Annotated in this window: 52 protein-coding genes and 2 tRNA genes (1 of these 54 cut by a window edge); 35 read left to right on the top strand and 19 right to left on the bottom strand. The window is 64.9% G+C overall.

What is annotated here, in order from left to right:
- Together carB and greA are read left to right on the top strand one after the other, a co-directional pair.
- Window positions 1-1,961, top strand: the 3' portion of a protein-coding gene (carB, locus tag ACGK9R_RS16490; RefSeq protein ID WP_394583295.1) for a carbamoyl-phosphate synthase large subunit. The gene continues 1,270 nt to the left of window position 1, outside the view; the window shows 1,961 of its 3,231 coding nt (coding positions 1,271-3,231); its start codon lies off the left edge, out of view; the stop codon is at window positions 1,959-1,961.
- Window positions 1,958-2,434 (top strand): transcription elongation factor GreA, encoded by a 477-nt coding sequence (gene greA / locus ACGK9R_RS16485; RefSeq protein WP_394583293.1) that lies wholly within the window; start codon window positions 1,958-1,960, stop codon window positions 2,432-2,434. Before carB ends, greA begins: the two co-directional genes overlap by 4 nt.
- Window positions 2,435-2,527: 93 nt before the next feature.
- Here the strand turns inward: greA and yhbY are convergent, their stop codons facing one another.
- Complete coding sequence (yhbY, locus tag ACGK9R_RS16480; protein ID WP_394583291.1) at window positions 2,528-2,854, bottom strand: ribosome assembly RNA-binding protein YhbY; 327 nt, start codon at window positions 2,852-2,854, stop codon at window positions 2,528-2,530.
- A gap of 122 nt (window positions 2,855-2,976) precedes the next feature.
- Here yhbY and rlmE point away from each other — a divergent pair, with 122 nt between their 5' ends.
- From rlmE to rpsO, 14 genes are all read left to right on the top strand, one after another.
- The gene (rlmE, locus tag ACGK9R_RS16475) at window positions 2,977-3,630 is read left to right on the top strand and encodes a 23S rRNA (uridine(2552)-2'-O)-methyltransferase RlmE (protein ID WP_394583289.1); all 654 of its coding nucleotides are present in this window, start codon (window positions 2,977-2,979) and stop codon (window positions 3,628-3,630) included.
- Between the two features lie 188 nt (window positions 3,631-3,818).
- Window positions 3,819-5,816, top strand: coding sequence for an ATP-dependent zinc metalloprotease FtsH (gene ftsH, locus ACGK9R_RS16470; protein WP_394583287.1), 1,998 nt, complete (start codon window positions 3,819-3,821; stop codon window positions 5,814-5,816).
- Between the two features lie 101 nt (window positions 5,817-5,917).
- On the top strand, window positions 5,918-6,826 hold the full coding sequence (folP, locus tag ACGK9R_RS16465) for a dihydropteroate synthase (RefSeq protein WP_394583285.1): 909 nt from the start codon (window positions 5,918-5,920) through the stop codon (window positions 6,824-6,826).
- Window positions 6,823-8,172 (top strand): phosphoglucosamine mutase, encoded by a 1,350-nt coding sequence (gene glmM / locus ACGK9R_RS16460; protein WP_394583283.1) that lies wholly within the window; start codon window positions 6,823-6,825, stop codon window positions 8,170-8,172. Before folP ends, glmM begins: the two co-directional genes overlap by 4 nt.
- A gap of 112 nt (window positions 8,173-8,284) precedes the next feature.
- Window positions 8,285-9,034, top strand: coding sequence for a triose-phosphate isomerase (gene tpiA / locus ACGK9R_RS16455; RefSeq protein WP_394583281.1), 750 nt, complete (start codon window positions 8,285-8,287; stop codon window positions 9,032-9,034).
- A gap of 4 nt (window positions 9,035-9,038) precedes the next feature.
- Window positions 9,039-9,398 (top strand): preprotein translocase subunit SecG, encoded by a 360-nt coding sequence (gene secG, locus ACGK9R_RS16450; protein WP_394583280.1) that lies wholly within the window; start codon window positions 9,039-9,041, stop codon window positions 9,396-9,398.
- A gap of 35 nt (window positions 9,399-9,433) precedes the next feature.
- Window positions 9,434-9,520: transfer RNA gene (locus tag ACGK9R_RS16445), tRNA-Leu, on the top strand.
- Window positions 9,521-9,632: 112 nt separating this feature from the next.
- Window positions 9,633-9,709 (top strand) — tRNA-Met (locus ACGK9R_RS16440).
- Window positions 9,710-10,007: 298 nt separating this feature from the next.
- Window positions 10,008-10,469 carry a ribosome maturation factor RimP gene (gene rimP, locus ACGK9R_RS16435; RefSeq protein ID WP_394583278.1) on the top strand — a complete coding sequence of 154 codons (462 nt, stop codon included), beginning with the start codon at window positions 10,008-10,010 and terminating at the stop codon, window positions 10,467-10,469.
- Between the two features lie 64 nt (window positions 10,470-10,533).
- Window positions 10,534-12,048, top strand: coding sequence for a transcription termination factor NusA (gene nusA, locus ACGK9R_RS16430; RefSeq protein WP_394583276.1), 1,515 nt, complete (start codon window positions 10,534-10,536; stop codon window positions 12,046-12,048).
- 27 nt (window positions 12,049-12,075) lie between these two features.
- Complete coding sequence (gene infB, locus ACGK9R_RS16425; RefSeq protein WP_394583274.1) at window positions 12,076-14,592, top strand: translation initiation factor IF-2; 2,517 nt, start codon at window positions 12,076-12,078, stop codon at window positions 14,590-14,592.
- 18 nt (window positions 14,593-14,610) lie between these two features.
- On the top strand, window positions 14,611-15,021 hold the full coding sequence (gene rbfA / locus ACGK9R_RS16420) for a 30S ribosome-binding factor RbfA (protein WP_394583272.1): 411 nt from the start codon (window positions 14,611-14,613) through the stop codon (window positions 15,019-15,021).
- On the top strand, window positions 15,021-15,941 hold the full coding sequence (gene truB, locus ACGK9R_RS16415) for a tRNA pseudouridine(55) synthase TruB (RefSeq protein ID WP_394583270.1): 921 nt from the start codon (window positions 15,021-15,023) through the stop codon (window positions 15,939-15,941). Before rbfA ends, truB begins: the two co-directional genes overlap by 1 nt.
- A 118-nt stretch (window positions 15,942-16,059) precedes the next feature.
- Window positions 16,060-16,329, top strand: coding sequence for a 30S ribosomal protein S15 (gene rpsO, locus ACGK9R_RS16410; protein ID WP_009723734.1), 270 nt, complete (start codon window positions 16,060-16,062; stop codon window positions 16,327-16,329).
- Window positions 16,330-16,424: 95 nt separating this feature from the next.
- On the opposite strand, the gene ACGK9R_RS16405 is transcribed toward rpsO, so the two are convergent.
- Window positions 16,425-17,444 carry a GlxA family transcriptional regulator gene (locus ACGK9R_RS16405; RefSeq protein WP_394583267.1) on the bottom strand — a complete coding sequence of 340 codons (1,020 nt, stop codon included), beginning with the start codon at window positions 17,442-17,444 and terminating at the stop codon, window positions 16,425-16,427.
- Window positions 17,445-17,544: 100 nt separating this feature from the next.
- Here ACGK9R_RS16405 and ACGK9R_RS16400 point away from each other — a divergent pair, with 100 nt between their 5' ends.
- The 11 genes from ACGK9R_RS16400 to ACGK9R_RS16350 all read left to right on the top strand — a co-directional run bounded on the left by ACGK9R_RS16400 (window position 17,545) and on the right by ACGK9R_RS16350 (window position 28,543).
- On the top strand, window positions 17,545-18,660 hold the full coding sequence (locus ACGK9R_RS16400) for a TauD/TfdA family dioxygenase (protein WP_394583265.1): 1,116 nt from the start codon (window positions 17,545-17,547) through the stop codon (window positions 18,658-18,660).
- Entirely contained in the window at window positions 18,657-19,244 is a 588-nt protein-coding gene (locus ACGK9R_RS16395) for an HD domain-containing protein (RefSeq protein ID WP_394583263.1), read from the top strand. The genes ACGK9R_RS16400 and ACGK9R_RS16395 overlap by 4 nt, the downstream gene beginning before the upstream one ends.
- The gene (locus ACGK9R_RS16390; RefSeq protein ID WP_394583261.1) at window positions 19,241-20,854 is read left to right on the top strand and encodes a 5-guanidino-2-oxopentanoate decarboxylase; all 1,614 of its coding nucleotides are present in this window, start codon (window positions 19,241-19,243) and stop codon (window positions 20,852-20,854) included. The genes ACGK9R_RS16395 and ACGK9R_RS16390 overlap by 4 nt, the downstream gene beginning before the upstream one ends.
- Window positions 20,855-20,882: 28 nt before the next feature.
- Window positions 20,883-21,821, top strand: a complete 939-nt coding sequence (locus ACGK9R_RS16385) for an ABC transporter substrate-binding protein (RefSeq protein WP_394583259.1) — start codon at window positions 20,883-20,885, stop codon at window positions 21,819-21,821.
- Window positions 21,818-22,573 (top strand): class II aldolase/adducin family protein, encoded by a 756-nt coding sequence (locus tag ACGK9R_RS16380; protein ID WP_394583257.1) that lies wholly within the window; start codon window positions 21,818-21,820, stop codon window positions 22,571-22,573. Before ACGK9R_RS16385 ends, ACGK9R_RS16380 begins: the two co-directional genes overlap by 4 nt.
- A 76-nt stretch (window positions 22,574-22,649) precedes the next feature.
- Window positions 22,650-23,861 (top strand): pyridoxal phosphate-dependent aminotransferase, encoded by a 1,212-nt coding sequence (locus ACGK9R_RS16375; RefSeq protein ID WP_394583255.1) that lies wholly within the window; start codon window positions 22,650-22,652, stop codon window positions 23,859-23,861.
- Window positions 23,858-24,664 (top strand): ABC transporter ATP-binding protein, encoded by an 807-nt coding sequence (locus ACGK9R_RS16370; RefSeq protein WP_394583253.1) that lies wholly within the window; start codon window positions 23,858-23,860, stop codon window positions 24,662-24,664. The genes ACGK9R_RS16375 and ACGK9R_RS16370 overlap by 4 nt, the downstream gene beginning before the upstream one ends.
- Before the next feature lie 86 nt (window positions 24,665-24,750).
- Window positions 24,751-25,524: a transporter substrate-binding domain-containing protein gene (locus ACGK9R_RS16365; protein WP_394583251.1), complete on the top strand. Its 774-nt coding sequence runs from the start codon at window positions 24,751-24,753 to the stop codon at window positions 25,522-25,524.
- Window positions 25,525-25,609: 85 nt separating this feature from the next.
- Entirely contained in the window at window positions 25,610-26,314 is a 705-nt protein-coding gene (locus tag ACGK9R_RS16360; RefSeq protein WP_394583249.1) for an ABC transporter permease, read from the top strand.
- Window positions 26,315-27,040, top strand: a complete 726-nt coding sequence (locus ACGK9R_RS16355; RefSeq protein WP_394583248.1) for an ABC transporter permease — start codon at window positions 26,315-26,317, stop codon at window positions 27,038-27,040.
- A gap of 21 nt (window positions 27,041-27,061) precedes the next feature.
- On the top strand, window positions 27,062-28,543 hold the full coding sequence (locus ACGK9R_RS16350) for an aldehyde dehydrogenase family protein (RefSeq protein WP_394583247.1): 1,482 nt from the start codon (window positions 27,062-27,064) through the stop codon (window positions 28,541-28,543).
- On the opposite strand, the gene ACGK9R_RS16345 is transcribed toward ACGK9R_RS16350, so the two are convergent.
- Together ACGK9R_RS16345 and ACGK9R_RS16340 are read right to left on the bottom strand one after the other, a co-directional pair.
- A complete protein-coding gene (locus ACGK9R_RS16345; protein ID WP_394583245.1) occupies window positions 28,492-29,727 on the bottom strand; it encodes a TauD/TfdA family dioxygenase in 1,236 nt (411 codons plus the stop codon). The two genes, ACGK9R_RS16350 and ACGK9R_RS16345, sit on opposite strands and share 52 nt — an antisense overlap.
- Before the next feature lie 77 nt (window positions 29,728-29,804).
- Window positions 29,805-30,773: a GlxA family transcriptional regulator gene (locus ACGK9R_RS16340; protein WP_394583243.1), complete on the bottom strand. Its 969-nt coding sequence runs from the start codon at window positions 30,771-30,773 to the stop codon at window positions 29,805-29,807.
- Between the two features lie 138 nt (window positions 30,774-30,911).
- Here ACGK9R_RS16340 and pnp point away from each other — a divergent pair, with 138 nt between their 5' ends.
- The 4 genes from pnp (at window position 30,912) to ACGK9R_RS16320 (ending at window position 35,366) form a co-directional block, all read left to right on the top strand.
- On the top strand, window positions 30,912-33,074 hold the full coding sequence (pnp, locus tag ACGK9R_RS16335; protein ID WP_394583242.1) for a polyribonucleotide nucleotidyltransferase: 2,163 nt from the start codon (window positions 30,912-30,914) through the stop codon (window positions 33,072-33,074).
- A gap of 74 nt (window positions 33,075-33,148) precedes the next feature.
- Entirely contained in the window at window positions 33,149-34,315 is a 1,167-nt protein-coding gene (locus tag ACGK9R_RS16330) for an MFS transporter (RefSeq protein WP_394583240.1), read from the top strand.
- A gap of 443 nt (window positions 34,316-34,758) precedes the next feature.
- Complete coding sequence (locus ACGK9R_RS16325; protein ID WP_394583238.1) at window positions 34,759-34,926, top strand: hypothetical protein; 168 nt, start codon at window positions 34,759-34,761, stop codon at window positions 34,924-34,926.
- Window positions 34,927-34,931: 5 nt separating this feature from the next.
- Window positions 34,932-35,366 carry a type II toxin-antitoxin system death-on-curing family toxin gene (locus tag ACGK9R_RS16320; RefSeq protein ID WP_394583237.1) on the top strand — a complete coding sequence of 145 codons (435 nt, stop codon included), beginning with the start codon at window positions 34,932-34,934 and terminating at the stop codon, window positions 35,364-35,366.
- Window positions 35,367-35,440: 74 nt separating this feature from the next.
- Here the strand turns inward: ACGK9R_RS16320 and ACGK9R_RS16315 are convergent, their stop codons facing one another.
- The 9 genes from ACGK9R_RS16315 to dksA all read right to left on the bottom strand — a co-directional run bounded on the left by ACGK9R_RS16315 (window position 35,441) and on the right by dksA (window position 46,412).
- A complete protein-coding gene (locus ACGK9R_RS16315) occupies window positions 35,441-36,619 on the bottom strand; it encodes an acetyl-CoA C-acetyltransferase (protein ID WP_394583235.1) in 1,179 nt (392 codons plus the stop codon).
- Between the two features lie 127 nt (window positions 36,620-36,746).
- The gene (gene panC, locus ACGK9R_RS16310; protein ID WP_394583233.1) at window positions 36,747-37,595 is read right to left on the bottom strand and encodes a pantoate--beta-alanine ligase; all 849 of its coding nucleotides are present in this window, start codon (window positions 37,593-37,595) and stop codon (window positions 36,747-36,749) included.
- Window positions 37,596-37,659: 64 nt separating this feature from the next.
- Entirely contained in the window at window positions 37,660-38,157 is a 498-nt protein-coding gene (gene folK / locus ACGK9R_RS16305) for a 2-amino-4-hydroxy-6-hydroxymethyldihydropteridine diphosphokinase (protein WP_394583337.1), read from the bottom strand.
- Between the two features lie 5 nt (window positions 38,158-38,162).
- Window positions 38,163-39,551 carry a polynucleotide adenylyltransferase PcnB gene (gene pcnB, locus ACGK9R_RS16300; RefSeq protein WP_394583231.1) on the bottom strand — a complete coding sequence of 463 codons (1,389 nt, stop codon included), beginning with the start codon at window positions 39,549-39,551 and terminating at the stop codon, window positions 38,163-38,165.
- Between the two features lie 918 nt (window positions 39,552-40,469).
- Window positions 40,470-41,846: a sigma-54-dependent transcriptional regulator gene (locus ACGK9R_RS16295; protein ID WP_394583229.1), complete on the bottom strand. Its 1,377-nt coding sequence runs from the start codon at window positions 41,844-41,846 to the stop codon at window positions 40,470-40,472.
- Complete coding sequence (locus tag ACGK9R_RS16290) at window positions 41,824-44,766, bottom strand: ATP-binding protein (RefSeq protein ID WP_394583227.1); 2,943 nt, start codon at window positions 44,764-44,766, stop codon at window positions 41,824-41,826. The genes ACGK9R_RS16295 and ACGK9R_RS16290 overlap by 23 nt, the downstream gene beginning before the upstream one ends.
- Window positions 44,756-44,932 (bottom strand): hypothetical protein, encoded by a 177-nt coding sequence (locus ACGK9R_RS16285; protein ID WP_394583225.1) that lies wholly within the window; start codon window positions 44,930-44,932, stop codon window positions 44,756-44,758. Before ACGK9R_RS16285 ends, ACGK9R_RS16290 begins: the two co-directional genes overlap by 11 nt.
- 39 nt (window positions 44,933-44,971) lie before the next feature.
- Entirely contained in the window at window positions 44,972-45,883 is a 912-nt protein-coding gene (gene gluQRS / locus ACGK9R_RS16280; RefSeq protein ID WP_394583223.1) for a tRNA glutamyl-Q(34) synthetase GluQRS, read from the bottom strand.
- 91 nt (window positions 45,884-45,974) lie between these two features.
- A complete protein-coding gene (gene dksA, locus ACGK9R_RS16275) occupies window positions 45,975-46,412 on the bottom strand; it encodes an RNA polymerase-binding protein DksA (RefSeq protein ID WP_394583221.1) in 438 nt (145 codons plus the stop codon).
- Between the two features lie 181 nt (window positions 46,413-46,593).
- On the opposite strand from dksA, the gene ACGK9R_RS16270 reads away from it, so the two are divergent.
- A complete protein-coding gene (locus tag ACGK9R_RS16270; RefSeq protein WP_394583219.1) occupies window positions 46,594-47,754 on the top strand; it encodes an aminotransferase class I/II-fold pyridoxal phosphate-dependent enzyme in 1,161 nt (386 codons plus the stop codon).
- Window positions 47,751-48,482 carry a DNA/RNA nuclease SfsA gene (sfsA, locus tag ACGK9R_RS16265; RefSeq protein ID WP_394583217.1) on the top strand — a complete coding sequence of 244 codons (732 nt, stop codon included), beginning with the start codon at window positions 47,751-47,753 and terminating at the stop codon, window positions 48,480-48,482. The genes ACGK9R_RS16270 and sfsA overlap by 4 nt, the downstream gene beginning before the upstream one ends.
- Here the strand turns inward: sfsA and metW are convergent.
- The 5 genes from metW to ACGK9R_RS16240 form a co-directional block, all read right to left on the bottom strand.
- The gene (gene metW, locus ACGK9R_RS16260; protein WP_394583335.1) at window positions 48,479-49,072 is read right to left on the bottom strand and encodes a methionine biosynthesis protein MetW; all 594 of its coding nucleotides are present in this window, start codon (window positions 49,070-49,072) and stop codon (window positions 48,479-48,481) included. The two genes, sfsA and metW, sit on opposite strands and share 4 nt — an antisense overlap.
- Complete coding sequence (locus ACGK9R_RS16255; protein ID WP_394583215.1) at window positions 49,072-50,268, bottom strand: homoserine O-acetyltransferase; 1,197 nt, start codon at window positions 50,266-50,268, stop codon at window positions 49,072-49,074. The genes metW and ACGK9R_RS16255 overlap by 1 nt, the downstream gene beginning before the upstream one ends.
- A 36-nt stretch (window positions 50,269-50,304) precedes the next feature.
- Window positions 50,305-50,898, bottom strand: coding sequence for a YggT family protein (locus ACGK9R_RS16250; protein ID WP_394583213.1), 594 nt, complete (start codon window positions 50,896-50,898; stop codon window positions 50,305-50,307).
- Between the two features lie 55 nt (window positions 50,899-50,953).
- Window positions 50,954-51,778, bottom strand: a complete 825-nt coding sequence (proC, locus tag ACGK9R_RS16245) for a pyrroline-5-carboxylate reductase (protein ID WP_394583211.1) — start codon at window positions 51,776-51,778, stop codon at window positions 50,954-50,956.
- A 71-nt stretch (window positions 51,779-51,849) separates the two neighbouring features.
- Window positions 51,850-52,551, bottom strand: coding sequence for a YggS family pyridoxal phosphate-dependent enzyme (locus ACGK9R_RS16240; RefSeq protein ID WP_394583209.1), 702 nt, complete (start codon window positions 52,549-52,551; stop codon window positions 51,850-51,852).
- A gap of 32 nt (window positions 52,552-52,583) precedes the next feature.
- On the opposite strand from ACGK9R_RS16240, the gene ACGK9R_RS16235 reads away from it, so the two are divergent.
- Window positions 52,584-53,627, top strand: coding sequence for a type IV pilus twitching motility protein PilT (locus ACGK9R_RS16235; RefSeq protein ID WP_394583208.1), 1,044 nt, complete (start codon window positions 52,584-52,586; stop codon window positions 53,625-53,627).
- A 17-nt stretch (window positions 53,628-53,644) separates the two neighbouring features.
- On the opposite strand, the gene ACGK9R_RS16230 is transcribed toward ACGK9R_RS16235, so the two are convergent.
- Window positions 53,645-54,799, bottom strand: coding sequence for an anhydro-N-acetylmuramic acid kinase (locus ACGK9R_RS16230; RefSeq protein ID WP_394583206.1), 1,155 nt, complete (start codon window positions 54,797-54,799; stop codon window positions 53,645-53,647).
- Between the two features lie 121 nt (window positions 54,800-54,920).
- Between ACGK9R_RS16230 and tyrS the strand changes: the two genes are divergently transcribed.
- Window positions 54,921-56,117: a tyrosine--tRNA ligase gene (tyrS, locus tag ACGK9R_RS16225; RefSeq protein ID WP_394583204.1), complete on the top strand. Its 1,197-nt coding sequence runs from the start codon at window positions 54,921-54,923 to the stop codon at window positions 56,115-56,117.
- The last annotated feature ends 35 nt before the right edge of the window (window positions 56,118-56,152 follow it).

Here is a 56,152-nt window from a genome sequence, read left to right as displayed (position 1 = left end):
TCAAGGGCGAGCTGCAGGCCGCCGGCGCCGAGCGTATCTTTTACGTGGCCGACGCCATGCGCAGCGGCATGAGCGTCGATGACGTCTTCTCGCTGACCAACATCGACCCCTGGTTTTTGGTCCAGCTCGAGGATCTGGTGCTGACCGAGAAGGCGGTTGCCGAGCGCACGCTCTCTGACTTCACCGCCCAGGAGCTCTACCGCTTGAAGCGCAAGGGCTTCGGCGATGCGCGGCTTTCAAAGCTTCTCGGCGTCTCGGAAAAGGCGTTCCGCCAGACCCGCCAGAAAGCCGGCATTCGCCCGGTTTACAAGCGGGTCGACACCTGCGCCGCCGAGTTCGCCTCCAGCACCGCCTACATGTACTCCACCTACGAGGAGGAGTGCGAGGCGGACGTGTCCGATCGTCAGAAGATCATGGTGCTCGGCGGCGGGCCGAACCGCATCGGCCAGGGCATCGAGTTCGACTACTGCTGCGTTCACGCCGCCTTCGCCATGCGCGACGACGGTTACGAGACCATCATGGTCAACTGCAACCCGGAAACCGTCTCCACCGACTACGACACCTCGGATCGGCTCTACTTCGAGCCGGTGACCCTCGAGGACGTGCTCGAAATCGCGGATAAAGAGAAGCCGGTCGGCGTGATCGTCCAGTTCGGCGGCCAGACCCCGCTCAAGCTCGCCCGCGAGCTCGAAGCGGCGGGCGTGCCGATCATCGGCACCACGCCGGACGCCATCGACCGCGCCGAGGACCGCGAGCGCTTCCAGCAGATGATCGACAAGCTGGGCCTCAAGCAGCCGCCCAACGCCACCGCGCGCAGCTTCGACGAGGCCTTTGCCAAGGCCGAGACCATCGGCTACCCGCTGGTGGTGCGCCCGAGCTACGTGCTCGGCGGCCGGGCCATGGAGATCGTCTATGACGCCTCCGAGCTCGAAAACTACATGACCAACGCGGTGAAGGTCTCCAACGACTCACCGGTGCTGCTGGATCATTTCCTGAGCGCGGCGGTCGAGGTCGATATCGACGCGGTGTCCGACGGCGAGCAGGTGGTGATCGGCGGCATCATGCAGCACGTCGAGCAGGCCGGCGTTCACTCCGGTGACTCCGCCTGCGCGCTGCCGCCGTACTCATTGCCGGCGGATGTGCAGGACGAGATGCGCGACCAGGTCAAACGCATGGCGGTGGAGCTCGGCGTGAAGGGGCTGATGAACGTCCAGCTCGCCTGGCAGGACGGCGAGATCTACGTCATCGAGGTCAACCCGCGCGCCTCGCGCACCGTGCCCTTCGTTTCCAAGTGCATCGGCACCTCGCTCGCCCAGGTGGCGGCGCGCTGCATGGCGGGCGTCACGCTTGCCGCCCAGGGCTTCGAGCGCGAAATCGTGCCGCACTTCTATAGCGTGAAAGAGGCGGTGTTCCCGTTCAACAAGTTCCAGGGGGTCGACCCGATCCTTTCGCCGGAGATGAAATCCACCGGTGAGGTGATGGGCTCTGGCGACACCTTCGCCGAGGCGTTCTTCAAGGCGCAGCTCGGCGCCGGCGAGGCGATTCCGGCCCTCGATGGCCCGCGCAAGGCGTTTCTTTCCGTGCGCGAGCCGGACAAGGAAGGGATTATCGAAGTCGGGCGTTCTCTGCTAACATTGGGCTTTACGCTATGTGCCACTCGTGGAACGGCTGCGGCGCTGGAAGCTGCGGGCCTCGAGGTCGAGCACGTCAACAAGGTATATGAAGGCCGCCCCCATATCGTCGATTCGCTCAAGAACGACGAGATCGCCTATATCGTGAATACCACCGAAGGTCGTCAAGCCATCAACGACTCTTCGATCATTCGCCGTACTGCCCTCGCGCGCAAGGTGCCCTATGCGACCACCCTGGCGGGCGCCAATGCCGTTTGCATGGCGCTGGAGTACGGCCGGGAGATCACGGTGCGGCGCCTTCAGGATCTGCACGCAGGAGCAAGTCAATGAACAAGGTCCCGATGACCGTCGCGGGCGAGAGAAGCCTTCGCGAAGAGCTCAATCACTTGAAGGGCGAAGCGCGCCCCACGGTGATTGCGGCGATCGCCGAGGCGCGGGAGCACGGTGATCTCAAGGAGAACGCCGAGTATCACGCCGCCCGCGAGCAGCAGGGTTTCATCGAAGGGCGAATCCAGGAGATCGAAAGCAAGCTCTCCGGCGCCCAGGTGATCGATGTCACCAAGCTGCCGAAGACCGGCAAGGTGATCTTCGGGGTCACGGTGTCGCTTCTCAATCTGGATAGCGACGCCGAAGTGACCTACCGCATCGTCGGCGAAGACGAAGCCGACATCAAGGCCGGGCGCATCTCGGTCACCTCCCCCATTGCCCGCGCGCTGATCGGCAAGGAAGAGGGCGACGTGGTGGTGGTCAAGACCCCCGGCGGCGACGTCGAGTACGAGATCGAAAGCGTCGAGCACGTCTAAAGCGCGATCGATCGCGCATGAAAAAGCCCGGGTAGCGCTGCTACCCGGGCTTTTTCGATGCCGACGGCTTGGCAGATTGACTCTGCGTCGAACTCAGTGGCGGCCGTGGTGGTTCTCGAAGCGGGTCACGTTGGAGAGCTTCGGGTTGGCCTTCGGGTTACGGCGGTAGAGCAGCGCCATTTTGCCGATGGTCTGGATGAGTTCGGCGCCGCTTTCGTTGGTCAGTTCCTGAACCGCCGCCGCGCGGTCGTCGCGCTCGGTCAGGGCGAGCTTGATCTTGATCAGCTCGTGGTCTCTGAGCGCGCGGTCGAGCTCGGCGAGCAGGGTCTCTGAGAGACCGTTCTCGGACACCGTGACAACGGGGTTCAGGTGGTGGCCGATGCTGCGAAATGCTTTCTTTTGTGCCTGTGACAAGCTCATGGTATCTTGCGGTATCCCGGTTTGCGCTTAACGCTCCATCTTACGGCGAAACGCCGTCGAGTGAAAGCGCCGCGCCCGGCCCTTTCGCACAATTACCTCCACACCCCAGATGTAGACGCCCCATGCAGCAAAAGCCCCCAGGTTCCAAGCGCTCGGTGAGTAAAACCAGCGCCAGCTGGATGAAAGAGCACTTCGACGACCAGTACGTCAAGCAGAGCTGGCAGGATGGCTACCGCTCGCGGGCAAGCTACAAGCTGCTGGAGCTCGATGAAAAGGACAGGCTCTTTCGCCCCAACATGACGGTGATCGACCTGGGCGCCGCCCCCGGCGGCTGGAGCCAAGTGGCCGCCGAAAAGGTCGGCATCGAGGGCGTGGTGATCGCCTCGGATATTCTCGAAATGGACGCGCTGGCCGGGGTCGACTTCGTCCAGGGCGACTTCACCGAGGAGAGCGTATTGAACGCGATTCTCGAAAAGCTGGGTAATCGCCCGGTCGACCTTGTGATGTCGGACATGGCCCCCAATATGAGCGGTATGGCCGCCATCGACCAGCCCCAGGCGATGTATCTGGTCGAGCTCGCCCTCGAGCTTGCGCGGGAAACGCTGCCCAAGGGCGGCACCTTTCTGGCCAAGGTGTTTCAGGGCGAGGGGTTCGACGCCTACCTCAAGGAGCTCAAGGGCTCGTTCGATCGCGTGGTGACGCGCAAACCCGGCGCCTCGCGCGCTCGCTCGCGGGAGGTCTACTTTCTGGCCCAGGGGTTTCGCGGCCAGCGCTAGCGAGTAAAAGTTATGCTCAAGGCGATTGCCGTTTCGGCAGGCGCAGGGCGTGTCATGCGGGCTCCTGGCCGCTACGACACGGATGGCCCAAAGTCAAACGTGCTTTGGCAATGGTTGAACGGAGTGCTCTAGTGTAAGGTCTGAGTAACGACGGTTAACTGACGGATTCTTGTAATGAGGGTAGCCCCTTGAACGATATGGCGAAGAACCTGATTCTGTGGCTGGTCATTGCGGCCGTGCTGCTGACAGTGTTCAACAATTTCAGTACGGAAAGCGCACCGCAGTCCACCAACTACTCCCAGTTCGTGCAGCAGGTGCAAAATCAACAGGTCCGCAGCGTGACCATCGACGGCTACACCATTCAGGGTGAGCGTACCGACGGCTCTCAGTTCCAGACCATTCGGCCGGCGGCGGAAGACCCTAAGCTGATGGATGACCTGTTGAGCAACAACGTCACCGTGGTGGGCAAGGAGCCGGAGCAGCAGAGCATCTGGATGCGCCTGCTGATCGCCAGTTTCCCGATTCTCTTGATACTGGCCATCTTCATGTTCTTCATGCGTCAGATGCAGGGCGGTGCCGGCGGCGGTAAAGGTGGGCCGATGAGCTTTGGCAAGTCCAAGGCCAAACTGCTCTCCCAGGATCAGATCAAGACCACCTTCGCCGATGTCGCCGGCTGTGACGAGGCGAAAGAGGAGGTCGAGGAGCTGGTCGACTTTTTGCGCGACCCGACCAAATTCCAGCGCCTGGGCGGTACCATTCCGCGCGGCGTGCTGATGGTGGGGCCTCCGGGTACCGGTAAGACGCTGCTGGCCAAATCCATCGCCGGTGAGGCGAAGGTGCCGTTCTTCTCCATCTCAGGCTCTGATTTCGTCGAGATGTTCGTCGGCGTGGGCGCCTCGCGGGTGCGCGACATGTTCGAGCAGGCCAAGAAGCAGGCACCCTGCATCATCTTCATCGACGAGATCGATGCCGTTGGCCGTTCGCGCGGCGCCGGCATGGGCGGCGGCAACGACGAACGCGAGCAGACGCTGAACCAATTGCTGGTCGAGATGGACGGCTTCGAAGCCAACGAAGGCATCATCGTCATCGCTGCAACCAACCGCCCGGACGTGCTCGACCCCGCGCTCCTGCGCCCGGGCCGCTTCGATCGTCAGGTGACCGTTGGCCTGCCGGACATTCGTGGCCGCGAGCACATCCTCGGCGTGCACCTGCGCAAGGTGCCGCTGGCCGATGACGTCAAGCCGGTGCTGATCGCCCGCGGCACACCCGGCTTCTCCGGCGCGGACCTGGCCAACCTGGTCAACGAAGCAGCGCTCTTTGCCGCGCGGCGCAACAAGCGTCTGGTCGGCATGGAGGAGCTCGAGCTCGCCAAGGACAAGATCATGATGGGCGCCGAGCGCAAATCCATGGTCATGACCGACAAGGAGAAGCTCAACACGGCCTACCACGAATCCGGCCACGCGATCATCGGTCTGGTCATGCCCGAGCATGACCCGGTCTACAAGGTGACGATCATTCCGCGCGGCCGCGCGCTCGGCGTGACCATGTTCCTGCCTGAAGAGGATCGCTACAGCCTCTCGCGCCAGCAGATTCTGAGCCAGATCTGCTCGCTGTTCGGTGGCCGTATCGCCGAGGAGATGACGCTCGGCGCCAACGGCGTCACCACCGGGGCTTCCAACGACATCAAGCGGGCTACGGAGCTTGCCCACAACATGGTCGCCAAGTGGGGGCTCTCTGACGAGATGGGCCCGATCATGTACGACGAGGACGAGTCGCACCAGTTCCTCGGCGGCCCGGGTCAAGGCGGCGGTAAGCTCAAATCCGGCGAAACCACCACGCGCCTGGACAAGGAAGTGCGCAAGATCATCGACGACTGCTACGAGCAGGCGCGCCAGATCCTGCACGACAACCGCGACAAGCTCGACGCCATGACCGAAGCGCTGATGAAGTACGAAACCATCGACGCCAATCAGCTCAAGGACATCATGGAAGGCAAGGAGCCGCGCCCGCCGGAAGGCTGGGATGACGGCGACTCCTCCGGCGGCGGCACCCCGGTTGGCGGCGACAAGCCTCGGCCGAAAGCCGACGAGCCGGATACCCACGAATCAAACGACGATGGCGAAGAGGACGACGACGAGCCGCGCCGTCGCCCGTCCGATCCGCTGGGCGGCCCGGCCGGTCCCTGAACGGATAGTAAAGACCATCATCGAGGCGCCCCGCGGGGCGCCTTTTTTTTGGTATGCTGGGCGCCATCGAGCCGCAATGCTTTTACCTTCTGGGCTTTTTCATGACATCGATCGCTACCCCCGACCCGACCCCGGAGCGGGCCGCCTCTCTTCAGTGTGGCCGCCACCGGCTGGATCTCTCCTTTCCCCGCGTGATGGGCATTCTGAACGTTACCCCGGACTCCTTTTCCGACGGCGGCCGCCACGTGGCGCTGGACGATGCGCTGCGCCGCGCCGAGCAGATGCTCGCTGAAGGCGCCGCGGTGATCGACGTTGGCGGCGAATCGACCCGCCCCGGTGCCGACGCGGTGCCCGAACAGCAGGAGCTCGACCGGGTCGCGCCGGTGGTCGAGGCGCTGGTGCGCGAACTCGACGCGCTGGTCTCGGTGGATACCAGTAGCGCTCGGGTGATGCGCGAGTGTGCCGTGCGCGGGGCGAGCATGATCAACGACGTGCGCGGTCTCGAGCGTGAAGGGGCGCTTTCGGCGGCGGCATCGAGCGGTCTGCCGGTGTGCCTGATGCACCGCCAGGGCGAGCCTCAGGACATGCAGCACGCCCCGCGCTACGACGTGCCCATCGAGTCCGCGGTCGCCGAGTATCTTGGCGAGCGCGTGAGCGCCTGTGAGGCCGCCGGCATCAGCCGTCAGCAGCTGCTGCTCGACCCTGGCTTCGGCTTTGGCAAGAGCGTGGAGCACAACCTGCGCCTTCTGAATCGAATGCGTTCGCTCGAGGCGCTGGGCTTGCCGCTGCTGGTCGGCATGTCGCGCAAGAGCATGATCGGCAAGGTGCTGGGGCGCCCGGTCGAGGAGCGCCTGGCCGGCGGCCTGGCGCTATCGGCGATAGCGGTCGAGCGCGGCGCGAAAATACTCCGGGTACATGATGTCGGCGCTACGGTCGATGCCGTGACCATGGCCTGGGCGGTACTGCAGGAAGGCTGCGAACCATCGAATTACAAGGAATCTCTCTCATGACACGACGTTATTTCGGCACCGATGGTATTCGCGGCACGGTCGGGCAGGCGCCCATCACCGCGGACTTCATGCTCAAGCTGGGCTGGGCGGCGGGCAAGGTGCTGCGCCGGGAGAAGGGCCGCACCCGCGTGCTGATCGGCAAGGACACGCGCATCTCGGGCTACATGTTCGAGTCTGCGCTGGAAGCGGGGCTCTCCGCTGCCGGGGTCGACGTCTCGCTACTTGGCCCCATGCCGACCCCGGGCATCGCCTATCTCACCCGCACCTTCCGCGCCGATGCGGGTATCGTCATCTCCGCCTCGCACAACCCGTTCGCCGATAACGGCATCAAGTTCTTCTCCGCCGAAGGCAAGAAGCTCGCCGATGAAGTGGAGGATGAGATCGAGGCGATGCTCGAGGCACCACTCGATACCGTCGAGGCCGACCGCTTGGGCAAGGCGTCGCGTATCGACGACGCCGCCGGCCGCTATATCGAATTCTGCAAATCGACGCTGCCGGACCGGCTCAGCCTGCACGGGCTCTCGGTAGTGCTCGACTGCGCCCACGGCGCGACCTACCACATCGCCCCGAGCGTGTTCCGCGAGCTGGGCGCCGAGGTGAGCGTGATCGGCGCCTCGCCCAACGGGCTCAACATCAACCAGCAGGTGGGCTCGACCCACCCGGCGGCGCTGCGCGCGGCGGTCATTCAGCAGGGCGCGGATCTCGGGGTCGCCTTCGACGGCGACGGCGACCGGGTGCTGCTGGTCGATGCCGACGGCCGTGAAGTCGACGGCGACGACATTCTCTACCTGATCGCCCGCGACCGCTTCGACCGCGGCCTGTTGCAGGGCGGCGTGGTTGGCACGCTGATGAGCAACTTCGGCCTGGCCATGGCGCTGGACAATCTCGGCATTCCCTTCGAGCGCGCCAAGGTGGGAGATCGCTTCGTGATGGAGAAGATGGCCGCCAACGACTGGGATCTGGGCGGCGAATCCTCCGGCCACATCGTCTGCGCCCACGTGCAGACCACCGGCGACGGCGTGGTCTCGGCGCTTCAGGTGCTGGCGCTGATGATGCGCGAGCAGAAAACCCTGGCCGCACTGCTCAAGGGGTTCGAGAAGGTGCCCCAGGCGCTGGTCAACGTGCGCCTGCCAAGCGGCACCGATGCGAAAGCGGTCATGGACGCGCCGGCGCTGAACGAGGCGGTCAGCGAGCTCGAGGCCGAGCTTGGCGATCAGGGCCGGGTGCTGCTGCGCCCCTCGGGTACCGAGCCACTGATTCGAGTGATGGTCGAAGGCCGTGCGCACCTGGACGTCCAGGCGCTGGCGCATCGGCTGGCCGAGCGCGTCGAAGCGCTGCTCGGCTAGCGCTGGAGCGGTCCTTCGCGCGTCGACGGCCATTGTTCTGGCGATTGTTCTGGCGGTTGTCTTGACAGGGCCGCTCCTATACCATTTCGCTCCACCTTGAACGAGGATACCCATGCGCACACCACTGATTGCCGGTAACTGGAAGATGAACGGCTCCCGGGCACTTCTGGAGGCGTTTGCGGAGACCTTCACCGCCGAGGCGCTGCCCGAGGGCGTGAAGGCGGCGCTGATCGTGCCGTTCCCTTATCTGGACGCCGCGCAGCGCACGCTCGAGACCACGCCACTTGCGCTCGGCGCGCAGACGCTCAACGTCGAGGTCTCCGGGGCGCATACCGGCGAGGTCAGCGCGCCGATGCTCAACGAGTTCGGCGTTCGCTACGTGCTGGTGGGTCACTCCGAGCGCCGCGCGCTCTACGGCGATAGCGACGAAATGATCCTTGGGCGCGTCAACACCGCGCTCGGCCACGATCTCACGCCGATTCTGTGCGTCGGTGAAACGCTCGAAGAGCGTGAGGCCGATCGCACCATGACGGTGGTGCTCGCTCAGGTCGACGCGGTGTTCGATGCTCTCGACGCCGCGGCGCGAGAGCGTGTCGTCATCGCCTACGAGCCGGTATGGGCGATCGGCACCGGGCGCACCGCCAGCCCCGAACAGGCTCAGGAGGTGATGGCCGGGATTCGCGCGCACCTCTCGCGTCACGGCGCTCGGCTTGGCGAGTCGCTGGTACTTCTCTACGGCGGTAGCATGAACGCGGCCAACGCGGCCGAGCTTCTTGCCAAGCCGGATATCGACGGCGGTCTGGTGGGCGGCGCTTCGCTCAAGACCGACGATTTTCTCACTATTTGTCAGTCAGCAGGATAACGTCATGCAGGTTGCAATTTTAATGGTTCACGTGATCATCGCGATCGCGCTGGTCGTGCTCATCCTGCTTCAGCAGGGCAAGGGCGCCGATGCCGGGGCCTCCTTCGGCGGCGGCGCCTCGCAAACGGTGTTCGGCTCCCGCGGCAGCGGTAACTTCCTTTCGCGCACTACCGGCGTACTGGCGGCGGGTTTTTTCGTCACCTCCATGGCGCTGGCGTACTTCGCCACGCAAGCGGGGCAGTCGCCGGAGGCCGGTATTCCGGACTCGCAGCTGATCGAACAACAACAGAGCGTACCAACGCTTGACGAAGGGTCGGATAGTGTGGATAATACTGCGCCAGTGCTAGAGGGAAACGGCGAGTAAGTGATTGACGCCGCTTTCATTTAGCCTCCCCTGATGCCGAAGTGGTGGAATTGGTAGACACGCTATCTTGAGGGGGTAGTGACCTTACGGTCGTGCGGGTTCAAGTCCCGCCTTCGGCACCACTGATCAATCCAGGCAGTTGCTGGGTCAATCAGTAAAGCGTTCAGGAGTTCGAGCCGGTAACGGCGCTTGACGAAAGTCGAATAAAGCGCTAATATCGCTCATCTAGATTGATGCGGGGTGGAGCAGTCTGGTAGCTCGTCGGGCTCATAACCCGAAGGTCATCGGTTCAAATCCGGTCCCCGCTACCATCTTCTACAATCGGTGATTGCACGGCATGAAGAGTTTCAGGCTCGCTGGCAATAACGTTCACCGCTTTGTCGAAATGGTGTTACAGGTTTCTTTGAAAAGCCCCTTCCTGTGAAGGGGCTTTTTGTTAGTAGCGTCTACTGACAGATTCAAGAGTAGCTTTTTGCGAGCCAAGCGTGTCCTGCGCGCCGGCATCCGCCGACGGCCCGGGCACATTTTCAGGTAACGCCAATCAGCCACCTAGCTTTTCTCACGACTCCTGGCCAGGTGCCTGATGCAACGGCTAAAGGAGCTTCGTCTGTGGCCACGAAACATGCAGCGCTGCACGCGCTGATCGAGCCTGTTGTTGCCGCCATGGGCTTCGAGCTTTGGGGCATCGACCATCTTTCCCAGGGCAAGCATTCACGGCTTGTGATCTATATCGAGCGCGAAAGCGGCGTTAGCGTCGAAGACTGCGCCGATATCAGCCGCCAGGTCAGCGCCGTGCTGGATGTCGAAGACCCGATCCCCGGCGAGTATCGCCTCGAAGTCTCGTCACCGGGCATGGCGCGTCCGCTTTACACCCTGGACCACTTCACCCGCTTTCAGGGCCATCACGTGGCGCTCAAGCTGCGCAGCGCCTTTGATGGCCGGCGCAAGTTCCAGGGGCTGCTCGCGGGCGTGGAGGGCGACGAGGTGCTGCTCCAGATCGACGGCGAAGAGTACTGCTTTCCGATCGAAAGTATCGACGCTGCACACATTGTCCCGCAGTTCGACGACTAAAAAAACGGCGGCCCCCCCGGCTTGGGCGAGGCACAAAGGACAGGTTTACTGGCGAGGCATACGCATGAGTAAAGAAATCTTGATGGTCGTGGACGCGATCTCCAATGAAAAAGGCGTTTCACGCGATGTGATCTTCGAGGCGGTCGAGGCGGCGCTGGCAAGCGCCTCGCGCAAGCGCTTCGATCGGGAAGAAGCCAATGTGCGCGTCGCCATCGACCGCCGCAGCGGCGACTACGACACCTTCCGCTACTGGACGGTGGTCGAGGATGACGAGTTCGAAACGCCGGACTACGAAATCAAGCAGAGCATCGCCGAGCAGCGCGACCCGCCGCTGGCGCTCGGTGACGTGGTCGAAGAGAAGATCGAGAACGCCGTGTTCGGGCGTATCGCCGCGCAAACCGCCAAACAGGTCATCGTGCAGAAAGTGCGCGAAGCCGAGCGCGCCGAAGTGGTTCGCCAGTACGCCGACCGCGAAGGCGAGCTGGTCGCCGGTATCGTCAAGAAGACCACCCGCGACGGCCTGATCATCGACCTTGGCGAGAACGCCGAGGCGTTTCTGGCGCGCAGCGAGATGATCCACGGCGAGCGCTACCGCATGAACGAGCGGGTCCGGGCGCTTTTGGTCACGGTCGACGCGGAGGCCCGCGGCGCTCAGCTGCAGCTTTCGCGCACCAATCCGCAGTTCATCATCGAGCTGTTCAAGATCGAGGTGCCGGAGATCGCCGAGCAGCTCATCGAAATCAAGGGCGCGGCGCGCGACCCGGGCTCACGTGCCAAGATCGCGGTCAAGACCAACGACCGGCGTATCGACCCGGTCGGCGCCTGTGTCGGCATGCGCGGCTCGCGGGTGCAGGCGGTCTCCTCCGAGCTTCAAAACGAGCGGGTCGACATCGTGCTGTGGGACGACAATCCGGCGCAGCTGGTCATCAACGCCATGGCGCCGGCGGACGTCGCCTCGATTCTGGTCGATGAAGACGCCCACGCCATGGACGTCGCCGTCGCCCAGGACAATCTCGCCCAGGCGATCGGCCGCAGCGGTCAGAACGTGCGCCTGGCCTCGGAACTCACCGGCTGGCGGATCAACGTCATGACCGAGGACGAGGCCGAGTCCAAGCGCGAGCAGGAGATCGATAGTCTCGTCGACTCCTTCGTTGCGCATCTTGGCGTGGACGAAGACGTGGCACGCCTATTGGTGGAAGAAGGGTTCACCACCCTGGAAGAAGTCGCCTACGTGCCGCTCGACGAAATGCTCGAAATCGAAGAGTTCGATGAAGAGCTGGTCGAAGAGCTGCGCGCACGCGCCAAGGACGAACTGCTGACGATGGCGATCGCCTCGGAAGAGGCGCTCGACGGCGCCCAACCGGCGGACGACCTTCTGGAAATGGAGGGTATGGAGCGCCATCTGGCCTTCAAACTGGCCAGCCGCGGCATCGTCACCATGGAAGATCTCGCCGAGCAGTCTGTCGACGATCTGGTCGATATCGAGGAGTTGGACGAAGCGCGCGCAGCGGCACTGATCATGACTGCCCGTGCGCCCTGGTTCGAAGACGACAGTGAAGCGTCCTCGAACACACAGTAAACAGGTCACGGGCTTTGGAGGGTCACAATGTCAGATATGACGGTTAAGGATTTTGCAGCGAAAGTGGGCCGCGATGTACCCCGCCTGCTGGAGCAGATGAAAGAGGCGGGCCTCAAGCACGCCTCGGAAAGCGACGCGGTCTCCGAAGAGGACAAGCAGACGCTTTTGAGCTTTTTGAAGAAAAGCCACGGCGGAAGCGACGCCGCCGATGCGGGCAAGAACCGCATCACGTTGACGCGCAAGACGCGCAGCCGGATCAAGACCGGCGAGCGCGGCAAGACGATCGAGGTGCAGGTTCGCAAGAAGCGCACCTACGTCAAGCGTGAAGAAGAAGAGAAGCCCAAGGCGCCGGAGCCCACGCACAGCGGCCCGCGCCAACTGGTAGGCGATATGGCCGAGGCGGAAGCCGAGCGCAAGGCGCGCGAAGCCGAAGAGCGCGCCACCGCCGAGAAGACCAAAGCCGCCGAAGAGGCCGCGCGCAAGGAGGCACAAGCCAACGCCGCCGCGCCGAACCTCGAGGTGCCGGATTTCGACATCGACGAAGCGCCCGCTCCCGACGACATGCCGCCGGCACCGCCGAAGGAAGGCCGTAGCGACCGTCGCACCGCGCCGCCCAAGAAGGCCGCAGCGAAGAAGAAAGGACGCGACGATGACGACGACCGCGGCGATCGCGAAGAGCGTAAGCGCGGCGGTGGCGCCAAGAAGGCCAAGCGCGCCGAGCGTCGCGGTGGCCGTCGTGGCGCGAGCACCGGTGGCGGCAAGCATGGCTTCCAGAAGCCGACCCAGCCGATCGTGCGCGAAGTCTCGATCCCCGAGTCGATCAGCGTGGCCGAGCTCGCCGACAAGATGTCGATCAAGGCCAACGAAGTGATCAAGGCGATGTTCACCATGGGTGCCGCGGTGACCATCAACCAGACCATCGACCAGGACACCGCGGCGATCGTCGTCGAGGAGATGGGTCATAAGGTCAAGCTGGTGAAGGACGATGCGCTCGAGACCGAAATGCTCGAAGGCATCTCCTACGAAGGCGAAGAGATCACCCGATCGCCGGTCGTGACCGTCATGGGTCACGTCGACCACGGTAAAACCTCGCTTCTCGACTACGTGCGTCGTGCCAAGGTCGCCACCGGCGAAGCCGGCGGTATCACCCAGCACATCGGCGCCTACCACGTGGAAGACGAGCACGGCGGCGTGACCTTCCTCGACACCCCTGGCCACGCGGCGTTTACCGCCATGCGTGCCCGCGGTGCCAAGGCCACCGACGTGGTCATTCTGGTGGTCGCGGCGGACGACGGCGTCATGCCCCAGACCATCGAGGCGATCGAGCACTCCAAGGCGGCCGAAGTTCCGATGGTCGTCGCGGTCAACAAGATCGACAAGCCCGAAGCCGACCCGGACCGGGTCAAGAACGAATTGTCGCAGTACGGCGTCATCTCCGAGGAGTGGGGCGGCGATACCCAGTTCGTCCACGTCTCGGCGAAAAGCGGTGAAGGCATCGAGGATTTGCTCGAAGCGATCCAGCTGGTCTCCGAGGTACTCGAGCTCAAGGCCGTGCCGTCCGCGCCGGGTAAGGGCGTAGTGGTCGAGTCGCGTCTCGACAAGGGCCGCGGGCCGGTGGCCACCGTGCTGGTGCAAAACGGTACTCTGAAGAAGGGCGATATCGTGCTGGCGGGCCTGCACTACGGCCGCGTGCGCGCGCTGACCAACGAGCTCGGCAAGCAGGTCGACGAGGTTGGCCCCGCCATGCCCGTGGAAATCCAGGGCCTGGATGGCACGCCGGACGCCGGTGACGACTTCATGGTCGTCGCCGACGAGCGCAAGGCGCGTGAAGTCGCCAACTTCCGTCAGGGCAAGTACCGCGAAGTGCGCCTGGCGCGTCAGCAGAAAGCCAAGCTCGAAAACATGTTCAGCCAGATGGGTCAGGACGAAGTCGCCAAGGTCAACATCGTGCTGAAGGCCGACGTGCAGGGCTCGCTGGAAGCGATCCGCGGCGCACTCGAAGAGCTCTCCACCGACGAAGTCGAAGTGGCGGTCGTCTCTTCCGGCGTGGGCGGTATCACCGGTACCGACGCCAACCTGGCGCTGGCCTCCGAGGCCATCGTGGTCGGCTTCAACGTGCGTGCCGACGCCGCTGCTCGCGAGATCATCGAGCGTGAAGGGCTGGATCTGCGCTACTACAGCGTCATCTACCACTTGATCGACGAGGTCAAGCAGGCGATGAGCGGTATGCTCGCGCCGGAGTGGAAAGAAGAGATCGTCGGCGTGGCCGAGGTTCGCGACGTCTTCCGCGCGCCGAAGATCGGTGCGGTGGCCGGCTGTATGGTCGTCGAGGGTACCGTGCATCGCAACAAGCGTATCCGCGTACTGCGCGAAAACGTGGTGATCTACGAGGGCGAGCTCGAGTCGCTGCGCCGCTTCAAGGACGACGTCCAGGAAGTTCGTAACGGCGTCGAGTGTGGTATCGGCGTCAAGAACTACAACGACGTCCAGGTCGGCGACAAGATCGAAGTCTTCGACCAGGTCAAGGTCGAGCGCACCCTGTAAGGGGCGCGAGGAGCAACCATGCGCGAATTCAAGCGTACCGACCGGGTGGCCGACCAGCTCCAGAAGGAGCTGGCGGTCCTCATCCAGCGCGAGGTCAAGGACCCGCGGCTGGGCATGATCACCGTTAGCGGCGCCACCGTCAGCCGTGATCTGGGCTACGCCGATATCTACGTCACCCTGCTGGGTGAACAGGAGCCCGAGCGTATCAAGGAGAACCTGCAGGTATTGAAGCGCGCCAGCGGGTTTCTGAGAAGCCAGATCGCCAAGCGGATCAAGCTTCGCCACGTGCCGGAGCTGCGCTTTCATTTCGATGAAAGCGTGGTGCGCGGTCAGCAGCTTTCGTCGCTGATCGACGAGGCGGTTTCAACGGACCGCGCGCGTCAGAACGATGACGAGGATGACGCCGAGCAGGGCGGAGAGCCGCGCTGATGGCCCGGCGCCGCAAGGGTCTGCCGGTCAACGGCGTGGTGCTGCTGGACAAGCCGAAGGGCCTTTCCAGCAACCACGCCCTGCAGCGCGTGCGCCGGTTGTTCGAAGCGCAAAAGGCGGGGCATACCGGCACCCTCGACCCCATGGCGACCGGGCTTCTGCCGATCTGCCTGGGCGAGGCGACCAAGTTCTCGGCGCACCTGCTCGAAGCCGACAAGATGTACCGCACCCGGATCGAGCTCGGGGTGATCACCGATACTGGCGACGCCGAGGGCGAGGTGATCGAGTGCCGCGCGGTGCCCGCGCTTACCAGGCAAGACGTGGAAGCCGCCATCGCGCGCTTTCGCGGTGAGATCGACCAGGTGCCGCCGATGTACTCGGCCCTCAAGCACCAGGGCAAGAAGCTCTACGAGCTTGCCCGGGAAGGCAAGGAGGTCGAGCGCAAGGCGCGCCGGGTGTGCATTCATGAGGCGCGGCTGATCGGCTTCGAGGACACCGCTTTCGAGCTCGAAGTAAGCTGTAGCAAGGGTACCTACATCCGAACGCTCGCCGAGGATATCGGCGCGGCGCTCGGCTGTGGGGCGCACATTAGCGCGCTGAGAAGGCTCAAAACCGGGCCTTTCGACAGTGACGCGATGTGGACGCTCGAGGCGCTCGAAGCGCTCAAGGATCAGCCCACCCGCGAGGCGCAGCTGATGCCCGCGGACGTGCTGGTCGAGCATCTGCCCGCACTGGCCGTCAATGACACCGCCCAGGCGCGGCTGGCTCACGGCCAAAGCGCCACGGCGGACGTGTCGGCGCTTGATGTCGAGGCGCTGACAAGACTCTACCACGCCGAGACCTTCATCGGCCTTGGCGTGGTGACGGGCCCACGGGAAGTGGCGCCCAAGCGACTTTTGAGTACGGTCGCTATTTCGTAAGAGATCGCGGTAAAACGTTGCAAGGAGGCGGCGTATTACGCGAAAATAGCTCGTGAGACTGCAAATATGCGTGGTCTCTCCCATTCATTGTTAAGCATATTGCTGACTGGAGAAACAGATGGCATTAACCGCTGAGAAAAAGGCCGAGATCGTCAACGAATACGGCCGCGGCGATAACGACACCGGATCCCCCGAGGTGCAGGTCGCTCTGCTGAGCGCCAACATCAACGGCCTGCAGGACCACTTCAAGACCAACAAGCAGGATCACCACTCCCGTCGTGGCCTGATCCGCATGGTCAACCAGCGTCGTAAACTGCTGGACTACCTCAAGCGCAAGGATTTCGAGCGCTACCAGTCGCTGATCCAGCGTCTGGGCCTGCGTCGCTAAGACGCCTTGCCGGGCGGGCGTTGGTCCGACCGGCAAAGGGATGCACTTCTCGAAAAGCGCTGGCAGCGATGCCAGCGCTTTTTTTTGCGCCGCTGTCAGGCCTGGCCACCCGCCTTGTAGCGCTGGGCGGTAGCGCTGGGTGTCTCGCCAAAACGCTGCCGATAGACGCGGGTGAAGTGCGCCGGATGGGTGAAACCGCAGGCCAGGGCCGCCTCGGTGACCTGGCAGTGGCTATCGGTGAGCAGCTGGCGGGCGCGGTCCAGACGCATCCCCAGGTAGCACTGCTGCGGTGTTTCACCGAAGTGGCGCTGGAACAGCCGCGTCAGCTGGCGCTGGGACTGCCCCGCCAGGCGGCAGATTTCAGGGATCGGCAGCGCCTGAGTAAGATTCGCCTCCATGACCGCCAGGCCGCGTACCACACTGCGCGAAAGACCGCTATAGCGCCCGGAGCGGGCGCTGCCTTCGTGGCCGCCGGGGCGCTCGTGCACCAGCTGCCGGCCGACCGCATCCGCCAGCGCCGGGCCGTGGGTCTGTTCGATCCATTCGAGCATCATGTCGATACCGGCCACGCCGCCAGAGCCGGTCAGGCGGGTCGCGCTTTGCTCGTAGAGCGCGGGGCTGACCTCGAGCTCGGGAAACTCCTGCTGAAAGGCCGGCACGCTCTCCCAGTGTAGCGCCACGCGGTGACCGGCGAGCACCCCCGCGCGGGCCAGAATGAAGGGCGCGGTATCGAGCCCGCCGAGCCAGCCGCCGTGGGCCGCGATCCCGCGCAGCACCGCGCGCTCCTTGAAACCCACCGTGGCTTCCGCGTCGTAGGAGGAGACCACCATCAGCCGTGCGCTGTGGTCGAGCGAATCCAGCGCGCCGTCGACGTCGATGCGCACGCCGTTGCTGGCCACCACCGCGCGGCCGTCAATCGAGAGCAGCTCCCAGGCAAATAGATCACGCCCAAAGCGGTTGGCGACCCGCAGCGGCTCGAGCAGGCAAAAGAGCGTCAGCATCGAAAAGCGCGGTACCAGCCAAACGCTCAGGGTATAGGCGGCCTGATCGGGAGTGAGCAGGGGCGGCGAGTCGGGCCGGGGATAGGGCCAGTGCGGGAGAGTTTCAGTCGTCATGGCGAATATAGTCAACTCTATGGCGATTTATATCAAGTCGACCGGTTGGCAGGCGAGCTAAGGTAATGCGTTTCCTGGCATACCCGTGGGAGGTACTACCATGACCCAAGTTACTGTCGAGCCCAATCATCGCCGTTTGCGGATCGAAAACGAGGCAAAAAGTCTCGAGCTGAGCGCGCTGTGGCTGCGTGAACGAAGCCCGGACGAGGCGACGCTGGACGCCTACACCGGGCAGCGATTGATCGAGGCCGCCGAGCTTCCGCTCACGCTTGCCATCGACGCCGCCGACTCGCAAGGCGATGCGCTTTCACTGCGCTTCAGTGACGGCCATCAGGGCCAGTTTTCCATCGCCGCGCTGCTCGACGAGGCTCCCGCCGAGGCGCCGCGGCGGCTCTGGAGTGCCAGCGATGCGCCGCGCTTCGATGTCGATTTCAAGCAGGCCTGCGCTGACGATGCGGCGCTTCTGGCCATGCTCGAGGCGCTGCACCGCGACGGCTTCGTTGTCGTCTCCAACGTGCCCGCCCGTGAGGACGGCATGCAGGCGCTGATCGACCGCATCGGCCCGCTAAGACGCACCAACTGGGGCGGCATCGCGGACGTGAAGTCGGTGGCCAATGCCTATGACCTGACCATGACCCAGCGCGGGCTCGAGCCGCACACGGATAACCCCTACCGCGACCCTATCCCCGGCTACATCTGGCTGCACTGCCTGACCAACGCCGCCGACGGTGGCGACAGCACCCTGGCCGATGGCTTCAAGGCGGCTGAGCTGCTGCGAGCGCGCGACCCGGATGCCTACGCCTGCCTGACCCGGGTGACGCCGCGCTTTCGCTACCAGGACGCGGACACGCATCTCGAGAGCGAAGGCCCGCTGATCGAGCTCGACAGCGCCGGTGAACCGGTGCGGGTACGCTACTCCAACCGCACCGAGGATATCCCGGCGCTAGCCCCGGACGAACTCGACGCCTACTACGCCGCGCGCCAGGCCTTCTATCGGCTGATCACCGGCGAGGAGCTTACGCACCATCTCAAGCTCGGCGCCGGTCAGATGATTATCATGGACAACTACCGCCTGCTTCACGGGCGCAGCGCCTTCCAGCTCGCCGGTGGCGTGCGCCACATGCGCCAGGGCTACGTCGACCGCGACAGCACCGCCAGCCGCCGCCGCGTGCTGCAAAAACAGCGCGCTCACCAGAGCGCAGGAGAGATCGCATGAACCAGGCGCGTTTTCGCTATTTCACCGAGGCCCGGCGTGAAGACTGGGTGCTGATCGACGCTTACTTTCGTGATTACGTCAACGATGCGCCGCGGCGGGTGCTCGAGCATTTGAAGAATCTGTCCGGCGACCACCACGGTTATCCGGTAGACCGCTACGAGCACTGCCTGCAAACCGCCACCCGGGCGCTGCGCGACGGCGCCGACGAGGAGATGGTGGTGTGCGCGCTGCTCCACGACATTGGCGACGACCTGACGCCGGCCAACCACGCCGAAATCGCCGCCGCGATCCTCGAGCCCTACGTCGACCCGCTCAACCTCTGGATGATTCGTCACCACGAGATTTTCCAGGGCTATCATTACCGGCGCTATTTCGGCCAGGATCCGCACCTTCGCGAGCAGTACCGCGACCACCCGGCCTACGAGCGCACCGTGCGTTTTTGCGACGAGTGGGACCAGGCGAGCTTCGATCCGGATTACGACACGCTGCCGCTTTCGTACTTCGTGCCCATGGTCGAGCGGGTTCTGCGGCGCACGCCGCACGGCGGGCTACCCGATCCGGTTCCCGAGGAGGCGCTTAAATGAAAAAGACCTGCGCCGAGCTTCTGCTGGAGCTGCTCACCGCGTACCGGGTCGATACCGTCTTCGGCATTCCTGGCGTGCACACCATCGAGCTCTACCGCTCGGTGGGCCAATACCCGCTGCGCCACGTGACGCCGCGCCACGAGCAGGGCGCCGGCTTCATGGCCGACGGCTACGCCCGTGCCAGCGGTCGCCCGGCGGCCTGTTTCATCATCACCGGCCCCGGCATGACCAATATCGCCACCGCCATGGGCCAGGCGCTGGCGGACTCCATCCCGATGCTGGTGATCTCGAGCGTCAACCGCCGCGCCACGCTGGGTCGCGGGCAGGGCAGGCTGCACGAGCTGCCCAACCAGCAGCAGACGTTGGCCGGGGTGAGCGTGTTCAGCCATACCCTGCACGAGCCGGCCGCGCTCCCGGAAATCTTCGCCCGCGCCTTTGCCGTGTTTCAGGGCGCGCGCCCGGGGCCAGTGCATATCGAGATTCCTATCGACCTGTTCGATGCCCCGGTGGACGTGGGCGAGGTGCGCCCGGTCGAGGTGTTCCCGCCAGCACCAGCGCCCCAAGCGGTGGCTCGCGCCGCCGAGTGGCTGGATAAGGCAAGCCGCCCGCTGATCCTGCTCGGTGGCGGCTGCGTGGCCGCGCCGGATGCCGCCCGGGCGCTCGTCGAGCGGCTACAGGCCCCGGCGCTGACCACCATCAACGCCAAGGGCGTGCTCGGGCGCGATCACCCGCTCGATCTGGGCGCGACCATGAGCCTGCCCGCCGCCAGGCGGCTGGCCGCCGAGGCGGACGTGGTGCTGGCACTGGGTACCGAGCTCGGCGAAACCGACTATGACCTGGTGTTCGACGACGGCTTTACGCTGGCCGGCCGCCTGATTCGGGTGGATATCGACCCGGAGCAGCTCGGGCGCAACCAGCGCGCCGACCTCGCCCTGGTGGCAGACGCCGGCCAGACGCTGGAGGCGCTGCTCGCTGCGCTGCCGGAGAAGCCGTCTTCGCCGCGTGCTGGCGATGACCGCGCCGCGGAGACCCGAAAGGCGCTGGCGCTCGAGCGCGACCCGGATCTTGTGCCCTACGTTCCGCTCTACGCCGCGCTCGACGCGGCGCTGCCCGAGGCGATCATCGTCGGCGACTCGACCGGCCCGGTCTACGCGGGTAATTTCCTTGCGTCCAGATCCGCGCCGCGCTGCTACTTCAACGCCGCCACCGGCTACGGCACCCTCGGCTACGGGCTGCCCGCTGCGCTCGGTGCGGCCATCGCCTGCCCAAAGCGCCCGGTCGTTGCGCTGGTCGGCGACGGCGGGCTGCAGTTCGTGCTGGGCGAGCTCGCCACCGCCCGGGACCTCGACCAGCCGGTGGCGCTTGTGATCTGGAACAACCAGGGCTACGACGAGATTCGTCGCTATATGGCGATGAACGAGGTGGACAAGCTTGGCGTCGATTTGACCGCGCCGCACTTCGAGGCGCTGGCCGAGGCGTTCGAGTGCCGCTACCAGGCGGTGGGTGAGCCTGCCGCGCTCGAAAAAGCGCTGGGCCACCTGAATGAAGCGGCCTCGCCACTGATGATCGAGATCGACGCGCTGAACTGGATGAACGCCATCGCAGAGTAATTCGACAATTACATAAAAGGATCCTGACATGTTCAAGAAGACCGTACTGACCACCTTGACCCTAGCCGCGCTCGCTCCGCTGACCGGCCAGGCCGACCAGGACGAAAGCGACACGCTGCGCCTGGTGGTACCGCCCTGGCCTGGGGTAACGGTGAAAAGCGAGATCCTTGCCCAGCTGGTCGAACCGCTGGGGTATCGCGTCTCGCGCCAGGAACTGAGTTCGACGGTGGGTTATAGCACGCTGCAAAGTGGCGACAGCGACGCCTTTCTCGCCGGCTGGCTACCCGCCCAGCAGGAGAGCTATGACGCCGCCATGGCGGCGGGCGGAATCGTCGATCTTGGCAACAACGTCGAGGGGGCTCGAATGGGCTTCGCCGTGCCCGGCTACGTGGCCGAGGCGGGCATCACCCGCGCCGAGCAGCTCGCCGACCCGGAAATCGCCGAGCGCTTCGATCGGCGTATCTACAGTATCGAGAATGGCTCGACGATCACCGACATGATCGAGGCCGCCATCGACGACGATACCTACGGCTTGGGCGACTGGTCGATCATGCCTTCCTCCACGCCGGGCATGCTCAGCGAGGTGGCTGGCGCGGTCAGAGACGAGCGCTGGATCCTGTTCTACGGCTGGACGCCGCACTGGATGATTCCCGCCTACGACGTGCATCTGCTCGAGGATCCCGAGGGCGTGTTCGGTGCCGACAACGGCAGCAGCGACGTCAAGACCATCGTGGCCCGAGCCTATGCCGAGGCGAACCCCAACATGCTGCGGCTTCTGGAGCAGTTTCGCTTCACCGCCGACGAGCAGAGCGACTTCATCAGCGCCTACAGCCGCGATAACCAGGACCTGGAAGTGGCGGCGCGCGAGTGGCTGGCCGAACACCCCGAGCGGGTCAGCGCATTTCTCGACGGCGTGACCACCCGCGACGGTCAATCGGCATCACACCCCTTGGAGTCTGCACCATGAGCCTTTCAAATCGCAGCTCAAGCGGCGATGAGCGTCTGATCCGCGAAAACCTGGCCGCGGCCTACCGGCTGGTCGCGCTGGACGGCATGGACGACGGCATCGACACGCATATCTCCGCCCGCCTGCCGGGTGAGCGCCTTCTGCTCAACCCCTACGGCCTGCGCTTTTCCGAGGTGCGCGCCGAGCAGCTGGTGACCGTCGACGGCGACGGTCGGGTGCTCGACGATCCCACCGGGCTTGGCATCAATCCGGCAGGCTTCACCATCCACAGCGCTCTTCACGCCGCGCGCCCCGAGGTCGAGTGCGTGCTGCATACGCACACCGTGGCGGGCGTGGCGCTTTCCAGCCTGGAGGAGGGGCTTTTACCGCTCAACCAGTGGTCGCTGGAGTTCTACCAACGCCTGGGCTACCACGATTTCGAAGGCATCGCGCTGTCGCTTTCCGAGCGCGAGCGCCTGACCCGGGATCTGGGCGGCCACTGGGCGATGGTGCTGCGCCAGCACGGGCTTCTAACCTGCGGCAAAAGCGTAGGGGAGGCATTTTTGCGTATGCGCAATTTGGAGCGCAGCTGCCAGGCGCAGCTGGCCGCCCAGGCCACCGGGCGGCCGCTGCGCCCGGTCTCCTCGGAAATGGCCGAGCACGTCGCCACCCAGTACGAGAAGTGGGCCAAAAGCCCGCAGGGGATCGATCTTGCCTGGCAGGCCGAGGTGCGACGCCTGGGCGGTTCATCATCCAACGCTTGCCCCGTTTAACCTTCCACCTGCCGATGTTTCACCGAGTCGACGACGTGCTCGGTTGACGATTTCTTGAGTCAAAAATGGAGCCTTCATGCACTTTTCACGACTGACCCAGCGCATCGCCGGCGAAGGGGCGGCGGCCTGGGACATTCACTACCGGGCGCTGGCGCGCCAGGCCGCCGGAGAGGAAATCACCGTGCTCTCCGTCGGCGATCCGGACTTTGCCACCCCAGCGCCGATCATCGAAAGCGCGGTGTCGAGCCTCAGGGCCGGCGCCACCCACTACTCGGACGTGCAGGGCAAGGCGGCGCTGCGCGAGGCGATCGCCGAGGGCTATCGCCGTCAGGGACTTGCGGTCGGCGCCGATAACGTGATCGTCATGGCCGGCGCCCAGTGCGGGCTCTACGCCACCGCCCAGTGTTTGCTGGATGCCGGCGACGAAGTGCTGGTGTGCGAGCCCAACTACGTCACTTATGAGGCGGTGCTGCGCGCCACCGGCGCCGAGATGGTGCGCGTGCCGCTGGATCGCGACGCAGCCTTTCGCCTTGATGTCGAGGCGCTTGCGAACGCGGTAACGCCGCGCACCCGGGCGATTCTGCTCAACAGCCCCCACAACCCCACCGGCCAGTTGATCGACGCGCCCACCTGGGAGGCGGTCGCCGCGCTTTGCCGCCAGCACGACCTGTGGCTGATCTGCGACGAGGTCTACGCCGAGCTGATTTTCGAGGGCGAACATGTCAGCCCCGCTGCTCTCGAGGGCATGGCCAGCCGCTGCGTGGTGGTCAGCAGCCTGTCGAAATCCCACGCCATGACCGGCTGGCGGCTGGGCTGGGTGGTCGGGCCCGAAGCGCTGATAAAGCATCTATCGAATCTGGCGCTGTGCATGCTCTACGGCTGCCCGGACTTCATTCAGGACGCCGCCCACGCCGCGCTCACCGCGCCGCCCACTGGTCTCGAGGCGATGCGAGACGCCTACCGCGAACGCCGCGACGCGGTTTGCCAGGCGCTCGAGGCAAGCTCGGCGGTAGCGGCGATTCGCCCGCCGGCGGGGATGTTCCTGATGGTCGACATTCGTGCCACCGGTCTCTCTTCGCAAGCCTTCGCCGACCGGCTGCTCTTTGAGGAGCGCGTCTCGGTGCTCTCCGGCGAAGCCTTCGGCCCCTCGGCAGCGGGCTTCGTGCGCCTGAGTTTGACCGTCGATGTCGACACGCTGGTGGCGGCGAGCCAGCGACTGGTGGCCTGCGCCGAACGGGCGCTGGCCGAACGTTCCACCCACCGGGCCTCGGAGGCCATTCGCCTATGACATCATCATCGCCCACGTTTTCTCAGCACACGCCTTCCTCTACTCCCAGCGCGCCGGCGGTGTCGGCGCACAACCTCATCAAACGCTTCGGCGATCTCGACGTGCTCAAGGGCGTGTCGCTATCGGTGTCCGAAGGCAGCGTCACTTCCATCATCGGCGCCAGCGGCTCGGGCAAGAGCACGCTGCTGCGCTGCATGAATCTGCTCGAACGGCCCGACCAGGGCGAGCTGAGGATTGCGGATGAGGCGATTCGCTTCTCCCGTAATCCCCAGGGCGACATCATCGGGTTCGACCGACGCCAGCTGCAGCGGCTGCGCGCGAAGGTGGCGATGGTCTTTCAGCAGTTCAATCTCTGGCCGCACTTGACGGTGCTGGGCAACGTCATCGAAGCGCCGATGCGGGTCAAGAACCTGTCCCGCAAGAAGGCCGTGGCGCTCGGCGAGCACTATCTCGAGCGGGTCGGTATGGCGGAGCGCCGCGACGCCTATCCCGCCTTTCTTTCCGGCGGCCAGCAGCAGCGCGTGGCGATCGCCCGGGCGCTTGCGATGGAGCCGCGCATCCTGCTGTTCGACGAGCCGACCTCAGCGCTCGACCCGGAGCGGGTCAACGAAGTGCTGGGCGTGATCCGGGGGCTGGCCGACGAAGGGCGCACGATGCTCATGGTCACTCACGAGATGCACTTCGCTCGTGAGGTCTCCGACCAGTTGGTCTACCTCGATCAAGGCTACATCGCCGCCGAGGGGAGCCCGGACGAGGTATTCGACGACCCGCGCTGCCAGCGTTTCATCGCCCCCGCCGCTTGAGCGCATTCAGCAATAGCCGTTCATCAATCGCTGTTTACTAATGGCTGTTTACTAATAGCTGTTTATCAATAACAAGGGAGAACTTCATGCACACATCGATCAAGGCCGCCCTGGCGCTACTCGCTTTCACTCCTGCCGTTAACGCCCTTGCCGAGACGCCGCTGAAGATCGGCATTTCCGGTGAACCCTACCCACCTTTCACCTATAAGGCCGCCAGCGGCGAGTGGACCGGCTTCGAAGTCGAGCTTGCCCACGCGATCTGCGCGGAGCTCGAGCGCGAGTGTGAGATCGCGCCCACCGGCTGGAGCGGTATTATCCCGTCGCTGCAGGCCGGGCGCATCGACATGATCATGAACTCGATGTCGATCACCGAGCAGCGTCAGCGCGTCATCGCCTTCACCCGCCCTTACTACTTCACCCCCGGCGCCTACGTGGCGGCGAGCGAGCGCGAGCTAACGGTGCCGGACGACCTCGATGGGCTAGTGATGGGCGTGCAGTCGGCGACCACCAACGCCACCTACGCCCGCCGCGCGCTGCGCGACAGCGGCGTCGACGTACGTCTTTACGACCAGGCGGAGCAGGTCAACAGCGACCTGCTGGCGGGGCGCCTCGACGTGGTACTGGCCGATGAGGTCGCGATGCTTCAGTTTCTCGAGCGCTCCGAGGCAGAGGGCTTCGAGATCAAGGCAACGGCTCCCCACCACTCAGCCTACGGCGAGGGCATCGGCATCGGCCTGCGCCAGGAGGACGAGGCGCTCAACGCCGCGCTTGACGAGGCGATTGCCGCGGTCGTCGAAAAGGGCACCTGTGGCGAGCTCTCCGAGCAGTTTCTGGGCACCGACGTCTGCGTCTACCCTTGAGCGGGCTCTGTCGCCCGGTGCCGAGCACCGGGGGATTCGTTGAGTCGCGCCTTCTTTTCAAGCTGGACCGAGGACATCGTCGAACATGACTCCCATGATGTCGCAAGGGCTTGCCGACTGGGCCGGCCCGATTTTTCATGGCGCGCTGGCTACGGTGCAGATCGCCGTGCTGGCCTACGCAATCGGCCTTTTGCTGGGTCTTCTGGGCGCGGCGGCCAAGTTGAGCCCCTGGGCGCCGCTTCGCGGTTTGGCCACCGCCTACTCGACCGCCATTCGCGCCGTGCCGGAGCTTTTGCTGATTCTGCTGCTCTACTACGCCGGCAGCGAAGCGCTGGGAGCGCTGCTCGCCCTGCTGGGCGTCGACGGCGTGCGCTTGACCGGCTTCGCCACCGCCGTAGGCGTACTTGCTTTCGTGCAGGGCGCCTACATGACCGAGGTATTTCGCGGCGCGATCCTGGCGATTCCCAGGGGCCAGCTCGAGGCGGCCGACGCTTTTGGCTTCTCGCGCTGGACGCGCTTTCACCGCTTCGTGCTGCCGGCCATGCTGCCCAATGCCTTGCCAGGGATGTCGAATCTCTGGCTGATCCTGATCAAGGACACGGCGCTGATTAGCGTGATCGGGTTCAACGAGCTCTTCTTCACCATTCAGCAGGCGGCCGCCAGCAGCCGCGCCTATTTTCTCTTCTACGCGGCAGCGGGCGTCATTTACCTTGCGATCACGCTGAGCTCCACCGCTCTGTTCGCGCAGCTGGAGCGCCGCGTGCGCCGCACTCAACCGGTGGAGGCTTGAATGGATTTTTCCTGGCTAAGCGATCCGTTCTATCAGGAGTATCTGTGGGAAGGCTTCGTCAACACGCTGTGGCTGCTGCTGGTCTCCGCGGTGGGCGGGCAGCTTCTGGCCGTGGGGGTGGCGCTTGCGCGCCTGCGCGGGCCGCGTCCGCTGGCCTGGCTCGCCGCGGCTTTCACCAGCGTGATTCGCGGCACCCCTTTGCTGGTGCAGCTGTTCTTCTTCTACTACGGCGTGGGGCATCTGATCGAAGGGGTGCCGGGGCTTCGCGATACCTGGCTCTGGCCCATGATGCGCGACCCGTTCTTCTTCGGGGCGGTGACCTTCATCTGCAGCGTCGGCGCTTACTCCGGCGAGGTGATACGCGGGGCCATGCTGAGCGTTCCCTCCGGCGAGCTGGAGGCCGGGCGGGCCTTCGGGCTCTCCGGTCGGCAGGTGCTGGTGCGGCTTTGGCTGCCGCGGGCGATCCAGCTCTGCCTGCCCACCCTCACCGGCGAGATGATTCTACTGCTCAAGTCGATTCCGCTGGTCTCGACTATCGCGCTGATGGATCTCTTGCAGGCCGCCAATATCATCCGTGACGAAACCTTTCTGGTCTACGAGCCGCTGCTGCTGATCGCCGGTATCTATCTCGCCACCACCGTGGTGCTGACGGTGACGCTGCGTCTGGTGGAGCTCAATTTTCCCGGCATGCGGTCGCACAAGCGCCGCTGGCTGCCGCTTCGCTGAAAAGGCCTAACGATGGATGCAATGAACGCTTTTTCGACCCCCGGTTTTCCCCACACCCTGGACGAGCAGTTTATCGACAACGCCTGGCAGTCAGGCCGGGGCGAGGCGCTTCTGGAGGTCACCAATCCCTTCGAGGGTCGCGTTATCGCCCGGGTCACCCGTGGCGCTGCAGAGGACGTCGATGCCGCCGTGGCGGCGGCGCGCCGGGCGCTGCCCGGCTGGCGAGCCACGCCCGAAGCGCGCCGAGGGGAGTACCTGGCCGCCATCGCCGACGGGCTAGAGGCGCGACGCGAGTCGCTGGTGGCGCTGTCGAGCCTCAATAACGGCAAGCCGCTTGCCGAGGCGCGCCAGGATCTCGACGATGCCATCGCGTGCTACCGCTATTACGCCGAGGCCGCCCGAGCGCTGGGCGAGCGTCAGGGGCAGCACGAACCCGGTGAATTGGAGGGGCTTTCGGTGCGCCGCTACTGGGAGCCGGTCGGGGTGGCGGGGCTGATCACGCCCTGGAACTTCCCGCTGGTGAGCAGCGCCTGGAAAATCGCCCCGGCGCTGGCCGCGGGCTGCACCGTAGTGTTCAAGCCCTCGGAGGTGACCCCGCTGCCCGAGCGGGTGCTCGCCGAGGTCGTCCTCGAGGCGGGCGTGCCGGCGGGGGTGTTCAACCTGCTGTTTGGCGATGGCGCCAACGTCGGCGCCGCACTCGGCGATCACCCGGGCGTCGACAAGCTCTCCTTCACCGGCAGTAACGCCGTGGGCGAGGCGGTGATGCGCGCCGCGGCAAGCGGCACCCGCCCGGTATCGCTGGAACTCGGCGGCAAGTCGCCGATCATCGTCACCGACGATGCCGATCTCGACCGCGCCTGCGAGCTGGTGATCAACGGCATCTGCTATAACGCGGGGCAGATGTGCTCGGCCACCAGCCGGCTGCTGGTTCACGAGCGCATAAGCGAGGCGCTGTTCGAGCGAATCGATTGCGCCATGCAGGCGCTGCGTCTGGGCGACCCAAGCGCCCCGGAGACCGATATGGGGCCGGTGGTCAGCGCCGCCCAGCGCGAACGCATCGAGGCCTTCATCGCCCGTGCCGGCGAGGCCGGGCTCGAAAGCCAAACGACACTTGCACCGCACCCGGCCAACGGCTTTTTCGTCGCACCAAGGCTTTATCGCGACGTGCCGCTGGAGAGCGCTTTATGGCGCGAGGAGATTTTCGGGCCGCTACTCTGCGCACGGCGGGTGACGAGCGACGACGAAGCGGTGGCGCTTGCCAACGACAGCGACTTTGGCCTGGCGGCGACGGTGGTGGCAGGTAGCGACGAGCGCGGCGAGGCGATCGCGCGGTGGCTGGAGGCGGGTAACGTGTGGTGCAATACCGACCAGATCGCGCCGCCCCAGGGGAGCTGGGGCGGCATGAAGCGCAGCGGCATCGGCCGGGAGCTCGGCCCGGCCGGGCTCGAGGCTTATCTGGAGCTCAAGCGCATCTCGCGCTCGCGGCGCTGGCACATCCGGTAGCGCGAGCGCACTTCGTCGCGCTCCATGTAGCAGCCCTGTAGCCAGCGGTGGCCGTTGCTGCCCTCGAAAGCGTCGCGGGCGTGGAGCAGTCGGCGGTTGTCGAAGATCACCAGGTCCCCCGGCGCGTAGGTGAAGCGCAGCGCGAATTCGGGCTCGCGCAGCAGCCGCTGCAGCGCCATCAGCGCTTCATAAGCCGGCTCGACCTCGTCGAACGGCGCCTGCAGTGGCCCGCGTAGAAAGTCGGCGATGCGCACTTCCAGAAGCTCGCCGCGGGCGTTCTGGCGAATCATCGGCGAGTACCAGACGTAGTCGGTGACTTTGGCGGTGTTGGCGTAGCACCAGTGCACCCGAGTCAGCGTCTCGAACGCATTCGGATCTCGCTCGCGCAGCGCCTCGGCGACGGCGAAGCCGTCGAGCATTACCGCCTGGCCGCCCTCGACGCTGTTTTCCAGACAGTGCAGCATCTGCAGTCCCGGATGGTACTCGCGGGTCGGCAGGTCCGTGTGCGGCGGCAGCGCGATGGAGGTGTAGGCGTTGGAGTCCGGGTCGGGCTTGGCCTTCACGTCGAACAGCTGGCCGAAATTGGTCGGACGCACCGGGCCGATGCGCCGGGCGATCGCCTCGAGCGAGCCAGGCTCGGTGGGCAGACCGCGAAGGCGCACCAACCCTTTGCCCAGCACGCTTTCAAGCGCCGGCTTCAGAATCTTCTCCTCTTCGTCGCTACCCGCGTCGCTTTCGAGCAGCCGTGAGGCGTCGAGAGTGTCCGGTGTGGTGCCGGGCCCGCCGTGCCAGAGCGAGATCGGTACCAGCGGCGCCTCCGGGTCGTCGGCGTTGTCGTAGTCGTGGGCGCGCAGCCAGCCCGGATGAAAGCACAGCCGGATGTTTTCCGGAGCGAAGGTCACTGCCAGCGCGCCCGCGTCGTCGACCTCGGCCTGGGTCACTTCGGGCCAGCCGGAAAGCTGTGATAGATCGAGAATACGCTCGCGGGTCGCCGGGTTGATGGTGGTGTCGTCGGCGGCGTTCTCGCGCAGCCAGATGCTGTGGTAGCGGCTTTCGCGGCCGTCGCTCCAGTAAAGGGTCACGATGCGCGGCGAGGCGCTCACTGAGGCGATATGCGCCTCCACCGGCCAGGCGTCGTAGTCCGGCGTGCGCGGTAGATCGAGATAAGCGGTGGCGGTCGACATGAATCCTCCTTGGCGTTGTGTGATCCGCCGAGTATGGCGCCCGAGGATCAAGCTAACGCGACCGGATTCGACGCCGACTATGCCGGATTCGACACGGCCATTCGACGCAGCTGGCTGGGCGTCACGCCGTGCTGGCGGCGAAAGGCGCGGGCGAAGCTCGACGGCGAGGTGAAGCCGCAGGCAAGCCCAATCTGCACGACGCTGTGGGAGGTAGTGGTCAGCAGCTGGTGGGCGTGCTCGAGGCGCATGGCCTGGTAGGCGCGCTGGGGCGAGGTGTCCAGATGCTGCGAGAAAAGCCGCTCGAGCCGACGCCAGGAAACGCCGAGCTCCCGGGCCAGGGCGCCGATCGGCAGCGGCGACTCGAGCCGGCTCTCCATCAGCGTAATCGCCCGTTCGAGCAGCGGATCCGCCGGCGTGACCGGGTCGCGCTGGCGGCTGGCGGGCAGCCGGCCCTGATCGTGAACCAGCTGTTCGCGCACCCGGGTACACAGCGCCTCGCCGTGGCGGCGACGAATCAAATCCAGGCTCATGTCGATCGCCGCACTGCCGCCAGCGCAGGAGAAGCTCGAACGGTCGACCTCGAACACCGACTCGACCGCGTCGATATGAGGAAAGCGCTGGCGAAAGTCCGGCAGGCACTCCCAGTGTAGCGTTACCGTCGAGTCGGCAAGAAGCCCGGCGGCGGCCAGCGCGTAGCAGCCGGTATCGACGCCGCCCAGCACACAGCCGCTTTGCTCCCGGGCGCGCAGCCACTCGAGCAGGGCGTCGTCGATGGCCCGGCGCGGCTCGAAACTGGCGCACACCGCCAGGCTCGTGACATCGCCAGCGTCTTCCAGCGCGGTATCGACCTCGAGGGACATGCCGTTGGAGGCGATTACCGGATGACCGTCGCGGCTGATGACCTGCCACTGGAACAGCGTCTTGCCGCCCAAGCGGTTGGCGATGCGCAGCGGCTCGATGGCCGAGAAGAAGGCCACCATGGCGAAGCGCGGCAGCAGCAGAAAACCGATCTTTTCAGGCGTGGTCGCCGGGGGCTCTCGTCTCATGGGCGAGAAGAATACACCACCGGCGTTGGCCGGGGCAGGGGTGGGCCGGGAGGATTCCGGGTTTCTGGTGGCTCTTGAAAGCCACAGCGCCTAGAATGGTGGCGAGTCAAACGACCAAAATCGGACAAGTAACCATCAATGTCAAAGGAAGTCGCCGTGAATCCGGTAAAAAAGACGTTTCAATACGGGCGTAGCACCGTCACCCTGGAAACCGGGCGTATCGCCCGTCAGGCCACCGGTGCGGTCATGGTCACCATGGACGACACCGTGGTGCTGTGTACCGTGGTGGCGAAAAAGGAGGTCAACCCCGGCCAGCCTTTCTTCCCGCTCTCGGTGCACTACCAGGAGAAGACCTACGCGGTCGGCAAGATTCCCGGCGGCTTCTTCAAGCGCGAAGGGCGCCCCACCGAGAAAGAGACCCTCACCTCGCGGCTGATCGACCGGCCCATTCGCCCGCTCTTCCCCAAGGGCTTCATGAACGAAGTGCAGGTGATCTGTACCGTTCTCTCCACCGATCGTAACCACGACCCGGACATCGCGGCGATGCTCGGCACTTCGGCAGCGCTCGCCGTCTCCGGCGTGCCCTTCAACGGCCCGATTGGCGCCGCGCGGGTCGGCTTCAACGAAGAGCAGGGCTACTTCCTCAACCCCACTGTCGAAGAGCTCACTACCTCCGAGCTGAACATGGTCGTGGCCGGTACCCGGAGCGCCGTGCTGATGGTCGAGTCCGAAGCTCAGGAGCTTCTGGAAGACGAGATGCTGGGTGCGGTGCTCTACGGTCACCAGGAGATGCAGGCCGCCATCGCCGCCATCGACGAGCTGGCTAAAGAGGCCGGCAAGCCGCGCTGGGAGTGGCAGGCCGCTGAAGAGAACGCCGCGCTCAAGAGTGCCATGGCCGAGCAGTTCGAGGCCAAAGTGGGCGAGGCCTACCGCATCACCGACAAGATGCAGCGCCAGGACGCGCTCGCCGCGCTGAAAGAACAGGCCGTGGAAGCGCTGGGTGCCGTCGACGGCGAGCCGGTCAACGACAAGTTCGACGCAGGCGAGGTGAAGAGCGCCTTTGCCGCACTCGAGAAGCGTGTGGTGCGCTCGCGGGTAGTGAAAGGCGAACCGCGCATCGATGGCCGCGACAACACCACCGTGCGCCCCCTCGATATCGAGGTCGGCGTACTGCCCAAGACCCACGGCTCGGCGGTCTTCACCCGTGGCGAGACCCAGGCGATCGCCGTGGCGACCCTCGGCACGCTGCGCGACTCGCAGTTGATCGAGTCGCTCGAGGGCGAGCGCAAGGACCGCTTCATGCTGCACTACAACTTCCCCCCCTACTCGGTGGGTGAAGCTGGCTTCATGGGCGGGCCCAAGCGCCGCGAGATCGGCCACGGGCGTCTGGCGCGCCGCGGCGTGCAGGCGATGCTGCCCTCCGAAGACGCCTTCCCCTACACCATTCGCGTGGTCTCCGAGATCACCGAATCCAACGGCTCGAGCTCCATGGCCTCGGTGTGCGGCTCTTCGCTGGCGCTGATGGACGCCGGCGTGCCGCTCAAGGCGCCGGTTGCCGGTATCGCCATGGGCCTGGTCAAGGACCCGGAAGGTTACGCGGTGCTGACCGATATCCTCGGTGACGAGGATCACCTTGGCGACATGGATTTCAAGGTCGCGGGCTCCGAAGAAGGCGTGACCGCGCTGCAGATGGACATCAAGATCGAGGGCATCAACGAGGAGATCATGGAGACCGCGCTGCAGCAGGCCCACCACGCGCGCATCACCATCCTCGAGCAGATGAACGCGGTGATCAACCAGAGCCGTACCGAGGTCTCCGAGAACGCGCCGTCGATGGCCACCATCAAGATCGACCCGGACAAGATCCGCGACGTCATCGGCAAGGGCGGCGCCACCATCCGCAAGATCTGCGAAGACACCGGCGCCTCGATCGATCTCGACGACGACGGCACCGTGCGCATCTACGCCGAGGACAAGAAAGCCGCCAAGGCGGCGATCGACACGGTGCTGGCGATCACCGCCGAAGCCGAGATCGGCAAGCTCTACAACGGCAAGGTAGTGCGCATCGCCGACTTCGGTGCGTTCGTCAACATCATGCCGGGCACCGACGGCCTCGTGCACATCTCCCAGATCGTGCCGGAGCGGGTCAACAACGTGCGTGACTTCCTCAACGAAGGCGACGACGTGGTGGTCAAGGTGCTCGACATCGACAACCGCAACCGGGTGAAGCTCTCGATCAAGGAGATCACCGAAGAAGAGAAAGCGGCCTTCGCCGCGCAGAGCGAAAGCGCCGACGACTGATCGAGTCCCAGGTGCTGCCTCCGCCCCCGTAGCCACGGTTACGGGGGCGGTGTCGTTTGAACAGAGGGGAAGGCATGGAGCAGCAAGCAAGGTGGGGGGCGGTCATCGCCGTCATGTGCGGTATCTTTCTACTGGTGACCGCCGAGCAGTTGCCGATCGGGTTACTCTCCCAGGTGGCGCAGGAGCTGGGCGTGACCGAAGGCACCGCCGGGCTGATGGTCACGGTGCCCGGCGTGATTGCGGCGCTCTCCGCGCCGCTTTTGCCGGTGGCGGTGGGCCGGCTCGACCGGCGGGTGATGCTCGCCGGTTTGATGATCGTCATGACGCTTGGAAGCGTGCTCTCGGCGCTGGCCCAAAGCTTTACCCTGCTGCTGGCCGCCCGCGCGCTGGTCGGCATGAGCATCGGCGGATTCTGGGCGATCGCCGGTAGTATCGCACCAAGGCTGGTGCCCGAGGAGAAGGTCGCCCGGGCGATGACGGTCATTTTCGGCGGCGTGACCGCCGCCTCGGTGCTCGGCGTGCCGCTGGGCACGCTGCTGGGCGATCTCGGCAGCTGGCGCTGGGTCTTCGGCGGGCTGGGTGGCTTCAGCCTTTTGACCGCCGGGCTGATCTGGCTGTGGCTGCCGGCACTGGCGCCCCGGGAGCCGGTGCGCCTCTCCATGCTGTTTCGCCAGGTGGCCAATCGCGGCGTGCGCGTCGCGGTGCTCACCACTGGCTGCGTGGTGGTGGGCCACTTCGTCGCTTACACCTTCATCAGCCCCATTCTGCAGAGTATCAGCGGTATCGAGCAGCGCAACGTGGGCAGCCTACTGCTGCTCTACGGCGCGGCGGGTATCATCGGCAACGTGGTAGCAGGCATGAAGGCGGCGCGTAACCCTTACGCTGCCGTGCTGGCGATTCCGGTGCTGCTAACGCTGGTGGTCGGGAGCTACCCGCTGCTGGGTACCCAGCCGGTCAGTGGCGTTGCGCTTCTAATGGTGTGGGGAGCAATATTTGGCAGTATCTCGGTGAGTATCCAGACCTGGATACTGCGCACCGCACCGAACACCGAAGCGGCCACCGCGCTGATGGCGTTCGTGTTCAACATGTCGCTCGGCCTGGGCGCGCTGATTGGCGGGCGGGTGGTCGACGCCACCAGCCTGACCACCACCCTATGGGCCGCCGCGGCGCTGTTTCTGGTGGGCGTGGTGCTGGTCGGGCGCACGCCGTCACGGCTGGTCAACGGCGGGCGGATTCGCTGAGGTCAAACCCGCACGTGCCGGGTTTCAAGGACTGGGTCGGGGAACATACACCTGGCACGATCGAATGCAGCTGACGTTATCACTGTAAACCTGAGCAAGCCAGAATATCCGGTAGGCCGGAATCCAGGCATTCAATGCGCATCGCTCGAGAAATCGTTCATAACGGCCCGCCAGAATGAAAAATCGTAGAATGCTATTTTTCTGCACGGCGGTGAAAATGAACTGCAAGGGTGCAAATGGTTGCATGTAATGACTTTTCTGCCATGGTGCCCGGATGACGGTAGACATAGGGTCCTGAATGATAGTTTTCACAACATTGTCAAACACCAAAAAAGGTTGCTTGAAAAGCATGTGTTGCGTATCTTGAACAAGTCATTTGCAAGTCCGTAACGAACTCGTTGCGGGCTTTTTCGTCAAATGGACACGCATATTTGGAGGTTGCCATGACTGCACTGTTGAAAAAAGAACGCCTGATCATTCCTGCACGTAAGGAAGGAGAGAGTGTGAAAGCGCGCCCGTGCCTTGGTAACCATCAGGCTCAGTTTAAAAAAGCTGGCGAAATGTCGATGGAGCGTTACGAAAACGCGTACCGCGAGCTTGCTAAGGTGTAACATTAATGAGTGGTTGTGGCTCAGATAATGACGGTATTCGATACATCGTTGTACCCGAGCTAGTCGAAATAAATAAGGAAATGCTGAGGCTCACCCCGGGTGAGCCTTTTGGTGTCCGCGACCAGGGCGGCCTTGAAAGCGCTCAACAAAAGCCGTGCATGCACCGCTACTATACTCAGACCGAAGATCTAGCGATGCTGGCAAGTGTATTAGGGTTTGGCATCGTACAGAATCACCCTTTCTTGAATGCTAACAAACGCACCGCAGCGGATGCTGTTTATCGATTCCTTCTGCTGAATGGTTATGAACTGACTATGCCCGAGCAGGATATAGTTTTGCTCTGGGAGGGTGTGGCGATGCACGACTATGAAGAGGATGAGGTGGCTAGTTTGCTGGCTTACTGGTCACGAGAATTTGATACATCCACTCTGAACGACTAACCCCGCTCCGGCTGGGTCAGCGGCCTGAAAGGCCTCGGTAATCACCGAGGCCTTTTACGTTTAATCAAACTGATTTATGGACGCTCGATCGCCAGCGCCACCCCCTGGCCGCCGCCGATGCAGAGTGTAGCGAGGCCCTTTTTGGCGTCGCGGGCGATCATTTCGTGGATCAGCGAGACCAGCACGCGACAGCCCGAGGCGCCGATGGGGTGGCCAAGGGCAATGGCGCCGCCGTTGACGTTCACTTTCGAGACATCCCAGCCAAGCTCTTTATTGACCGACAGCGCCTGGGCGGCGAAGGCTTCGTTGGCCTCGGCCAGATCCAGCTCGTCGATACTCCAGCCCGCCTTCTCCAGGCAGCGCCGGGTGGCCGGGGCCGGGCCGATGCCCATGATCGCCGGGTCCACGCCGGCGTTGGCGTAGGCCTTGATGCGCACCAGGGGTTCGAGACCCAGTGCTTTCGCCTTCTCGGCGGAGCAGACCATGACCACCGCGGCGCCGTCGTTGAGCGAGGAGGCGTTACCGGCGGTCACGGTGCCATCCTTCTTGAACGCGGGCTTCATGCCGGCGAGCTTGTCGGCGGTGACTTCCCGCGGGTTCTCGTCGGTGTCGAAGACGATCGGGTCGCCCTTGCGCTGGGGAATCTCGACCGGCACGATTTGGCTCTTGAACTTGCCCTCCTTGATCGCGCGGGCGGCATTCTGCTGCGACTGGGCGGAAAACTCGTCCATCTGCTCGCGGGTAATGCCGTACTTCTCGGCCAGGTTCTCGGCGGTAATGCCCATGTGGTAGTCGTTGAAGGCGTCCCACAGGCCGTCGTGAACCATCGTGTCGATCGCCTTCCAGTCGCCCATGCGTTGGCCTTGGCGCGAGTGCGGCAGTACGTGGGGCGAGGCGGACATGTTCTCCTGACCGCCAGCGATGATCAGGTCGGCGTCGCCGCACAGAATCGCCTGGGTTGCCAGATGCACCGCCTTGAGCCCGGAGCCGCACACCTTGTTGATGGTCATTGCCGGCACGGCGTCCGGCAGGCCCGCCTTGATCGAGGCCTGGCGCGCCGGGTTCTGGCCCACGCCCGCGGTCAGCACCTGGCCGAGCAGCACCTCGTCGACCTGGTCCGGCGAGACGCCGGTGGAGGCGAGGATGTCCTTGATGACGAGCGCGCCGAGATCGCTTGCGGGAATGCCCGCGAGCGACCCGCCGAAGCTACCCACTGCGGTGCGCCGTGCGGCGACAATGACCACTTCTTGCATGACAGAACTCCCGATAAAAAAAGGCGCTGGGCCTGTGAACGAGCGTGGTTGATTCAAGCGCGAGCTTTCAGCATAGGGGAAAGTCGTGCGTCGCGGCAATACGCCTTTGGCCCGCATGCTCGCCTGATTAGCCGCCCAGCCGAACGCGCAGGTTGTCGATCAGCCGCGCCGGGCCGAGTTTGGCCGCAGCCAGCAGCACGGCGTCGACGGTGTCTGGCGTCACCGGGTCAAGTTCAGCGCTCTTGAGTTCGACGTAGTCCGGTGAAAAGCCCGCGGCGCCGAGGGTTGCGATCGCCTGATCGAGTACGGCCGGGGCCGGCTCCCCGGCCTCGAGCGCGGACTTCGCCGCCAACAGGGTGCGATAAAGCGCCGGAGCGGTCGCGCGCTCGGCGTCGTTCAAGTAGCCGTTGCGCGAGGAGAGCGCGAGACCATCCTCGGCCCGCTGGGTCGCCACGCCGACGATTTCGATCGGCAGGTGCAGGTCCGCGGTGAGCTTGCGAATCACCGCCAGCTGCTGGTAATCCTTCTCACCGAACAGGGCGACCTGGGGTTGCACCAGGTTGAACAGCATCGTCACCACGGTGGCCACGCCGTCGAAGTGGCCGGGGCGGGCGCCGCCGCAAAGGCCTTCGGAAACGCCGGGCGCCCGCACACGGGTCTGGGCGTCGAGCCCGTTCGGGTAGAGCGCGGCGGTGTAAGGGGCGAACAGCAGACCGCACCCCGCCTCCACCAGTTTGATCTGGTCCTCTTCAAGGGTGCGCGGGTAGGCGTCGAGGTCCTCGTTCGGGCCGAACTGCATCGGGTTGACGAACAGGCTCGCCACCACGGTATCGGCGCGCTCGCGCGCAGCGGTGACCAGCGCCATGTGGCCGGCGTGCAAATTGCCCATGGTGGGCACCAGGGCGATGCGCCGCCCGGCGCGGCGCTCGCAGTCGAGAGTGTCTCTTAACGTGGCGATATCGTGCAGCGTGCGCATGGTTCGTTCATCTCGAGTGGCAACGAACGTCGATTGTCACCCGAGCGGACAGACAGCGTCGAGGTCAGTTCGAGCCGTTTTCGTCCAGGCGCGCAAGCCCCTGGTCTTCGAGGCGCTCGATCCAGTGGTCCAGGGAGTGATCGAACAGGGTCAGCGGTGCATCAAGCTCGGCCAGCGGTATCAAAGCGAAGGCGCGTTCATAAAGATGCGGGTGGGGTACGACCAGGCGCGGGTGATCGATGTGCTGATCATTGAACAGCAGCAGGTCCAGATCGAGGGTGCGCGGGCCCCAGTGGCGCAGGCGTCGGCGGCGATGGCGCTGCTCGAGGGCCTGGAGCTGATCGAGCAGCGCCAGCGGCGAAAGCGCCGTGTCGATCGCGGCCACCGCGTTGACGAAGTCCGGCTGATCCTGGGGGCCGACCGGGCGGCTGGCGTAGAGCGACGAGGCGCGCTCAAAGCGGGTGAGCGAAAGCTTTCCGAGCTCATTGATCGCCTGGCGCACCTGGGCCAGCGGCTCGTCGAGGTTGCTGCCCAAGCCAATATAGGCGCGGGCGTAGGTCAGAGCGCTCACTGATCGGACTTGCGCGACGGCTTGCGGCGCTTTTTACGCCGCCGGTCGCCCTGGCTTGCCGGGTCGCCGCCGACCTTCTGCAGCAGGCGGCGCTGCTCGTGCTCGTCGCCTTGCTGGAACGCCTCCCACCAATCGCCCAGGCCGCGGGGAATTTCGCCGGCCTGTTCACGCAGCAGCAGCAGATCGAAAGCGGCGCGAAAGCGCGGATGCTCCCGGCTCTGGAAAGCGCGCTTGCCGCGGCGCTGGGGCAGGCGGGCCTGAAGCTCCCAGATTTCGCGCATCGGCATGCCAAAACGCTTGGGGATCGAAACATGCTCCAGCTGGCGCATGACCACCTGCTGGGAAGCGGTTTGCAGCGCCGGTACCGTTGGCATGCCTTCGGCCTCGAGCGCCTCCAGGCGCAGCGCCACCGGCCCCCACAAAAATGCGGCGAAGAGAAACGCCGGCGTGACCGGAAGGTCGTTGGCGATGCGCTGATCGGTGTTGCGCAGCGCCTGCTCGATGAGCCGCTCTACCCAGGCCGCGTCGGCCATCGCCTCTTCGGCCTCGGGGAAGAGCATGCCGAAGAGGCCATAGTGGCTCAACAGCTGGAAGGTGAGTAGGCCGTGGCCGGACATGAACAGCTTGAGCGCTTCGTCGAACAGGCGCGCCGGCGGAATCTGTAAAAGCAGCGGGGCGAGGTCGTACATCGGCGCTTCGGTGTTTGGGGCGATCTCGAAGCCGAGCTTGGCGGCGAAGCGCACCGCGCGCAGCATGCGCACCGGGTCCTCGCGGTAGCGGGTTTCCGGGTCGCCGATCAGGCGCAGCGTGCGCGCGTTGATATCGCCGATGCCGCCGGCGAAGTCGTGAATCGAGAAGTCCGCGATGCTGTAGTAGAGCGCGTTTACGGTGAAATCACGGCGCAGCGCGTCCTCTTCGATGTTGCCCCAGACGTTGTCGCGCAGCAGAAGCCCGGCGTCGGACTGCTGGGCGATATGGTCGCCGTGCTCGTCCTGGGGCTTGCCGCGAAAGGTCGTGACTTCGATGATTTCGCGCCCAAAGCGCACGTGCACGATACGAAAGCGCCGGCCGATCAGCCGCGAGTTACGAAACAGATCGCGCACCTGCTCCGGCGTTGCGTTGGTAGCAACGTCGAAATCCTTTGGCGTCTCGCCCAGCAGCGCATCGCGGATGCAGCCGCCGACCAGATAGGCCTCGAAGCCCGCGCCGTTCAGTCGATAGAGCACTTTCAAGGCGGCATCGCTGATCTGTTGACGCGAAACAGGATGCTCGGAGCGGGGAATGACCTGAGGCGTCGGCGCTTCGACGGCGTTTTCCTGAGAATCAGGCGGGTTTTTCAATGGCTCTCCCGAACCAGGTAAAAAACGGGTAAGTCCTCTAAACATGCAGTGGTATCGACTCGCCGTTAAAACGTAGGCTGTTGAACTGTTGATTTGATAAAAGATAGGCCAACGAGTGTATCCGACCCCCAACGCCTTGCAAAGCATTCCCGCGGGGTTTGACCAAAACGGCGTGGCAAGAGGGCGTAAAACGCCATATCGATAACCGTCGCCAGCGGCATCCGGGCCGTTGCGGGATGCGTTGGCCAGACGCGGAAAGGGGAGGCCAAGTGGGCCTCCCCTGTCAATTGGGTCATTCAGCTTCCGTGCTGCTGTTTTTCTTCATGATGGCGCATCGCCCTGAATACGCACCGCAGTCAGTAAGGAGTGAAATGGCTCCGACCGCCTCGTATTCAAAACAATAATCCAACCGCGAACTTTTCTCTCCCGGCGAATTGTTATTGGCTCCGGGGTGTACAGCTCAAGGCGCTTTTTTATTGTTCGTCGCGCTTGTCGTGTACGTCGCGTCCTTTTCGGGCATTTGCTCTGTTGTTGTTATTGGGCGCCTGATGGCGCTGGCAATGTGCGAGACTCAAGCCGTTTTGTTGTTGTTGAAAACCTTGTCTCACCCTCGTCCTGTTGTTCTTGTTATGGCGAGGTTGTCGCGGCGTGGTTTGTTCTTGTTGTCATGAGTGCTCTATCTCGTAGAGCGCCGCTGCCCGGTTTGTTTTTCTTACCCATCAATAGTGCACCCGCCGTGCCAGTTGTTAAAAAAAAACGCTATTTCATGGGTTTGTAAAATTTGCGCGTGCCAGAGCTGGGCGCGGGACGAAAAGTGTTACCCCAAAAACGGCGTTTTTTAACCCGTGCTGGGTGGGAAGGTAACAGGGCGCACATGCCGAATTTCGGATAATTCTTTTCTAAATCAGGCTATTGGACGTTAGTCTTAAGGCGTGTAGCAAAGCTTCATGGCGTGCGCCAGGGCTAGCCCTGATTCGGGCGCCTGGCGGTTTTCTTGCGCGGTATGCCCAGCCGCTGGCGCCGCTCCCAGAGGTTTTTACGGCTGATGCCCAATTTTTGTGCAAGCTCGGTTTCGCTCATCTGCTCCTGGTGCTCGAGCACGAAGTGCTGGAAATAGTCCTCGAGCGATAGATCCTCTTCGTCCTGAGCCGGCTCGGTTGCTTCCTGAGGGGAAGGCTGCAGTGGCGGGCGGTGGGTCACCGGGCCAAGGCCCAGGTCGTCGGGATGAATCAGGTGGCCCTCGGCGAGTATGACGCCCCGCTCGAGGGCGTTTTCGAGCTCGCGCACGTTGCCGGGCCAGGGGTAGTCCTGCAAATCCTGGCGCGCGGCGCGGGAGAGCTTGAGCCCGGGGCGGTCGTGGCGTTTGCACGCTTTCTCAAGCAGGATATCGGCGATCTTGAGTACATCCGCTTCGCGCTCACGCAGCGGCGGAAGCACGATCTGCATGACGTTGAGACGGTAGTAAAGGTCAAGTCGAAACTCGCCGCTTCTTGAGAGCGCGCGCAGATCGCGGTGGGTGGCGGTGATCAGGCGCACGTCGACGTGGCGCGTCTCCACCGAGCCGATCTTGCGGATCTCGCCTTCCTGCAGCACGCGCAAGAGCCTGGCCTGAGCGTCGAGCGGAAGCTCGCCGATCTCGTCGAGAAACAGCGTGCCGCCGTCGGCGGCCTCGACCAGCCCGGTGCGAGCGGCACTTGCCCCGGTGAAGGCGCCTTTCTCATGGCCGAACAGTTCGGATTCGATCAGCGTCTCGGGGATCGCCGCGCAGTTCACGCAGATCAGGGGCGCCGTAGCGCGCTTGCTCTGCTGGTGAAGCGCCCGGGCCACCAGCTCCTTGCCAGTGCCGGACTCTCCCTGGATCAGCACGCTGACGTCCGCCGGGGCGGTCTTTTTGATACGCGTGTAGACGTGCTGCATGGCGGCGCAGTCGCCGATCATCATCGCACGGGTGCCGCGCTCGTCGGTAATCGAGGGCGGGCTACCCGTGGCCATGGCGCGCTGGTGCAGAATGCCCTCGACGGTTTCCAGAAGCTCGCCGTGATCGAAGGGCTTGGCCACGTAGTCCACCGCACCGAGTTTGAGCGCGTCGATCGCCGAGCGCATGCTGGCATAGCTGGTCATGACCAGCACCGGCGCCGGGGCGGCGGCCTTGATCAGCTCGGTACCGGCGACACCGGGCAGGCGCAGATCGCTGATGATGAGATCGAACTCGGAAATCTCGAACGCCTGGGCCTGCTCGACGCTGCCTGCCTCGGTGACCTCGTGGGCGTGGCGCTCCAAAAGGCGCTTGAGCGCACTGCGAATGATCGCCTCGTCTTCAACAATCAGTATCCTGGCCATGTGCGTCTCGATCGCTGTGTGGGTAACGCGGCAGCCAGAGTGTGATGGCGGTGCCGCAGGGCGCCCCGGCGGGGGGCGAGGCGCACTCGATGCGGCCCTGGTGCTCGCTGATGATCTGGTAGGCCACGGAAAGCCCGAGCCCGGTGCCTTCGCCCGGCGCCTTGGTCGTCGTGAAGGGCTCGAACAAGTGCTGCCGCACGCCCGGCGCGATGCCGTCACCGTCGTCGGTCACCCGCCACCAGAGCTGCCCGCCCTCTTCGCCGGCCTCGATGGTAACGTGCCCGGCCTCGCCGCAGGCGTCGCGGGCATTGCCCAGCAGGTTCACCATCACCTGGGTCAAGCGCTGACGATCGCCCTGTACCACCAGCGCTGGCGGGCAGGCGTTGTCAAAAGTAACATCCTCGCCCGAGCGGGCCAGGTGGATCAAGTGCAGGGCGTCGTCGGTCACCTCAAAAGGCGAGATCGTCTCTTTTGGCGGGGCCAGCGCCTGGCGGCCGCCGTGGGCGAAGCCGACCAGCGCGTTGACGATCTTGCTCACCCGCTGGGTCAGGGTCTGGATGTGGTCGGCGGTTTCAAGCAGGGCCGGGTCGCTGGTGTCGAAGCGCAGGTTCTGCGCCAGCGACGAGATGCCGGTGATCGGGTTGCCGATCTCGTGGGCCACACCGGCGGCGAGCTGGCCGATCGAGGCCAGCCGCGCGGTGTGAACCAACTCCTCCTCGAGCCACTTCATCTCGGTGTGATCCTCGATCAGAATCACGCTGCCGCCGCGGCTGTCGAGCCCGCTCAGCGCAGCCTTGTGCAGGGTCAGAAAGTGCTCGCGCCCGTGCAGCCATACCGGCTGCTTGTAGAGCGGGGCGGTCTCGGCGCTCAGGGCGCTGGCCAGAAGCCCGGGCCAGGGCGGGGGGAGGCTGTCGCGGTGGGCGCCGATCACGCTTTCGCTACTGATGCCGGAAAGCGTACAGAGCGCCTGGTTCCAGAGCGTGAGCTCGTCGTCGTCGCCGAGCACGCAAAGCCCTACCGGCAGGTGGGCAAGCGTCTGGCGGTGGTGGCGGCGCAGCCCGTCGAGCTCGCGGGCAAGGCCGGTCAGCCGCGAGCGGTAGGCTTCCAGGCGGCTTTCGACGAAGTGGATGTCGTCGGTGGCCGAGCTGTCGTCGTGGCGGTAGGGCAGGTAACGGTCGACGATATCGCGGGCCACCGACGGGCCCATCAGCCCGGAAAGATTCGCTTGGATGCGGTCGCGCAGCCGACGAAGGGCGTAGGGGCGGCGCTCCTCCGTGCCCAGGTTGAGCGCGCCAAGCGCCCGCTCGACCTCGCGGCGGGCGGCGTCGTCGCCCAGCGCTCGGGCCAGGTGCGGGGTGAAGTCACCGGCGGTAGTCGCTTCGAGCGGCAGGCGCTTGGAGCGGATCACCGCGTCCACCGAGCACGCCTCGGCGGCGGAGAGCTCGCCTTCCGAGGTGTGGGTGAAAAGCGATAGCACGATCAGCAGCACGATGTTCACCGCCAGCGCAATCAGCGTGGTGGTGTACCAAACCGGTGCCCCTGGCGGCATCAGCTCGATGAAGGGGAGTGCGGGCAGCGGCAGCGAGAAAAGCGGCAGCCACAGCCCCCAGAGCCAGATCAGCGCGCCGCCGGCGAGCCCCGCCACCATGCCGTTGCGGTTGGCGCCGGGCCAGTAGAGCAGTGCCAGCATCCCCGGCAGGCACTGGGCGATGCCGACGAAGGCGGCCAGCCCCCACTCGGTAAGCGAATGGGCGCGTCCGATGCCTTCGGCGAACAGCCAGCCGCTGGCCACTACCGCCACGATCAGTGCGCGGCGAAGCCATAAAAGCCAGCCGTAAAGGTCGCTTCTTGCCTCCGGCGGGCGGGCGACGAGCACCACGTGGTTGAGCACCATGCCGGAAAGCGCCAGCGCCATCACGATCATGGTGCCGCTGGCCGCGGCGAGCCCTGCCAAAAAGGCGAGCGCGCCGACCCACCAGTGGTGCGAGAGCGCATAGGCGGCGTAGGCGGAAAGCGGTACGCCCTCGCCAAGCGACTGGGCCGCCCACCAGATCAGCGGCACCGGTAGCGCTATCAGCAGAAGGTAGAGCGGCAGCGACCAGCTCGCCTGCAGCAGCGTATGGCGCGACAGGTTCTCGGCGAAGGTGACCTGGAAAAGATGCGGCATCATGAAGGCGGCGGCGAAAAAGAGCAGCAGCAGGGTGCGCCACTCGGCGGGGTCGAGCTTCGACGTGGCGGCCTGGGCGGCGGCCCCGGGGCCGTCGAGCCACTGCTGTAGCGCCTCGGGGCCGCTGAACACGCCCCAGAGCGCGAAGGCGCCGAGGCCGAGCATCGCCGCGAGCTTGACCAGCGACTCCAGCGCCAGCGTGCTGAGCAGTGTGTCGTGGCGGTAGCGGTGATGATGGCGCGCGCCGCACAGGATCGCCCCCAGCGCGATCGCCGCGCAGAAGGCGAGCGCCACCAGCGCGCTGTAGCGGCTGCCGGTCAGGTGAAAGATGGCCTCGCCCAGGGTTCGCACCTGAATGCCCAGCAGTGGCAGCACCGCCATAAGGCTCAACAGCGTGACCAGCGTGCCCACCCAGCGCGAGCGAAAGCGAAACGCGAACAGATCGGCCAGCGACGACAGCTGGTAGGTGCGGGTAATGCGCTGGATCGGCACCAGCAGCACCGGCGCGAGTAGAAACGCCCCGGCCGCGCCCAGATAATACGCCAGGTAGCCAAAGCCAACGCTTGCGGCGAACTCGATGCTGCCATAAACCGCCCAGGCGCTGGCATAGAGGCCCAGCGCCAGGGTGTAGATCAAGGGGTGGCGGGTCAGGCGTACCGGGATCAGCCCGCGCTCCACCGCAAGCCCGGCGCCCAGCAGGAGCGCGAAGTAGCCCACCCCCAGCGCCAGCAGCGCGAGAAGCTCAGCGTTCATCGAGCTTCCTTTTCTGTTCAAGCCAAAGCGTCAACGCGATCAAAGCGCCCCAGATCAGAAACGGCCGGTACCAGGCGGTGCCGGGCTCGTTCCAGCCGCCCATCAGCACCGGCGAGAGCAGATAGCCGCCGAAGACCAGAAACAAAAGCAGGCGATAGACGTACATGGCATCTCTCTTCTCAAAACGCCTTTTGGGGGCGCCTTTTCAGGACGATTCCCGGGGCGCTGCGGGCAGGGGCCGCTCTTGGGCGGGGGTAATGCGCTCGACGCGCCAGTTCGCCACCGCCCAGGCGAGCTGCTCGGCCGGCGGCGCCCCTTCGAGCTCCGCCGGCGGCGCCTGGTCGAGCGTGGCGATCGCCTGAAAGAGTTGGCGGGCGATGGCGTTTGGCTCGCTTTCAAGCGCCGGCGCCAGGTTCTGTTTGGAGAGCTTCTGCCCCTCGGTCGACATCACCAGCGGCAGATGCAGGTAGCGCAGTTCCGGGTAGCCTAGCGCGGTCTGAAGCTGGCCCTGCCAGGGGGTGTTGTCGAGCAGGTCCACCCCGCGCACGACGTCGCTTATGCGCTGCTCGGCGTCGTCGACCACCACGGCGAGCTGGTAGGCCCAGAGGCCATCCTTGCGCTTCAATACCACATCGCCAAGCTCGGCGGGATCGAAGCATTGCTCGCCGAACAGCCGGTCGTGCCAGATGACCGGGCGCCGGCCCAAGTCGCTTCGAAGCCGCCAGGCGATGGGCTTACCCGGCTCGCAAAGGCCGTCGCGACACCAGCCGGGGTAGATCGCGTGCGCTTGCCACTGCTTGCGCGAGCAGCTGCAGGGGTAGGCCAGGCCCTGGTCGATCAAGCGCTCGAGCGCCGCCTGGTAGGCGTCGCCCCGCGCGCTTTGCCAAACCACAGCGCCGTCCCACTCGAGGCCGAACGCGTCGAGCTGGCGTAGAATGGTGGTGTCCGTGCCCGGCGGGCAGCGCGGCGGGTCGATGTCTTCGATACGCACGCGCCACTCGCCGCCGGCGGCGCGAGCGTCCAGAAAGCTTCCGAGCGCGGCTACCAGCGAGCCGAAGTGCAGCGGGCCGGAAGGCGTGGGCGCAAAGCGGCCCCGATAACAAGCGGTGTGGGTCATGGCGCCCATGATGGGTCAGGTAAGAGAGGGCGGCAAGTCACGAAAACGGGCACGCGAAGGTGCCCGTTCGAGAAGCGCGAGAAAGTGACGATCAGCCGCCGAGCTGCTTCTCCTTGAGCTCGGCCAGGGTCTTGCAGTCCACGCAGAGCGTGGCGGTGGGGCGCGCTTCGAGGCGGCGAATACCGATCTCGACGCCGCAGGCTTCGCAGAAGCCGTAGTCGTCCTCGTCGATCTTCTCGATGGTCTCGTTGATCTTCTTCAGCAGCTTACGCTCACGGTCGCGGGTGCGCAGCTCCAGGCTGAAGCCCTCTTCCTGAGTCGCGCGGTCGGCCGGATCGGCGTAGTTGTTGGCGTCTTCTTGAAGGTGGCGTACGGTACGATCCACCTCTTCCATGAGATCCTGCTTCCAGTCGAGAAGCAGCTGGCGAAAGTGCGCAAGCTGCTTGTCGTTCATGTACTCTTCACCCGGTGCCGGCTGATACGGAGTGAAGGATGAGGACGCTTCCGGTTTCTTTTCCGCTACTGGCATGGGAGTGCCCCTTACAAGTGTGACTGTGATCCATCGTGATCGCGCCACGATTTCACGCCAAAGGGATGCTTGTTTAGCTTAAAATGTCGCCCCATGCAAGCATAACCGGGCGCCTTCGACGATAGTCTGATTCAAGTCAGCGCTCGCCCCTCTCGAACGACCGAATACGCAAGGAGTTGCCATGGGCTTCAATCCACGCCTGGACCGGGTCGCGCCGTTTCGCGTGATGCATCTGTTGGAAAAAGCCCAGGCCCGCGAGGCCGAGGGCTTCGATGTGATCCATCTGGAAGTGGGGGAGCCTGACTTCGCCACTCCCGCACTAATCACTGCCGCCGGGCAGAAGGCGCTGGCCGACGGGCGCACCCGCTACACCCCGGCGGCGGGGCTGCCCGCGCTTCGCGAGGCGATCAGCGGTCACTACCTCGATCACTTCGGCGCCCGCGTCGACCCTTCGCGCATCATCGTCACGCCCGGCGCATCCGGCGCCCTGATGCTGGCAAGCCAACTGCTGGTAAGCCAGGGCGACCGGGTGCTGATGGCCGATCCCAACTACCCCTGCAACCGCCACTTCATGGCGCTGGCCGGTGCCGAGGTCGACGCGGTGCCGGTCGGGCGCGAAAGCGGCTGGCAGCTCGACGCGAGCTTGGTCGAGCGCCACTGGCAGCCAGCCACAAGGCTTGCCATGCTCGCCTCGCCGTCGAATCCGACCGGCCACACCCTCGACCGCGCCGGGCTTTCTGACGTGAGTGAAGCGGTGGCGGCGCGCGGCGGGGAGCTTCTGGTCGATGAGATCTACCAGGGGCTCAACTTCGACGAGCCGCCGCTGTCGGCAACGGCGATCTCTGCTGATGCCTTTGTCGTCAACAGCTTCTCGAAGTACTTCGGCATGACCGGCTGGCGCCTGGGGTGGCTGGTGGCGCCGGAGCGCGCGGTCGAGCCTTTGACCCGGCTGGCCCAGAACGTTTTTCTGGCGGCGTCCACCCCCGCCCAGCACGCCGCACTTGCCGCCTTCACTCCCGAGTGTCGCGAGGAGCTGGAGCGCCGCCGCGCCGTATTGAGAGAGCGCCGCCAGGTGCTGCTCGACGGCCTTGCCGAGCTGGGCCTGGCCCCGGATGTCGCGCCCCAGGGCGCGTTCTACGTCTGGCTCGACATCTCCCGCTACAGCCATGGCAGCCAGGCGTTCTGCGAGCGGCTGCTCGAGGAGGAGAACGTGGCGATCACGCCGGGGGTGGATTTCGCCGTGCGCGGCGGCGAGCGCTTCGTGCGGATCGCCTTCACCAACGACATCGCGCGTCTTGAAGAGGCGCTGGTGCGGCTGGCGCGCTTCGTGGCGCGCGCATGATCGCCTACGAGGGGTTGGTGCCCGGCGTGCTGCTGCGCCGCTACAAGCGCTTTTTCGCCGACGTGCGCCTGGACGACGGGCGCGAGGTGACGGCCCATTGCCCCAACACCGGCTCGATGAAGAGCGTCAACGTGCCGGGCTGCCGGGTGTGGCTCTCGCCAAGCGACAACCCCAAACGCAAGCTCGCCTGGACCTGGGAGCTGATCGAGCTGCCGGATGACGACGGCGGAATAGAGCTTGCCTCGATCCACACCGGGCGCGCCAACCGCATCGTCGAAGCCGCGCTCTTTGCCGGCCAGGTCACACCCTTGGCGAACTTCGACACGCTTCGCCGCGAGGTGAAGGTCGACGACTCGCGGCTCGATTTTCTGCTCGAGGAGACGGCGAGCGGGCAGCGCGCCTATCTCGAGGTCAAGCAGGTCACGCTGCGCGAAGACGACGGTCTGGGCTACTTTCCGGCCTCGGTCAGCACCCGCGGGCTCAAGCATCTGCAGTCGCTCGAGGCGCTTGCCCGCCAGGGCGAACGCGCAGTGCTCTTGTTCTGCGTGGCGCGCCAGGGCATCGACAGCGTCGGCCCGGCCACGCACATCGACCCGGCCTACGCCGCGGGGCTTCATGCTGCCGCGGCTCAGGGGGTCGAGGTGCTGGCCTACGCCATCGATGTGGGGTGGGAGGCGGGCGCGCCTTCATCGATTTATCTCGAGCGGCCCGTAAGCGTGCGCCTCTAGCGGCGGCGTACGCGGAACACGGCGATCTCGCCGAACAGGTTGGGCCACCAGCGCGAGGTCCAGTGGCCGCGGTGCTCGCCCACGCCCACGGCGCGGTCGACGATCACCAGCCCCTTCTCACGGCAGAGCTGTTCGAAGTCGTTGAAGGTGGAGAGGTGGATGTTGGGCGTATCGTACCAGGCGTGGGGAAGCGACTTCGATACCGGCATGTAGCCACGCAGGCCCAGATACACCCGATGGCGCCAGTAGGCGAAGTTGGGGAAGGTGATGATGCCCTCGTTGGCGACCCGGAGCATTTCGTCGAGCATCCTGTCCGGGCGGCGCAGCGCCTGCAGCGCCTGGGTCATGATCACCTGGTCGTAGCTCTGATCGCAGAAGTTGCCCAGCCCGTCGTCCAGGTCGTGCTCGATCACCGAGACGCCGCGGGCCACACAGGCGGTGATGCCGTCGGCGTCGATTTCGAGCCCGTAGCCAGTCACCGCCTTTTCGCGGCCCAGGCGTTCGAGTAGCGCGCCGTCGCCGCAGGCCAAATCCAGCACGTGGGCGCCCTCGGGCACCCAATCGACGATCAGCTCGTGGTCGGTGCGCATCATGAAAAGCCCTCCGCGCGGGGCGCACCGAGGCCGAGCTCGCGGGCGGCGCGCGTCATGAAGGCGCCGAACAGCGCTTCATAGCGCGGCTCCGGCAGCAAAAAGGCGTCGTGGCCGTGAGGGGATTCGATATTGGCGTAGCTCACCGGCTTGCCCGCGTGAATCAGCGCGTCGACCAGCTCTTTCGAGCGTGAGGGCGGAAAGCGCCAGTCGGTGGTGAAGCTCACGATCAGAAACGGGCACTGCGCCGGGGCGACCGCGCAGGCCAGATCGCCGCCGCACAGCGCCGAGGGGTCGAAGTAGTCCAGCGCCTTGGTCATCAGCAGATACGTATTGGCATCGAAGGCGGTGGAGAAAGCGTCGCCCTGGTAGCGCAGGTAGGACTCCACCTGAAACTCCACGTCGAAGCCGAAGTTGAGATCTTCGCTTCGCAAATCGCGGCCGAACTTGCTGCCCATGGCGTCTTCGGAGAGATAGGTGATATGGCCCACCATGCGCGCAAGCTTCAGCCCGCGTTTGGGCACCGTGTCGTGCTCGGCGTACCAGCCGTTGAAGAACTCCGGGTCCGAGCGAATCGCCTGGCGGGCGACCTCGTTGAAGGCGATGTTCTGCGCCGACAGCCTGGGGGTCGCGGCGATGATCACCGCATTGGCGACCCGCTCGGGGTGAGTGATCGTCCACTGCAGCACCTGCATGCCGCCGAGGCTCCCACCCACGGCGGCGGCCCAGCGCTCGATCCCTAAATGATCCGCCAGCCGCGCCTGGCTTGCCACCCAGTCGCTCACCGTTACCATGGGGAAATCCGGACCCCACTGGCGCCCGGTCTCCGAGTTGTGGCTCACCGGCCCGGTGCTGCCGTGGCAGCCGCCCAGATTGTTGAGTGAAACCACGAAGAAGCGGTCGGTGTCGATGGGCTTGCCCGGGCCGATGTAGGCATCCCACCAGCCGGGCTTGGTATCCTCCGGATGATGGTAGCCGGCGGCGTGGTGGTGACCCGAGAGCGCGTGACACACCAGCACGGCGTTGCTGCGGGCGTCGTTGAGCGTACCGTAGGTTTCATAGATCAGCTCGTACTCCGGCAGCATGCGCCCGCAGGCGAGCGGCAGCGGCGTATCGAAGCGTGCCACGTGTGGCGTTACCAGGCCCACGGAGTCTGCCGGGTAGTCGAGCCCTGGTCGCGTGGGTGAATCAGGCATCAAGGGCAATCTTCCTGCAAAAACGAGTAGAGACGTTCATAGGCCGACCAGTGCCCCCGGGGCGCCCGCCTGGCGAATCAGCGATCCGACGACCAGGCCATCGATCAGATTGATGGCGATGAACACCACGATGGGGGAGAGATCGATCATGCCCAGCGGCGGAATCACCTTGCGCACCGGCGCCATGATCGGCTCGACCAGTTGCATGACCAGAAGCGCCCCCGGGTGGCTGGCGTTGGGCGCCACCCAGCTCAGAATGATCATCACGATCAGGGCAAAGAAGTAAATCTTCAAAATGGCGTTGGCAAGCGCGGCGATCCCGGCGATCACCAGCGACACCACCGGCGGCATGCCGATACCGAAGAGCATGAAAATGGCGACGATGCTGACCACCTTGAGCACGAAGGCCGCCGCCAGCGTGGCCAGATCGAAGCGCCCGGCGACCGGGCCGAGAAAGCTCTGGAACGGCCCGACCACCGGCTGGGTGATCTTGACCACCGACTGACTCAGCGGGTTGTAGTAATCCGCCCGCGACGCCTGCAGCAGAAAACGCAGCATCAGGATGAATAGATAGATGTTGACCAGGGTGTTGACTAGCATCAACCCGGCGCTGCCCATTTGGCTGCCCATGGCTTGCGTCTCCGTTGCGTTAAATCGTGCTGAAAATTGAGGGTTCGGCGGCGGGTTACTGGCCGCGCAGTTCACGGGCCATTTCGCTGGCGCGCTCGGCGCAGGCCTGCATGGCGCCCTGAATCGTTTCGCGAAGCTTCGCCGACTCCATGTGAGCGATCGCCCGCTCGGTGGTGCCGTTTGGTGACATGACGTTGCGCTTGAGCGTGGCCGGGTCGTGCTCGCTTTGCGCCGCCATGGTCGCCGCGCCCAGCGCGGTCTGGATCGCCAGGCGCCGCGCGGTCGCCGCGGGAAGCCCCTGGGCCACGCCCGCTTCTTCCATCGCTTCGAACATCAAAAAGAAGTAGGCCGGGGCGCTGCCGGAGACCGCGGTCACCGCGTCCAGAAGCGCCTCATCCTCGACCCACTCGACGATACCGACCGCTTCGAGCAGCTCGCCGGCCAGGCGGCGCTGGGCGTCGTTCACCTGTTCGTTGGCATACAGGCCGCTGGCGCCCACGCCGACCAGCGAAGGCGTGTTGGGCATGCAGCGCACCAGTGCGGTGTTGCCGCCGAGCCAGCCGTCGATGGTCGCGGCTTCGAGCCCTGCGGCGATCGATACGATCAGCGGCGTCTTCGTCTGCACCGTGTCGGCGAGCGCCCGGCACACGCCCTGCATGATCTGCGGCTTGACCGCTAGAATCACCACGTCGGCGCTTTTCACCGCCTCGTTGTTGTCGGTATGGGTGTGAACGCCCATCGACTCACGCAGCGGGGCCAGCTCCTCTTCGCTCGGCGCGGCGGCGGTGATCCGGTCGGCGGAAAAGCCGCTATCGAGCAGCCCGCCGATGATCGCCCTGGCCATGTTGCCGGCGCCGATGAAGGTAATGTTGTTCGCCATGAAGAATCCTTTATTGAGCTATTTATTGAACGGTGTTTGCCGTTGCTCGGGCGGTATCTCGCATTGAGCGCTCACGGCGTGCGAGCGCCGAAGATCGCGCTACCCAGGCGCACGATCGTCGCGCCTTCCTGCACCGCCGCCTCCAAATCGTCACTCATGCCCATGGAGAGCGTATCCAGCGGCGCCTCGGGCAGCTCGGCTTGAAGCTCGGTCAGTAGCGCCTTGAGCGCCGCAAAGGGCTCGCGCTGGCGCTCGAATTCGGTTGCCGGCGCCGGAATCGCCATCAGCCCGCGAAGCGAAAGCTTTGGGAGCGCGGCGATCTCTCGAGCAAGCTCCAGCGCCTCGTTGGGGGCGACGCCGGCCTTGCTCGGCTCGCGGCTGATGTTCACCTGCAGGCAAACGTTGAGCGGGGCCAAATGCTCTGGACGCTGCTCGCTCAGACGCCTGGCGATCTTCAAACGCTCGAGGCTGTGCAGCCAGGCGAAGTGTTCGGCCACCGCGCGGGTCTTGTTGGACTGCAGCGGGCCGATGAAATGCCACTCGAGCCCGTCGAGATCGGCAAGCTCGCGCTGCTTGTCGAGCGCCTCCTGCAGGTAGTTCTCGCCGAAGGCGCGCTGGCCAAGCGCGTGCGCCTTTCGAACCATCGCGGCCGGTTTGGTCTTGCTCACCGCCAGCAGCCGAGCGCTGCCAGCGGGGCGGCCCGCGGCGTCAAGGGCGTGCTCTAAACGCGCCTGAACCTTACCGAGCGACTCGCTAAGCGCGATCTCTGCCATACTGAAGCACCTTAAATCGCCAGGGAAGTGGGATGGATATTACCGAACTGCTGGCATTCTCGGCAAAGCAGAATGCCTCCGACCTGCATTTGAGCGCCGGATTGCCGCCGATGATTCGCGTCGATGGCGACATCCATCGGCTCAACGTGCCCGCCATGAGCCACGACCAGGTCATGGCGCTGGTCCACGACATCATGAACGAGCGCCAGCGCAAGGAGTACGAGGAGCAGCTCGAAATCGACTTCTCCTACTCGCTCGAAGGCGTTGCCCGCTTTCGCGTCAACGCCTTTACCCAGGGGCGCGGCGCCGGGGCGGTGTTTCGTACCATCCCGAGCGAAGTGCTATCGATGAAGGCGCTCGGCCTGGGTGAGGTGTTCGAGCGGCTGGCGATGCTGCCGCGCGGGCTGGTGCTGGTGACCGGCCCTACCGGTTCGGGCAAGAGCACGACCCTGGCGGCGCTGATCGACTACATCAACGAGTACCGCTTCGAGCACATTCTCACCATCGAGGACCCGGTGGAGTTCGTCCACGAAAGCAAGAGCTGCCTGATCAACCAGCGCGAGGTGCACCGCGACACCTTGAGCTTCGCCAATGCCCTGAAAAGCGCGCTGCGCGAAGACCCGGACGTGATCATGGTCGGCGAGCTTCGCGATCTCGAAACCATTCGGCTGGCGCTGACCGCGGCGGAAACCGGGCACCTGGTGTTTGCCACGCTGCACACCACCTCGGCGGCGAAAACCATCGACCGGATTATCGACGTCTTCCCTGGCGAGGAGAAGGCGATGGTGCGCTCGATGCTCTCGGAGTCGCTTCAGGCGGTGGTGGCGCAGACGCTTTTAAAGCGCGAAGGCGGCGGACGCGTGGCGGCCCACGAAATCCTGATCGCCACCTCGGCGATACGCAACCTGATTCGCGAGGACAAGGTGGCGCAGATCTACTCGGCGATGCAGACCGGGGTGAATCTAGGCATGCAGACGCTGAACGCCTCGCTGTTGAAGCTGGTCAAGGAGGGCGCGGTCAGCTTCGAAGAGGCCCAGACCCGCGCTCAGGGCGCGCTGACCCCGCCTCGCGACTAGCTCTGGCGCGCCCGGCCTTAGCGCGCGTAGACCCCGCCGAGCACGCGGGAGCCACGCGCGCCGGTCACCGAGGGCAGGTTGCCGGGCAACTCTTGAAGCCGCCGGTGGGCGAGCCAGCCAAAGGCGCCGGCCTCGATCCAGTCTGCCGGCCAGCCGTACGCCTCGGGTGACGTCAGCGTGGCGCCGGGCAGATGGTGGTGAAGCCTCTCCATCAGGTACGTGTTGTGGGCGCCGCCGCCGCCGGTAATCAGGTCGAGCGCGCCGCCGCCGGGTAGAAGATCAATGATCGCGCGGGCCACGCTCACCGCGGTCAGCTCCGCAAGCGTTGCCTGCACGTCCGCCGGGGCTTCGCCGCCTTCGAGCCTTTCCAGCAGCCAGTCGAGGTGAAACAGCTCCCGCCCGGTGCTTCTCGGCGGCGGCTGGTGAAAGAACGGCTCGTCGAGCAGTCGATTCAGCAGCGCGGTGTCGACCCGCCCGCTTTTTGCGAAGGCGCCTCCCTTGTCGAAGCGCTCTGTCGCTCCCGTATCACAGTGGCGGGCGAACCAGGCGTCCATCAATACGTTGGCCGGGCCGGTGTCGAAGCCGACCACCGGCTGCTTTGGCGCGGCAGGTAGCCAGGTGACGTTGGCGATACCGCCCAAGTTCAACACCAGCTGCTCGACGCCGGTTCGACCAAACAGCGCCTGGTGAAAGGCCGGGGCGAGCGGGGCGGCCTGCCCGCCGGCGGCCAGGTCGCGACGGCGAAAATCCGCCACCACGGTAATGCCGCAGTGCTCGGCGAGTAGGCTCGGGTTGTCCAGCTGCAGCGTATAGGCAGCGCCGCCGGCGTGGCCTTGGGGGGCGTGCTCGATGGTCTGGCCGTGGCTGCCGATCGCGCGCACCCGGTCGGCGTCGATGCTCGCTTTCGCCAGCAGCGCCTGTACGGCCTGCGCTTGCAAGGCGCAAAACTGCGCCTCGGCGCTTGCAAGCTCGGCAAAGCGCGCCTGGTCCGCGTGGCAGAGTGTCCAGAGCAACTGGCGCAGCGTCTCGGGCATCGGCTCGGCGTGGGTTTCGAGCAGCCGGGGCGCGGCGCTGGGGCCGATAGCGACCAGGGCGGCGTCGATGCCGTCGAGACTGGTGCCGGACATCAGCCCGACGTAAAGCAGCGTATTGGGCGCCAGGGGCGAGGTCATGGGGGGCTCCGTGGGCGTATCCAGAAGGTGAAGGCTCAACCGTCGCGGGTTGGCGTGATAATATGAGCGGTCATGATCGTTTCCGCCCCGAACGGGCAAAGCTTACCAGTGGAGAGAGGCAATGAGTGAGGTGGATCAGGCGCTGGCGCTGCTGTCGCGCGGCACACACGAAATTCTGGTCGAAGACGAGCTGCGCAAAAAGCTCGAGTCCGGCCGCAAGCTGCGCATCAAGGCGGGCTTCGATCCTACCGCACCGGATCTGCACCTCGGTCACAGCGTTCTGCTCACCAAGATGCGCCAGTTCCAGGACCTGGGCCATACCGTCATCTTTCTGATCGGCGACTTCACCGGGCGCATTGGCGACCCGAGCGGCAAGAACGTGACGCGCAAGCCGCTCACCGAAGCCGACGTCAAGGCCAACGCGGAAACCTACAAGCAGCAGGTGTTCAAGATCCTCGATCCGGACAAGACCGAGGTGCGCTTCAACGCCGAGTGGTTTGGCGAAATGGGGGCGGCGAAGATGATCGAGCTGGCCGCGCAGAGCACCGTGGCGCGCATGCTCGAGCGCGATGATTTCGAGAAGCGCTACAAGGCCAACCAGTCCATCTGCATTCATGAGTTTCTCTACCCGCTGGTCCAGGGCTATGACTCCGTGGCGCTCGAGGCCGACGTGGAGCTGGGCGGCACCGATCAGAAGTTCAACCTGCTGATGGGCCGCGAAATCCAGAAGCACTTCGGCCAGGAACCTCAGGTCGTCATGACCATGCCGCTGCTCGAAGGTCTCGACGGCGTGCAGAAGATGTCGAAGTCGCTGGGCAACTACGTCGGCGTCGACGAGTCACCGGGTTCGATGTTCAACAAGCTGGTCTCGATGCCGGACAGCCTGATGTGGCGCTACTTCGAACTTCTGTCGCTGAAGTCCAACGAAGAACTCGATTCGATCAAGCAAAGCGTCGAGCAGGGCGCCAACCCGCGCGACATCAAGATGGAGCTCGCCCGCGAGCTGATCGCTCGCTACCACGGTGACGAGGCGGCGGCCAACGCGCACAAATCCGCCGGCAATCAGCTGGCCGACGGCGAGCTGCCGGAGGATCTACCGGAAGTCGAGGTCGACTTCGAAGGTGGTGAAGCGCCGATCGCAAGCGTGCTGACACGGGCCGGGCTGACCAAAAACAGCGCCCAGGCGAAGGACATGCTCAAGAACGGCAGCGTGAAAGTCGATGGCGAGGCGGTCGCCCCCAGCACCATGCTGGCTACGAACAAGGCCTACGTCATCCAGGCCGGTAAGAAGCGCTACGCTCGCGTCACCCTTAAATAACGCTTTTTGAAAAAAAGCCCTTGCGCTCCCGGCAC

It is taken from the genome of Halomonas sp. HNIBRBA4712, assembly GCF_043558675.1.
GTDB lineage: Bacteria > Pseudomonadota > Gammaproteobacteria > Pseudomonadales > Halomonadaceae > Vreelandella.
This window is presented reverse-complemented; position numbering and strand designations above follow the sequence as displayed.

Coding starts and splice junctions, on each gene's coding strand:
- ACGK9R_RS16315 (WP_394583235.1), bottom strand. CDS start 36,619: ATGCAAGAAGTGGTCATTGTCGCCGCACGGCGCACCGCAGTGGGTAGC.
- tpiA (WP_394583281.1), top strand. CDS start 8,285: ATGCGCACACCACTGATTGCCGGTAACTGGAAGATGAACGGCTCCCGG.
- ACGK9R_RS16240 (WP_394583209.1), bottom strand. CDS start 52,551: ATGGCAGAGATCGCGCTTAGCGAGTCGCTCGGTAAGGTTCAGGCGCGT.
- ACGK9R_RS16380 (WP_394583257.1), top strand. CDS start 21,818: ATGAGCCTTTCAAATCGCAGCTCAAGCGGCGATGAGCGTCTGATCCGC.
- ACGK9R_RS16285 (WP_394583225.1), bottom strand. CDS start 44,932: ATGTACGTCTATCGCCTGCTTTTGTTTCTGGTCTTCGGCGGCTATCTG.
- ACGK9R_RS16350 (WP_394583247.1), top strand. CDS start 27,062: ATGAACGCTTTTTCGACCCCCGGTTTTCCCCACACCCTGGACGAGCAG.
- nusA (WP_394583276.1), top strand. CDS start 10,534: ATGAGTAAAGAAATCTTGATGGTCGTGGACGCGATCTCCAATGAAAAA.
- ACGK9R_RS16295 (WP_394583229.1), bottom strand. CDS start 41,846: ATGGCCAGGATACTGATTGTTGAAGACGAGGCGATCATTCGCAGTGCG.
- pcnB (WP_394583231.1), bottom strand. CDS start 39,551: ATGTTTAGAGGACTTACCCGTTTTTTACCTGGTTCGGGAGAGCCATTG.
- truB (WP_394583270.1), top strand. CDS start 15,021: ATGGCCCGGCGCCGCAAGGGTCTGCCGGTCAACGGCGTGGTGCTGCTG.
- tyrS (WP_394583204.1), top strand. CDS start 54,921: ATGAGTGAGGTGGATCAGGCGCTGGCGCTGCTGTCGCGCGGCACACAC.
- proC (WP_394583211.1), bottom strand. CDS start 51,778: ATGGCGAACAACATTACCTTCATCGGCGCCGGCAACATGGCCAGGGCG.
- dksA (WP_394583221.1), bottom strand. CDS start 46,412: ATGCCAGTAGCGGAAAAGAAACCGGAAGCGTCCTCATCCTTCACTCCG.
- ACGK9R_RS16360 (WP_394583249.1), top strand. CDS start 25,610: ATGACTCCCATGATGTCGCAAGGGCTTGCCGACTGGGCCGGCCCGATT.
- sfsA (WP_394583217.1), top strand. CDS start 47,751: ATGATCGCCTACGAGGGGTTGGTGCCCGGCGTGCTGCTGCGCCGCTAC.
- ACGK9R_RS16255 (WP_394583215.1), bottom strand. CDS start 50,268: ATGCCTGATTCACCCACGCGACCAGGGCTCGACTACCCGGCAGACTCC.
- ACGK9R_RS16400 (WP_394583265.1), top strand. CDS start 17,545: ATGACCCAAGTTACTGTCGAGCCCAATCATCGCCGTTTGCGGATCGAA.
- ACGK9R_RS16375 (WP_394583255.1), top strand. CDS start 22,650: ATGCACTTTTCACGACTGACCCAGCGCATCGCCGGCGAAGGGGCGGCG.
- panC (WP_394583233.1), bottom strand. CDS start 37,595: ATGCGCACGCTGCACGATATCGCCACGTTAAGAGACACTCTCGACTGC.
- glmM (WP_394583283.1), top strand. CDS start 6,823: ATGACACGACGTTATTTCGGCACCGATGGTATTCGCGGCACGGTCGGG.
- ACGK9R_RS16290 (WP_394583227.1), bottom strand. CDS start 44,766: ATGAACGCTGAGCTTCTCGCGCTGCTGGCGCTGGGGGTGGGCTACTTC.
- ACGK9R_RS16250 (WP_394583213.1), bottom strand. CDS start 50,898: ATGGGCAGCCAAATGGGCAGCGCCGGGTTGATGCTAGTCAACACCCTG.
- rlmE (WP_394583289.1), top strand. CDS start 2,977: ATGCAGCAAAAGCCCCCAGGTTCCAAGCGCTCGGTGAGTAAAACCAGC.
- ACGK9R_RS16325 (WP_394583238.1), top strand. CDS start 34,759: ATGACTGCACTGTTGAAAAAAGAACGCCTGATCATTCCTGCACGTAAG.
- ACGK9R_RS16330 (WP_394583240.1), top strand. CDS start 33,149: ATGGAGCAGCAAGCAAGGTGGGGGGCGGTCATCGCCGTCATGTGCGGT.
- ACGK9R_RS16395 (WP_394583263.1), top strand. CDS start 18,657: ATGAACCAGGCGCGTTTTCGCTATTTCACCGAGGCCCGGCGTGAAGAC.
- ACGK9R_RS16390 (WP_394583261.1), top strand. CDS start 19,241: ATGAAAAAGACCTGCGCCGAGCTTCTGCTGGAGCTGCTCACCGCGTAC.
- rbfA (WP_394583272.1), top strand. CDS start 14,611: ATGCGCGAATTCAAGCGTACCGACCGGGTGGCCGACCAGCTCCAGAAG.
- ACGK9R_RS16230 (WP_394583206.1), bottom strand. CDS start 54,799: ATGACCTCGCCCCTGGCGCCCAATACGCTGCTTTACGTCGGGCTGATG.
- gluQRS (WP_394583223.1), bottom strand. CDS start 45,883: ATGACCCACACCGCTTGTTATCGGGGCCGCTTTGCGCCCACGCCTTCC.
- ACGK9R_RS16405 (WP_394583267.1), bottom strand. CDS start 17,444: ATGACGACTGAAACTCTCCCGCACTGGCCCTATCCCCGGCCCGACTCG.
- yhbY (WP_394583291.1), bottom strand. CDS start 2,854: ATGAGCTTGTCACAGGCACAAAAGAAAGCATTTCGCAGCATCGGCCAC.
- ACGK9R_RS16235 (WP_394583208.1), top strand. CDS start 52,584: ATGGATATTACCGAACTGCTGGCATTCTCGGCAAAGCAGAATGCCTCC.
- ACGK9R_RS16355 (WP_394583248.1), top strand. CDS start 26,315: ATGGATTTTTCCTGGCTAAGCGATCCGTTCTATCAGGAGTATCTGTGG.
- ACGK9R_RS16370 (WP_394583253.1), top strand. CDS start 23,858: ATGACATCATCATCGCCCACGTTTTCTCAGCACACGCCTTCCTCTACT.
- ACGK9R_RS16270 (WP_394583219.1), top strand. CDS start 46,594: ATGGGCTTCAATCCACGCCTGGACCGGGTCGCGCCGTTTCGCGTGATG.
- ACGK9R_RS16385 (WP_394583259.1), top strand. CDS start 20,883: ATGTTCAAGAAGACCGTACTGACCACCTTGACCCTAGCCGCGCTCGCT.
- pnp (WP_394583242.1), top strand. CDS start 30,912: ATGTCAAAGGAAGTCGCCGTGAATCCGGTAAAAAAGACGTTTCAATAC.
- greA (WP_394583293.1), top strand. CDS start 1,958: ATGAACAAGGTCCCGATGACCGTCGCGGGCGAGAGAAGCCTTCGCGAA.
- metW (WP_394583335.1), bottom strand. CDS start 49,072: ATGCGCACCGACCACGAGCTGATCGTCGATTGGGTGCCCGAGGGCGCC.
- ACGK9R_RS16365 (WP_394583251.1), top strand. CDS start 24,751: ATGCACACATCGATCAAGGCCGCCCTGGCGCTACTCGCTTTCACTCCT.
- ACGK9R_RS16340 (WP_394583243.1), bottom strand. CDS start 30,773: ATGAGACGAGAGCCCCCGGCGACCACGCCTGAAAAGATCGGTTTTCTG.
- infB (WP_394583274.1), top strand. CDS start 12,076: ATGTCAGATATGACGGTTAAGGATTTTGCAGCGAAAGTGGGCCGCGAT.
- ACGK9R_RS16320 (WP_394583237.1), top strand. CDS start 34,932: ATGAGTGGTTGTGGCTCAGATAATGACGGTATTCGATACATCGTTGTA.
- rpsO (WP_009723734.1), top strand. CDS start 16,060: ATGGCATTAACCGCTGAGAAAAAGGCCGAGATCGTCAACGAATACGGC.
- folP (WP_394583285.1), top strand. CDS start 5,918: ATGACATCGATCGCTACCCCCGACCCGACCCCGGAGCGGGCCGCCTCT.
- ACGK9R_RS16345 (WP_394583245.1), bottom strand. CDS start 29,727: ATGTCGACCGCCACCGCTTATCTCGATCTACCGCGCACGCCGGACTAC.
- secG (WP_394583280.1), top strand. CDS start 9,039: ATGCAGGTTGCAATTTTAATGGTTCACGTGATCATCGCGATCGCGCTG.